This is a genomic window from Micromonospora sp. CMU55-4 (assembly GCF_011602315.1).
In the GTDB taxonomy this organism is placed as follows: Bacteria; Actinomycetota; Actinomycetes; order Mycobacteriales; family Micromonosporaceae; genus Micromonospora; species Micromonospora chalcea.
On the sequence record NZ_JAAOLH010000020.1, the window covers coordinates 1 to 55,826 of the forward strand.

At 74.2% G+C, this 55,826-nt stretch carries 50 protein-coding genes and 2 riboswitches (1 of these 52 running past the window's edge); of the genes, 25 read left to right on the forward strand and 25 right to left on the reverse strand.

Going from position 1 to position 55,826, the window contains the following annotated elements; all coding sequences use genetic code 11:
* Positions 1-153: 153 nt before the first annotated feature.
* The 3 genes from HA073_RS26810 to HA073_RS26820 form a co-directional block, all read right to left on the reverse strand.
* Positions 154-1,290 carry a hypothetical protein gene (locus tag HA073_RS26810; protein WP_166457570.1) on the reverse strand — a complete coding sequence of 379 codons (1,137 nt, stop codon included), beginning with the start codon at positions 1,288-1,290 and terminating at the stop codon, positions 154-156.
* A gap of 54 nt (positions 1,291-1,344) precedes the next feature.
* A complete protein-coding gene (locus HA073_RS26815; RefSeq protein WP_166457571.1) occupies positions 1,345-2,889 on the reverse strand; it encodes an FAD-dependent oxidoreductase in 1,545 nt (514 codons plus the stop codon).
* A gap of 226 nt (positions 2,890-3,115) precedes the next feature.
* On the reverse strand, positions 3,116-3,595 hold the full coding sequence (locus HA073_RS26820) for an MSMEG_6728 family protein (protein WP_043327962.1): 480 nt from the start codon (positions 3,593-3,595) through the stop codon (positions 3,116-3,118).
* Between the two features lie 87 nt (positions 3,596-3,682).
* Here HA073_RS26820 and HA073_RS26825 point away from each other — a divergent pair, with 87 nt between their 5' ends.
* A complete protein-coding gene (locus tag HA073_RS26825; protein ID WP_374226020.1) occupies positions 3,683-5,470 on the forward strand; it encodes a TrkA family potassium uptake protein in 1,788 nt (595 codons plus the stop codon).
* Positions 5,471-5,479: 9 nt separating this feature from the next.
* On the opposite strand, the gene HA073_RS26830 is transcribed toward HA073_RS26825, so the two are convergent.
* On the reverse strand, positions 5,480-6,721 hold the full coding sequence (locus HA073_RS26830; protein WP_166457572.1) for an APC family permease: 1,242 nt from the start codon (positions 6,719-6,721) through the stop codon (positions 5,480-5,482).
* A gap of 47 nt (positions 6,722-6,768) precedes the next feature.
* Positions 6,769-7,542 carry a phosphatase PAP2 family protein gene (locus HA073_RS26835; protein ID WP_113973549.1) on the reverse strand — a complete coding sequence of 258 codons (774 nt, stop codon included), beginning with the start codon at positions 7,540-7,542 and terminating at the stop codon, positions 6,769-6,771.
* A 111-nt stretch (positions 7,543-7,653) separates the two neighbouring features.
* Here HA073_RS26835 and HA073_RS26840 point away from each other — a divergent pair, with 111 nt between their 5' ends.
* Complete coding sequence (locus HA073_RS26840) at positions 7,654-8,862, forward strand: DUF4032 domain-containing protein (RefSeq protein WP_030502801.1); 1,209 nt, start codon at positions 7,654-7,656, stop codon at positions 8,860-8,862.
* Positions 8,863-8,874: 12 nt separating this feature from the next.
* On the opposite strand, the gene nagA is transcribed toward HA073_RS26840, so the two are convergent.
* From nagA to HA073_RS26855, 3 genes are all read right to left on the reverse strand, one after another.
* The gene (gene nagA / locus HA073_RS26845) at positions 8,875-9,984 is read right to left on the reverse strand and encodes an N-acetylglucosamine-6-phosphate deacetylase (protein ID WP_043327965.1); all 1,110 of its coding nucleotides are present in this window, start codon (positions 9,982-9,984) and stop codon (positions 8,875-8,877) included.
* On the reverse strand, positions 9,981-10,913 hold the full coding sequence (locus HA073_RS26850; protein WP_043327966.1) for an ROK family protein: 933 nt from the start codon (positions 10,911-10,913) through the stop codon (positions 9,981-9,983). The genes nagA and HA073_RS26850 overlap by 4 nt, the downstream gene beginning before the upstream one ends.
* 79 nt (positions 10,914-10,992) lie before the next feature.
* Positions 10,993-11,922, reverse strand: a complete 930-nt coding sequence (locus HA073_RS26855) for an SIS domain-containing protein (RefSeq protein WP_043327967.1) — start codon at positions 11,920-11,922, stop codon at positions 10,993-10,995.
* 199 nt (positions 11,923-12,121) lie between these two features.
* On the opposite strand from HA073_RS26855, the gene HA073_RS26860 reads away from it, so the two are divergent.
* The 4 genes from HA073_RS26860 to HA073_RS26875 all read left to right on the forward strand — a co-directional run bounded on the left by HA073_RS26860 (position 12,122) and on the right by HA073_RS26875 (position 15,681).
* Entirely contained in the window at positions 12,122-12,907 is a 786-nt protein-coding gene (locus HA073_RS26860; protein ID WP_043327968.1) for a DeoR/GlpR family DNA-binding transcription regulator, read from the forward strand.
* Between the two features lie 173 nt (positions 12,908-13,080).
* Positions 13,081-14,079 (forward strand): ATP-binding cassette domain-containing protein, encoded by a 999-nt coding sequence (locus HA073_RS26865; RefSeq protein ID WP_043327969.1) that lies wholly within the window; start codon positions 13,081-13,083, stop codon positions 14,077-14,079.
* Complete coding sequence (locus HA073_RS26870; RefSeq protein ID WP_113973546.1) at positions 14,076-15,089, forward strand: ABC transporter permease subunit; 1,014 nt, start codon at positions 14,076-14,078, stop codon at positions 15,087-15,089. Before HA073_RS26865 ends, HA073_RS26870 begins: the two co-directional genes overlap by 4 nt.
* A gap of 136 nt (positions 15,090-15,225) precedes the next feature.
* Complete coding sequence (locus HA073_RS26875) at positions 15,226-15,681, forward strand: DUF3263 domain-containing protein (RefSeq protein ID WP_166457573.1); 456 nt, start codon at positions 15,226-15,228, stop codon at positions 15,679-15,681.
* Between the two features lie 6 nt (positions 15,682-15,687).
* On the opposite strand, the gene HA073_RS26880 is transcribed toward HA073_RS26875, so the two are convergent.
* Positions 15,688-15,900, reverse strand: coding sequence for a hypothetical protein (locus HA073_RS26880; RefSeq protein WP_013288875.1), 213 nt, complete (start codon positions 15,898-15,900; stop codon positions 15,688-15,690).
* A 151-nt stretch (positions 15,901-16,051) separates the two neighbouring features.
* On the opposite strand from HA073_RS26880, the gene HA073_RS26885 reads away from it, so the two are divergent.
* From HA073_RS26885 to HA073_RS26900, 4 genes are all read left to right on the forward strand, one after another.
* The gene (locus tag HA073_RS26885) at positions 16,052-16,954 is read left to right on the forward strand and encodes a hypothetical protein (protein WP_104113964.1); all 903 of its coding nucleotides are present in this window, start codon (positions 16,052-16,054) and stop codon (positions 16,952-16,954) included.
* Positions 16,955-17,103: 149 nt separating this feature from the next.
* Positions 17,104-17,613 carry a GNAT family N-acetyltransferase gene (locus HA073_RS26890; RefSeq protein WP_043327973.1) on the forward strand — a complete coding sequence of 170 codons (510 nt, stop codon included), beginning with the start codon at positions 17,104-17,106 and terminating at the stop codon, positions 17,611-17,613.
* A 126-nt stretch (positions 17,614-17,739) separates the two neighbouring features.
* Positions 17,740-18,147 (forward strand): hypothetical protein, encoded by a 408-nt coding sequence (locus tag HA073_RS26895; protein ID WP_043327974.1) that lies wholly within the window; start codon positions 17,740-17,742, stop codon positions 18,145-18,147.
* Positions 18,148-18,149: 2 nt separating this feature from the next.
* The gene (locus HA073_RS26900) at positions 18,150-19,100 is read left to right on the forward strand and encodes an SRPBCC family protein (protein WP_166457574.1); all 951 of its coding nucleotides are present in this window, start codon (positions 18,150-18,152) and stop codon (positions 19,098-19,100) included.
* Between the two features lie 4 nt (positions 19,101-19,104).
* Here HA073_RS26900 and HA073_RS26905 read toward each other — a convergent pair whose 3' ends face one another.
* From HA073_RS26905 to HA073_RS26935, 7 genes are read right to left on the reverse strand one after another with little or no spacing between them, the layout of a single operon-like run.
* Positions 19,105-21,342, reverse strand: a complete 2,238-nt coding sequence (locus tag HA073_RS26905; RefSeq protein ID WP_043327975.1) for an AAA family ATPase — start codon at positions 21,340-21,342, stop codon at positions 19,105-19,107.
* Between the two features lie 37 nt (positions 21,343-21,379).
* Positions 21,380-21,871: a hypothetical protein gene (locus tag HA073_RS26910; protein ID WP_043330885.1), complete on the reverse strand. Its 492-nt coding sequence runs from the start codon at positions 21,869-21,871 to the stop codon at positions 21,380-21,382.
* Positions 21,872-21,918: 47 nt separating this feature from the next.
* The gene (locus HA073_RS26915; protein WP_176722823.1) at positions 21,919-22,713 is read right to left on the reverse strand and encodes an ATP/GTP-binding protein; all 795 of its coding nucleotides are present in this window, start codon (positions 22,711-22,713) and stop codon (positions 21,919-21,921) included.
* Entirely contained in the window at positions 22,691-23,140 is a 450-nt protein-coding gene (locus HA073_RS26920) for a DUF742 domain-containing protein (protein ID WP_043327976.1), read from the reverse strand. The genes HA073_RS26915 and HA073_RS26920 overlap by 23 nt, the downstream gene beginning before the upstream one ends.
* Positions 23,137-23,601, reverse strand: coding sequence for a roadblock/LC7 domain-containing protein (locus HA073_RS26925; protein WP_043327977.1), 465 nt, complete (start codon positions 23,599-23,601; stop codon positions 23,137-23,139). Before HA073_RS26925 ends, HA073_RS26920 begins: the two co-directional genes overlap by 4 nt.
* On the reverse strand, positions 23,598-26,492 hold the full coding sequence (locus tag HA073_RS26930; protein ID WP_166457575.1) for a nitrate- and nitrite sensing domain-containing protein: 2,895 nt from the start codon (positions 26,490-26,492) through the stop codon (positions 23,598-23,600). The genes HA073_RS26925 and HA073_RS26930 overlap by 4 nt, the downstream gene beginning before the upstream one ends.
* Positions 26,479-27,660 (reverse strand): hypothetical protein, encoded by a 1,182-nt coding sequence (locus HA073_RS26935; protein WP_069088727.1) that lies wholly within the window; start codon positions 27,658-27,660, stop codon positions 26,479-26,481. The genes HA073_RS26930 and HA073_RS26935 overlap by 14 nt, the downstream gene beginning before the upstream one ends.
* A 374-nt stretch (positions 27,661-28,034) precedes the next feature.
* On the opposite strand from HA073_RS26935, the gene HA073_RS26940 reads away from it, so the two are divergent.
* The 3 genes from HA073_RS26940 to HA073_RS26950 all read left to right on the forward strand — a co-directional run bounded on the left by HA073_RS26940 (position 28,035) and on the right by HA073_RS26950 (position 32,407).
* Complete coding sequence (locus HA073_RS26940; protein ID WP_166457576.1) at positions 28,035-30,899, forward strand: alpha/beta fold hydrolase; 2,865 nt, start codon at positions 28,035-28,037, stop codon at positions 30,897-30,899.
* Positions 30,899-31,807 (forward strand): ABC transporter permease, encoded by a 909-nt coding sequence (locus tag HA073_RS26945; RefSeq protein WP_043327978.1) that lies wholly within the window; start codon positions 30,899-30,901, stop codon positions 31,805-31,807. The genes HA073_RS26940 and HA073_RS26945 overlap by 1 nt, the downstream gene beginning before the upstream one ends.
* Before the next feature lie 150 nt (positions 31,808-31,957).
* Positions 31,958-32,407 carry a DoxX family protein gene (locus HA073_RS26950; RefSeq protein ID WP_113973542.1) on the forward strand — a complete coding sequence of 150 codons (450 nt, stop codon included), beginning with the start codon at positions 31,958-31,960 and terminating at the stop codon, positions 32,405-32,407.
* Between the two features lie 55 nt (positions 32,408-32,462).
* Here HA073_RS26950 and HA073_RS26955 read toward each other — a convergent pair whose 3' ends face one another.
* Positions 32,463-33,092 carry a DUF4232 domain-containing protein gene (locus HA073_RS26955; RefSeq protein ID WP_113973541.1) on the reverse strand — a complete coding sequence of 210 codons (630 nt, stop codon included), beginning with the start codon at positions 33,090-33,092 and terminating at the stop codon, positions 32,463-32,465.
* A 43-nt stretch (positions 33,093-33,135) separates the two neighbouring features.
* Positions 33,136-33,444 (reverse strand): helix-turn-helix transcriptional regulator, encoded by a 309-nt coding sequence (locus HA073_RS26960; protein ID WP_043327981.1) that lies wholly within the window; start codon positions 33,442-33,444, stop codon positions 33,136-33,138.
* A gap of 90 nt (positions 33,445-33,534) precedes the next feature.
* Here HA073_RS26960 and HA073_RS26965 point away from each other — a divergent pair, with 90 nt between their 5' ends.
* From HA073_RS26965 to paaN, 4 genes are all read left to right on the forward strand, one after another.
* Positions 33,535-34,509: a DMT family transporter gene (locus HA073_RS26965; protein ID WP_166457577.1), complete on the forward strand. Its 975-nt coding sequence runs from the start codon at positions 33,535-33,537 to the stop codon at positions 34,507-34,509.
* A 72-nt stretch (positions 34,510-34,581) separates the two neighbouring features.
* Positions 34,582-34,714: riboswitch (SAM riboswitch) on the forward strand.
* 12 nt (positions 34,715-34,726) lie between these two features.
* A complete protein-coding gene (thrC, locus tag HA073_RS26970; protein WP_043327982.1) occupies positions 34,727-36,016 on the forward strand; it encodes a threonine synthase in 1,290 nt (429 codons plus the stop codon).
* A gap of 299 nt (positions 36,017-36,315) precedes the next feature.
* A complete protein-coding gene (locus HA073_RS26975) occupies positions 36,316-37,335 on the forward strand; it encodes a GNAT family N-acetyltransferase (protein ID WP_166457578.1) in 1,020 nt (339 codons plus the stop codon).
* 52 nt (positions 37,336-37,387) lie between these two features.
* Entirely contained in the window at positions 37,388-39,061 is a 1,674-nt protein-coding gene (paaN, locus tag HA073_RS26980; protein ID WP_205798714.1) for a phenylacetic acid degradation protein PaaN, read from the forward strand.
* Between the two features lie 70 nt (positions 39,062-39,131).
* On the opposite strand, the gene HA073_RS26985 is transcribed toward paaN, so the two are convergent.
* On the reverse strand, positions 39,132-39,647 hold the full coding sequence (locus HA073_RS26985; RefSeq protein WP_166457580.1) for a GNAT family N-acetyltransferase: 516 nt from the start codon (positions 39,645-39,647) through the stop codon (positions 39,132-39,134).
* A gap of 223 nt (positions 39,648-39,870) precedes the next feature.
* Here HA073_RS26985 and HA073_RS26990 point away from each other — a divergent pair, with 223 nt between their 5' ends.
* From HA073_RS26990 to groL, 3 genes are all read left to right on the forward strand, one after another.
* Positions 39,871-40,074, forward strand: coding sequence for a cold-shock protein (locus HA073_RS26990; protein WP_013288855.1), 204 nt, complete (start codon positions 39,871-39,873; stop codon positions 40,072-40,074).
* Positions 40,075-40,187: 113 nt separating this feature from the next.
* On the forward strand, positions 40,188-41,513 hold the full coding sequence (locus tag HA073_RS26995; protein WP_166457581.1) for a hypothetical protein: 1,326 nt from the start codon (positions 40,188-40,190) through the stop codon (positions 41,511-41,513).
* Positions 41,514-41,786: 273 nt separating this feature from the next.
* Complete coding sequence (groL, locus tag HA073_RS27000) at positions 41,787-43,409, forward strand: chaperonin GroEL (RefSeq protein ID WP_018787968.1); 1,623 nt, start codon at positions 41,787-41,789, stop codon at positions 43,407-43,409.
* Between the two features lie 68 nt (positions 43,410-43,477).
* On the opposite strand, the gene HA073_RS27005 is transcribed toward groL, so the two are convergent.
* The 3 genes from HA073_RS27005 to HA073_RS27015 form a co-directional block, all read right to left on the reverse strand.
* Complete coding sequence (locus HA073_RS27005; RefSeq protein ID WP_030502772.1) at positions 43,478-43,699, reverse strand: hypothetical protein; 222 nt, start codon at positions 43,697-43,699, stop codon at positions 43,478-43,480.
* 70 nt (positions 43,700-43,769) lie between these two features.
* Complete coding sequence (locus HA073_RS27010; RefSeq protein WP_166457582.1) at positions 43,770-44,696, reverse strand: GNAT family N-acetyltransferase; 927 nt, start codon at positions 44,694-44,696, stop codon at positions 43,770-43,772.
* Between the two features lie 43 nt (positions 44,697-44,739).
* Positions 44,740-47,148 (reverse strand): S8 family serine peptidase, encoded by a 2,409-nt coding sequence (locus tag HA073_RS27015; RefSeq protein ID WP_205798715.1) that lies wholly within the window; start codon positions 47,146-47,148, stop codon positions 44,740-44,742.
* 68 nt (positions 47,149-47,216) lie between these two features.
* On the opposite strand from HA073_RS27015, the gene HA073_RS27020 reads away from it, so the two are divergent.
* Together HA073_RS27020 and HA073_RS27025 are read left to right on the forward strand one after the other, a co-directional pair.
* On the forward strand, positions 47,217-49,034 hold the full coding sequence (locus HA073_RS27020; protein WP_043330892.1) for a glycerol-3-phosphate dehydrogenase/oxidase: 1,818 nt from the start codon (positions 47,217-47,219) through the stop codon (positions 49,032-49,034).
* A gap of 66 nt (positions 49,035-49,100) precedes the next feature.
* Complete coding sequence (locus tag HA073_RS27025; protein WP_043327989.1) at positions 49,101-49,610, forward strand: hypothetical protein; 510 nt, start codon at positions 49,101-49,103, stop codon at positions 49,608-49,610.
* Here the strand turns inward: HA073_RS27025 and HA073_RS27030 are convergent.
* Positions 49,607-51,007 carry an FAD-binding oxidoreductase gene (locus tag HA073_RS27030; RefSeq protein ID WP_064446725.1) on the reverse strand — a complete coding sequence of 467 codons (1,401 nt, stop codon included), beginning with the start codon at positions 51,005-51,007 and terminating at the stop codon, positions 49,607-49,609. The two genes, HA073_RS27025 and HA073_RS27030, sit on opposite strands and share 4 nt — an antisense overlap.
* 33 nt (positions 51,008-51,040) lie before the next feature.
* Here HA073_RS27030 and HA073_RS27035 point away from each other — a divergent pair, with 33 nt between their 5' ends.
* Complete coding sequence (locus HA073_RS27035; protein ID WP_166457583.1) at positions 51,041-51,373, forward strand: DUF4031 domain-containing protein; 333 nt, start codon at positions 51,041-51,043, stop codon at positions 51,371-51,373.
* Here the strand turns inward: HA073_RS27035 and HA073_RS27040 are convergent.
* Positions 51,299-51,934, reverse strand: a complete 636-nt coding sequence (locus HA073_RS27040; RefSeq protein WP_064446724.1) for a hypothetical protein — start codon at positions 51,932-51,934, stop codon at positions 51,299-51,301. The two genes, HA073_RS27035 and HA073_RS27040, sit on opposite strands and share 75 nt — an antisense overlap.
* A gap of 68 nt (positions 51,935-52,002) precedes the next feature.
* Between HA073_RS27040 and HA073_RS27045 the strand changes: the two genes are divergently transcribed.
* Entirely contained in the window at positions 52,003-53,262 is a 1,260-nt protein-coding gene (locus tag HA073_RS27045; RefSeq protein WP_043327993.1) for an aromatic acid exporter family protein, read from the forward strand.
* 354 nt (positions 53,263-53,616) lie between these two features.
* Here the strand turns inward: HA073_RS27045 and HA073_RS27050 are convergent, their stop codons facing one another.
* Positions 53,617-54,879 carry an aminotransferase class V-fold PLP-dependent enzyme gene (locus tag HA073_RS27050; protein ID WP_166457584.1) on the reverse strand — a complete coding sequence of 421 codons (1,263 nt, stop codon included), beginning with the start codon at positions 54,877-54,879 and terminating at the stop codon, positions 53,617-53,619.
* A gap of 48 nt (positions 54,880-54,927) precedes the next feature.
* Positions 54,928-55,050: riboswitch (SAM riboswitch) on the reverse strand.
* Positions 55,051-55,115: 65 nt separating this feature from the next.
* Between HA073_RS27050 and HA073_RS27055 the strand changes: the two genes are divergently transcribed.
* Positions 55,116-55,826 carry the 5' portion of a PrsW family intramembrane metalloprotease gene (locus HA073_RS27055; protein WP_083296944.1) on the forward strand. It continues 726 nt past the right edge of the window, so only the first 711 of its 1,437 coding nucleotides appear in the window; it begins with the start codon at positions 55,116-55,118; its stop codon lies off the right edge, out of view.

Genomic DNA, 55,826 nt, shown 5'->3' on the forward strand with positions numbered 1-55,826 from the left:
CGGCGACGACGGGGACGCGCGACGCGCGTCAGTCGTGCCCTCCGGGCCAGGGACCGTGTTCCCGGCAGCCGTCGCCGAGCAGCCACGACGTCATCGTGGTGGCGTATCGCAGCGACATCGACGGCTCCTGGAACGGTGGTTGACCTTGCTCGCTCACGGTAGATCGATTCGGGAATCGTGGCCAACGTATTTCGATCCGTCCTCGGTGGGTCGCCGCTGCCGTCCGGCCCGGCCGGCGCTTCGCGCGGCGGCGAGCGGCCGGTCGATCCGGGCGGTCATCTGCACCACCAGCTCGCTGTCCAGCAACGGACGGTTCACCTCGGCGGCCACCGACAGCGTCGGCGTGGAGATCGACCGCCAGATCGCGGTGAGCCCGGCGCCGAGGCCGACGAGCGCCACCGTCGCCCGGGTGGTGGGGGAGCCGGCCGCCGCGGCGGCGCTGACACCCACCACCGCCAGCAGCACCACAAGCAGTGGTGCCAGCACCGGCCAGAAGATGCCCCGGGCCGCCTGCGCCACCAGCTTCCGGTCCCGGATGACGACGTTGCGGGCGATCACCGCCCAGTTCTCCTCGTCCAGCAGGTCGCGCGGATGCAGCCCACCGGTGAGCACGTCCTGCCACAGGTCGCCCTGGTTGCGCAGCTCCCGGGCCAGGTCGGCGAGTCCGGCCTCGCCCGGGTCGCCGACGGTGGCCCGGCCGACAGCCGTGGCCCAGGCGGCCAGCGAGCGGCGCACCACGGCGGCCGAATACGGCGGCAGTACGCTCGCCAGCTCGTCCAGCCACCTGCTGATCTGGAGGTGCCGGCCACCGAAGCGCGCGGCCAGTTGGTCGGCGTCGCCACGTCGCACGGTGTCGGCGAGCGAGCGCCCGAGCCGGTACGCCACACCCACCCGGTGGTTCGTCGCCATCGTCCAGCGCAGCACGTCGATGTTGAGGTCGTCGAGCGCGCGCAGCAGCGGCTCCCGGTCGGCGCCGGTGGCGCGGCGGGCGGTGGCGGTGGACGGCACCGTACGGCCGGCCGGGGTCAGCGGCGCGATCTGGGCCAGCGCCACGTCCACGCCGTCCAGGTACATGCCGAGCCGGTGCCACCCGGCCAACTCGGTCAGGTTCGACAGCTTCGGCGGCGCGGCCACCGGCCGGTTCCCGCCGTCGGTCAGGTCGGCGGTCCGCGCGTGGTGGTAGGCGTCCGCCATCGACCAGCCGAGTCGCAGCGCGGTGACCACCGCGGTCCGTTCGTCCCGTGGTGTCCCGTGCTCCTCGTCGCGCCGCTCGCGCGTCGCGGTGCTCACCGCCCGACCTCCCGTGTCACCGGATCAGTCGAGCGTAGAGGCATTTTTGCCCGCCTATGACCGTTTCGGGCCCACCCTGCCGGTCAGCAGGCCGCGCGGACGGATCGAGCGGACCGCCTCGGCCGCCGCCCCCTCGGCACGCAGGATGTGGTTCGCCGCGATGATCCCGGTGGCCGCCGACCGTTCCATCAGCGCGCTCGGGAACTCCGTGCGGATGCCGTCCCCGGCCAGGTAGAGGCCCGCCGCGTCGGTCTCCACCCCCGGACGCCCGGCGTGGCTACCCGGCGTGAACGCCGGTGCCTGCGCCTCGACCCGGGCGCGCAACTCGCGTACCCGCAGATCGGCCATCTCCGGCCAGAGCGCGGTCAGCTCCCGCAGCATCCGGGCGGCCAGCTCGTCGGCCGGCACGTCCGGCTCGCAGGCGTACGCGTGCAGCTCCACCACCGAGCCGCCGGTCCGCTCCGCCCAGCGGCGGGGCTCGTCCTCCAGCCGGTGGTAGAGCGTCACCGAGTCCAGCGTGGGCTGCCGGGAGACGCCACTGAACACCGCCCGGTCCGGGCGGACGTCCCCGTCCATCCAGTACCGCGCCACCGCGTACGGCGGCCCGGGTGTGCCGAACGCGGGCATCCGCGCCACCAGCTCGGGCGCCGCCGCGACCAGGCCGGGCGAGGCGCCGACCAGCGCGGCGAGCGCCGGCGGGTCCACCGCGAGCACCACGTGCGGCGCCTCCCAGACGTCGCCGTCCGCGCCGGTGACGCGCCAGCCCGCCGGGGTACGGTCCAGCCGGGCCGCCGGAGCGCCGGTCAGCACCCGGCCGCCGTGCTTCTCCACGTGCCGGGTCAGCGGCTCCCAGATCGCCGTCGCGTAGTCCCGGTCCGGGCAGTCGAACGCCAGCCCCTCCGGGTTGCCGAGCAGGTAGAAGTGGAACTGCGCGATCATCTCGGCGGCCGACATCTCCGCCTCGTGGTTGAAGAACGAGTGCGAGAAGACCTCGAAGAGCATGGCCCGCGCCCGGTCCGGCAGGCGCAGCGAGGTGAGCAGCTCGTCGGCGGTGCGCTCGTCGAACTCCTCGTAGGTGCGCACCGGGTCGTAGGTCAGCAGCGGCAGCGCGGCGTCCCGATCCATCGTGCGCAGGTCCGCCAGGCGCAGGCTCGGACTGCGCAGCAGCAGCGCCAGCAGGTTCGCCGGCGGCGCGGGCGGCAGCTTGCCGAACTCCTCCGTGGGCCACTGCTCGGACAGGATCGGGTACCCCGGGATCGGCTTGAGGAAGCCCAGCGCCGGGTCGACGCGGCGCAGGATCGACCGCCAGTTCCAGTACTGCCGGAAGAACGCGTGGAAGCCGTGCTCGTTGCGCTGGACGCCGTCGGGCAGCTCCTCCGGCCAGGCGCCGAGCCGGCCGCCGAGGTGCGGCGCGGCCTCCAGCACGGTCACCGCAACCCCGCGCTCGGCCAGCACCACCGCCGCCGACATGCCGGCGATGCCGCCGCCGACCACCAGCGCCGCGACCGGTCGCGGCACGCGGGGAGCGCCACCGCCGCCCGGGTCCACCACGTGCTCGCGTACGCCGATCAGGCGACCTACCACTTGCGACAGACTCACGGGGCATCCTTCAGTCGGTGGTCCCCCCAGTCTGCCCGAGGTGAAAGGAAGGGGCCCTTTTTAACGCATACGGATGTGCGGGGGCCCTTCTTAACGCCGGGCGGCCCGGTTACGTCCGCGCCGCGCGCCGGCCGCCCGCGCGTCGAGTGCGCCGCGCAGGGGCGCGGGGGAGGTGTTAACAAGGGGCCCTTCCTCTACCGGAGGCGTTAAAAAGGGGCCCTTCCTTTCACTCCAGGCAGTGGCGGGGGCGGTCGGAGGGGGGCCAGACGTACTCCAGGTCGGGGGAGACGTCGGTGAACAGCCGCGCATAGTGGACGGGGTCCTTGCGCAGCAGCGACGACCGGTGGCTGCGGTGCAGGTCGTCGCGGCCCAGCCAGGGCGGCAGCTCACCGGCGGCGGCCAGCTCGTCCTGGGTGCGGATCACGGCGATGCCGCAGGCGGTGGCGAGGTCGGTGGCGAGCGTGCCGGCGCAGGTGTCGGCCCGGCCGGGCTCGCACCACACCGCGCACATGTCCAGCCCGTACCGGGTCAGCGCCTCCTCGTACCCGGCCCACATCTTCACGGCGGGATGGTTGCGCCAGCCGTAGTCCGGCCGGGTCAGGCCGCGCAGCACCTGGATCGTCTCCACGCGCTGCTTGCCCAGCCGCTTCTGGTCCAGCGTCCGGGCGCTGGCCAGGAAGTCCGGATACGGCAGGAACGTCTGCATGCCGGTGCTCTACCCGTACCCGGCCACGCCATGCGTTCATGATCGAGGGGGCTGCGCGTACCGAGAGCGGCTGACTACCATCCGGACATGGCCGAGCCCCTGCGTGACCGCGCACGCCGCGCGACCGGCTGGCGGCTCCGGATGAACGGGGACGAACGCCCCCACTTCGTGGTGTGCGGCTCCGATCCGCTCGCCTACTGGGTGGTCCGGTCGCTGCTCGCCACCGACAGTGCCGACGGGCGGGTGCGGGTCACGCTCGTGGTGCCGGCCCGCCGTCGGTCCGAGGGCCCGGACGGGCGGGACGTGCCGGGGGTACGGGTCGTCACCGCCGAACGCCTCGACGAGGCGGCGTTCCGCCGGGCCGGGCTGGCCGGCGCGGCCGGGCTGGCGCTGCTGAACCAGGACGACGTGGGCAACATGCACGCCGCGCTCTGCGCCCAGGAGGTCGAGTCCCGGCTGCGCCTGGTGGTGCGCATGTTCAACACCAACCTGGCGGACGGGCTGCGCCAGCTCTTCCCCGACTCGGCGGTGCTCTCCGACGCCTCGATGGCCGCGCCCGCCTTCGTCGCCGCCGCGCTGGGCGAGGTGGCGCCGACCCACTTCCGGCACGCCGGGCGCACGCTGTACGTGGCGCGGCGCGACGACGTACGCCCGCAGGACGTGGTCTGCGGCCTGGCCGTCACCACGGACCCGGACCTGGTCCGGGTGCTTCCCGCCGACGAGGCCGCGGCCGACGTGGTGCTGGCCGAGGCGACCGGCCGGCCGGCGGGCACGGAGGTGGCCGCGCGGCGGCTGGTGCGGGCGCGGCGGCGACGGCAGCCGGCGGCGGTGCTGCTGCGCGCGGTCCGCCACTTCGCCACCCGCAAGATCGGCATCGCGGTGCTGGTGCTGCTCGGGGTGATCGCGGTGCTGGGCTGGCTCAACGCGCGGGCCGCCGACGTCAGCTGGAGCGAAGCGGTCTACCTGACGCTGGTCACCACGCTCACCGGCCAGGATCCGGACGTCAACAAGCCGGTCGCCGCCCAGGTCATGCAGGTGGTGCTCAACCTGGCCGGGCTGGCGCTGATCCCGCTGATCACCGCAGCGGTGGTCGACGGCGTCGTAAACGCCCGGCTGGCGCTGCACGCCGGGCGGGTCCAGCCGGACCGCTCCGGGCACGTGGTGCTGGTCGGGCTGGGCAACATCGGCACCCGGGTGATGGCCCAGCTGCACGACTTCGGCGTCGAGGTGGTGGCGATCGACAAGAACGCGGACGCGCGTGGCGCCGCGCTGGCGCACCGGCTGGGGGTGCCGCTGATCGTCGGCGACGCGGGCCGGGAGGAGACGCTGCGGTCCGCGTCCGTCGACACCTGCCAGGCGCTGGTGGTGGTCTCCACCGACGACGGGACGAACCTGCGTGCCGCGCTGATCGCCCGGTCGCTCGACCCGGACCTGCGGGTGGTGCTGCGGCTGTTCGACGGCGACTTCGCCGAGCGGATCCAGCAGGCGTTCGGCATCGGCATCTCGCGCAGTGTGTCCTATCTGGCCGCGCCGTCGTTCGCGGCGGCGCTGCTGGACCGCGCGGTCGTCGCCACCATCCCGGTCGACCGGCACGCGCTGCTGGTCACCGAGGTGCCGGTGGTGGCGGGCTCACCGCTGGACGGGCGTCCGCTGAGCGCGGTGGCCCGGCCCGGCGAGGTACGCCTGCTCGCGTACACCCGGCCGAACCAGAAAGCCGACTGGACGGCCGATCCGCGGATGGTGATCCAGGCCGGTGACCGGTTGACTGTGGTGGCCCGGCGGGCCGGGCTGACCGCGCTGCTGCGGGAGACCACGCCCGTGCCGCCGCCGGCGCCGCCTGCCGGCCCACCCGCCGCGCGCCGCCCGGAGGAGTGACCGGCCGCGTCAGGCAGGTCGACGACGGCGGCGGACGGCGTACCCGAGCGCGCCGAGCGCGAGCACGCCGAACCCGGCGAGCACGCTCGGCAGCGGCAGGTTGACCGCCAGCACCAGGCAGCCGACCAGCCCCAGCGCGGCGAGCACCCGGGCTGGTACGCGGCGGGCCGGGTCCGGGCCGAGCGTCAGCGCCGCCGCGTTGGTGATCGCGTAGTAGACCAGCACGGTGCAGCTGGAGAAGCCGATCGCGCCCCGGACGTCGCCGACCGCGACGACGGCGATCACCACGGCGGCCACGGCCAGCTCGGCGCGGTGCGGCACCCGGTGGCGCGGGTGCACCGCCGCGAGCACGCGCGGCAGGTCCCGGCGGCGGGCCATCGCCAGCGAGGTGCGACCGACGCCCGCGAGCAGCGACAGCAGCACCCCGGTCACCGCGACGGCCGCGCCGGCCCGGACCAGCCAGGCCAGCCCCGGGTGCCCGGTGGCGGTCACCACCTCGACCAGCGGCGCGTCCGTGGACGCCAGCCGGTCGGCGCCCAGCACGCCGAGCGCGACCACCGCCAGCGTCAGGTAGATCGCCAGCACCGCGCCGAGCGCCAGCGGCACCACGCGGGGGATGGTGCGCTCCGGGTCGCGTACCTCCTCGCCCAGCGTGGCGATCCGCGCGTACCCGGCGAACGCGAAGAACAGCAGCCCGGCGGCGGTGAGCACACCGCGTGCCCCGAGGTCGGCGGGGGCGGTGAGCCGGTCGGCCGCCACCTGCGGGGCGCCGGTCACCGCCACCACGGCGAGCACTGTGAGCACCAGCGCGACCAGCACCCGGGTGGCGGCGGCGGTCTTGCCGATGCCGCGCAGGTTCACCACCGTCACCGCCACCACCGCGAGGACGGCGACGAGCCGCGCCCGCCCCGGCCACAGGTACGCCCCGACGGTCAGCGCCATGGCCGCGCAGCTCGCGGTCTTGCCGACCACGAATCCCCAGCCGGCCAGGAAGCCGGCGAACGGGTGCAGCCGTTCCCGGCCGTAGACGTAGGTGCCGCCGGACTCGGGGTAGCGGGCGGCGAGCCGGGCCGAGCTGGTGGCGTTGCAGTAGGCGATGAAGCCGGCGACCGCCAGCGCGACCAGCAGACCGACGCCGCCGGCTGCCGCCGCGGCGGGGGCGAAGACCACGAAGACGCCCGCGCCGAGCATCGAGCCGAGACCGATGACGACCGCGTCGGGTACGCCGAGTCGCCGCGCCAGTTGTTCCACACCGGCAGCCTAGGAGCGTGCGGTGAACAGCGGGTGCGGTCGCCCGGTCAGCCCGGCGCGGACCAGTCGACCGGCCGCCGCCAGTCGCCGAGCCGGCGCGGCAGCGGCAGGTCGTCCCAGGGCACCCGGCGCAGCAGCCGGTCCAGCAGCAGGCCGAGCAGCAGACCGGCGATCGAGTCGGTGAGCCAGTGCCAGCCCAGGTAGACGGTGGTGCAGAAGACCACCGCCGGGGGCACCACCCGGACCACGGTGACCAGCCGGGGCGGCACGGTCCGGCCGACCGTGCGCACGAGCGGGGCCAGTAGCAGGGCCAGCACGCCGTACCAGACGATCGCGTTGGCGACGTGCCCGGACGGGTACGACTGGGCGAAGCGGACCGGCAGGTCGTGCTGGAACAGCGGCAGCGTCTGCTCGGGCGACAGGAACGGCTCCTTGACCGAGGCGCTCGGCGCCGGCCGGGCCGTCCACACCTTCAGCGGCCCGATCGTGAAGAACGTCAGCACGAACGCGACCACCGGCGGCAGGATCGGCCGCACCGAGCGCAGCCGCAGCGCCAGCAGCACGCCCAGCCCGGCCGCGAGCAGCGTCAGCGGGGTGCCCTGGCCGAGCAGGTTGAGCGTCATCGCCACCCAGCGGGCGGCGGTCGGGCGGTGCTCGTCGGACCAGTCGGCGACGGCCCGGTCGAGCCCGAACAGGTGCCCGGAGGCGAGCGCCACGGTGATCGCCACCACTGCCGCGAGCAGCAGCCCGTCGAACCACCACCCGGCCGGCCGGACCGGCCGCAGCCGCAGGTGACCGCGTACCCCTGAGGTCTGACGCACGCGACCACGCTACCGGCCGCCGACGGCGCCGGGGCGGCGCGGGCATCGGCGGCTGTGTGCCGAGCCACGAAGGGAAGCGCGGTCCGGGGGTGAGCGGTCACACTGGTTGCCGTGCGGATCACCTCGGCTCTCGTCGACCCGGCGCTGCTCGACCTCCCCTGGTCGACCCCGCTGGAGCAGTGGCCTGCCGAGCACCTGGTGGCGCTGCCGCAGGGCATCTCCCGGCACATCGTGCGGTTCGTCCGGCTCGGCGGGTACGTCTACGCGGTGAAGGAGACCGGCGAGCGGGTCGCCGAGCGCGAGTACGACCTGCTGCGGGCGCTGGAGCGGATCGACTTCCCGTCGGTGGAGGCCGTCGCCATCGTGGCCGACCGGCAGAGCGACGACGGCGAGCCGCTGGACCCGGTGCTGATCACCCGCCACCTCCAGTTCTCCCTGCCCTACCGGGCGCTGTTCTCCCGCACGCTGCGGCCGGAGACCATGAACCGTCTGCTCGACGCGCTCGCGGTGCTGCTGGTCCGGATGCACCTGACCGGTTTCTTCTGGGGCGACTGCTCGCTGTCCAACACGCTGTTCCGGCGGGACGCGGGCGCGTTCGCCGCCTACCTGGTGGACGCGGAGACCGGCGCGCTGCACCCGTCGCTGTCCAACGGGCAGCGCGGCGAGGACCTGGAGATCGCCCGGGTCAACATCTTCGGCGAGGCGCTCGACCTGCAGGCCGCCGGCCTGCTGCACGAGTCGATCGACCCGGAGGTGGTCTGCGAGGAGGTCGTACGGCGCTACGAGCAGCTCTGGCACGAGATCACCTACGAGCAGCAGGTCGAGCGCGCTGCCCGGCACGACATCGAGCGCCGCATCCGCCGCCTCAACGAGCTGGGCTTCGACGTGGCCGAGGTGGCGATGTCCACTGTCGACAACGGGCGTTACCTGGTGCGGCCGAAGGTGGTCGACGTCGGCTACCACACCCGGCGGCTGCTGCGCCTCACCGGCCTGGACGCGGAGGAGAACCAGGCCCGCCGGCTCCTCAACGACCTGGACGCCTACCGGGTGGAGAGCGACCTGACCGACGAGCAGCAGGCGGCGCACCGCTGGCTGACCGAGGTCTTCGAGCCGGTGGTCCGGGCGGTGCCCGCGCACCTGCGCCGCAAGCTGGAGCCGCAGGAGCTGTTCGCCCAGATCATCGAGCACAAGTGGCTGCTCTCCGAGCAGGCCGGGCGGGACGTGGGGATGCGCCGGGCGGTGCAGTCGTACCTGGCGGACGTGCTGGTGCACCGGCCGGACGAGCAGGCGGTACTCGGCGTCGAGGTGCCCACCGCCTGACCGCCGGGCGGGTCACTCCACCCAGTTACCGCCGCGCATCACCCGCACCACGTTCAGGTCGTCGTCAAGCACCACCAGGTCGGCGCGCAGCCCGGCGACCAGCGCGCCGACCCGGTCGCCCAGGCCGATCGCGCGGGCCGGGGTGGTGGCGACCATGCGGCAGGCGTCCGGCAGGGCCACGCCCGCGCCGACCGCGTGCCGCAGCGCGGCGTCCATGGTGAGCGTGCTGCCGGCGATCGCGCCGTTGTGGGCGAGCCGGGCCTCCCCGCCGGCCACGGTGACCGCCTGGCCGCCCAGCTCGTACTCGCCGTCGGGCATGCCGGCGGCGGCCATCGCGTCGGTGATCAGCGCGGCCCGCTCCGGGCCGGCCACCGAGGTGGCGAAACCGAGCATCCCGTCGTGCAGGTGCACCCCGTCGGCGACCAGCTCGCACACCACGTTCGGGGCCTCCAGCAGCGCCACCACCGGGCCGGGCTCACGGTGGTGCACCGGGCGCATCCCGTTGAACAGGTGGGTGCCGACCGTCGCGCCCGCGGCCACCGCCGCGCGGGTCTGCTCCCAGGTCGCGTCGGTGTGCCCGACCGCCGCCACCACGCCCTGCGACACCAGCAGCTCGATCGCCTTGGTGGCGCCGTCGCGTTCCGGCGCGAGCGTGACCATGCGTACCGCGCCGCCGCCCAGCTCGATCAGCTCGGTCAGCTCGGCCGTGGACGGGTCCCGCAGGAACTCCGGGTTCTGCGCGCCGCAGCGGTCGGCAGACAGGTACGGGCCCTCGAAGTGGACGCCGGCGAGCACGCCGGACTCGACCAGCGGGCGGTAGGCGGCGGTGGCGTCGCGCATCAGCTCGAACGGGGAACTGACCAGGCTGGCCAGCAGCGTGGTGGTGCCGTGCCCGAGATGGAACGCGGCGGCCTGCCGCGCCGCCTCCGGGTCGCCGGTGGTGAACGTGTGCCCGCCGCCGCCGTGGGTGTGCATGTCCACGAAGCCCGGCACGATCCAGTGCCCGTCGCGCACCGACGGATACTCGGCGACGGCGGTGATCCGCCCGTCCGCGATCTCCACGCAGCCCTGCCGGATGACGCCGGTCGGGGTCACCACCTTGCCGGTCACGCGCCGGGTCATCGACTCTCCTTCACCAGGGTGTCCAGGGCCAGCAGGGCGGCGCCGAGGCAGCCGGCCTCGTCGCCGAGGTCGGCCGCGACCAGGCGCGGTTCGCGATGGAACGTCAGCCGCTCGCGCAGCGCCGCCCGCAGCGGGTCGAACAGCCGGGCACCGGCCTGGGCCAGCCCGCCGCCGAGCACCACTGTCGACACATCGTAGAGCGCCTGCCCGGTGGCCAGTCCGTCGGCGAGCGCCTCGACCGCGTCCTGCCACACCTCCACGGCGAGCGGTTCACCGGCCGCCGCGCGCTCGGCAACCTGGGCGGCGGTGGTGGGCGCGCCGGACAGCTCCGCGTACCGGCGTCCGATCGCCGAGGCCGACGACACCGCCTCCAGGCAGCCGGTCCGCCCGCAGCCGCAGCGCGGTCCGCCGGGCCGTACCAGGATGTGGCCGATCTCCCCGGCGGCGCCGTGCGCGCCGGTGGCGGCCGACCCGTCGACCACGTGGGCGGCGGCGATGCCGGTGCCGATGGCGACGAACAGGACGTGGCCGGCGTCCCGCCCGGCCCCGAGGCGCGCCTCGGCCAGGCCGCCGGCACGCACGTCGTGGCCGAGCGCCGCGGGCAGTCCCAGCCGCGTGCCCGCCAGCTCCCGCAGGGGTACGTCCCGGAAGCCCACGTTCGCCGACCAGACCGCCACGCCGCGCGCCTCGTCGATCACTCCGGGTACGGCGATGCCGCAGGCCACCGGCGTATGGCCGTCGGCGCGGGCCTTGCCGGCCAGCCCTTCGGCCACGTCGAGGATCGTGCCGACCACCGCCTCCGGGCCGCGCTGCGCGCCGGTGTCGTGCCGTTCGGTGTGCACTGTCGTGCCGTCCGGCCGGACCAGGGCGCACTTCATCCCGGTGCCGCCCACGTCCAGCGCGACGACGACCTCGTCGCCTCCACTCACGCCGTGGGCTCGCTTCGCTCGCTCACGCCGTGCTGACTGGGCATGCGCTCACGGCCCTCGCTGCGCTCGGTGCGTTCGCTCATGCCAGGACCACGGACCGGGTCAGGTGGCGCGGCGCGTCCGGGTCGAGGCCACGGGTGGTCGCGAGCGCGACCGCGAAACGCTGGGCCAGGATCAGGTCGGCCATCGGGTCGACCGGGTTGCGCCCGGCCGCCCAGCTCGTCAGCACCGTGCGCCAGCCGTGAGTGCGGCTGTGCACGAACGCGGCGCCGGTGGCGGCCACGTCCTCCGGCAGGCCGTCCGGGATCTCGCCGAGCGCCCACACCAGCCGGCCGGGGGCGGCGACCGAGATCGGGCCGTGCCGGTAGTCCATCGCCGGGTACGCCTCGGCCCAGAACGTGGCCGCCTCGCGGCACTTCAGCGCGGCCTCCTGGGCCAGCCCGACGGTCCAGCCGCGGCCGAGGAAGGTGACCTGCTCGATGCCGGCCGGGTCGATCGGCAGCGGGGCCCGGACGGCCACCTCCGCGTCGGCGGCGAGCCGGCTGAGGTCCTCGCCGAGGTGGGCGCGCAGCAGCGCGAGCGCGGTGGTGGCGAAGCGGGTCTGCACCACCGACCGCTCGTCGGCGAAGGGGAGCGCGACAGTGGCGTCCGCGGACGCGACGGCGGCCGAGTCCGGGTCGCCGACGAGGACCGTGGTGGGGATCCGCCCGCGCAGCGCGGCGAGCAGGTCGAGCACCTCGGTGGTGGTGCCGGAGCGGGTGATCGCGATGAGCCGGTCGTAGTGGCGGCCGGTGGGGAACTCGCTGGCCTGGAAGGCGTCGGTCTCGCCGTGGCCGGCGGCCTCGCGCAGCCCGGCGTACGCCATGGCCATGAACCACGACGTGCCGCAACCGACCACCGCGACCCGCTCGCCGGGGCGCGGCAGGCGCTCGGCGACGGTCGGAGCGAGTCGCGCCGCCTCCCGCCAGCAGTCGGGCTGGCTCGCGATCTCCGCGTGCACGTACGCCATGACAACTCCTCGCCGGGAAAAACCCTTGCGCAATACGGCGCGATACTGCCGTCTTTCGCGCGTCATTCTGCGCGAAGCGGCGTGGTTGTGGCAACTGTCTCCAAGTTCGCGCAGCGAAGGCTTTTGCGCGGACTGAGTTTCGCGCACTAGTGTGCACGCAACCGATCACCGTTCACGCATAGTCAGGGAGGCCCCAGCGGTGGACCGCTACGCGCGCTGGAACGCGCTGCTGGAGATGCTGACCGACAGCGGCCGGGTCACCGTCGAGGAGGCGGCCGACCGGCTGGACGTCTCCCAGGCCACCATCCGGCGTGACTTCGACCAGCTCGCCCAGCAGCAGATGATCACCCGCACCCGGGGTGGCGCGGTCGCCAACGGCGTCTCCTACGACCTGCCGCTGCGCTACAAGACCGCGAAGCACTCGGCCGAGAAGCAGCGGATCGGCACGGCCGCCGCCGCCCTCGTCTCCCCGGGCACCGTGGTCGGCCTCAACGGCGGCACCACGAGCACCGAGGTCGCGCGGGCGCTGGCCGTACGCCCCGACCTCAACACCAGCGCGGAGGGCGCCCAGCTCACCGTGGTCACCAACGCGCTGAACATCGCCAACGAGCTGCTGGTGCGCTCGCGGATGAAGGTGGTGGTGGCCGGCGGCGTGGTCCGGCCCAAGTCGTTCGAGCTGGTCGGCCCGCTGGGCGGGGCGCTGCTGCGTGAGGTCACGCTCGACGTCGCGCTGCTCGGCGTGGACGCGATCGACCCGCAGCTCGGCGCCGCCGCGCACCACGAGGGGGAGGCGGCCATGAACAGTCTCATGGTCGCCCGCGCCAAGCGGGTCGTCGTGATAGCCGATTCCTCGAAGCTCGGTGGGCACGCGTTCGCCCGGATCTGCCCGGTGGACCGGGTCGAGACGCTGGTGACCGACTCCGGCGCGTCCCCGGACGTGGTGGCGGCGTTCCGCGAGGCCGGCGTCCACGTCGTCTGCGCCTGACGGCGCAAGGAAGGGACCCTTCTTAACGCCTGCGGTAGAGGAGGGGCCCCTTTTTAACGCGCCTCGACGCGCCTCGACGCGCCTCGACGCGCCGACACTGCATACCAGGTATTGCCATCCGGTGCATACCGCGTATGGTGTCGCTGACGCCTACTTATCGGGGGAGGTCAGCTGTGTCGGCTGTCCTGGAGATCGAAGGTCTCCGCAAGACGTACCGGAGCCGGAAGCGCGGGGTCCGCCACGCGCTCGACGGCTTCGACATGCGAGTGGAAGCCGGCCAGGTGCACGGCTTCCTCGGCCCGAACGGTTCGGGCAAGACCACCACGCTGCGTACGCTGCTCGGCCTGATCAAGCCGAACGGCGGCCGGATGGCGATCCTCGGTCAGGAGCTGCCGCACGCGCTGCCGGCCGTCGCCGGGCAGGTAGGCGCCATCGTGGAGAGTCCGCAGTTCTTCCCGCACTTCAGCGCGCGGGACACGCTGGGCCTGCTCGCCCAGGCGGGTGAGCTGCCCAAGCAGCGCGTGGACGAGGTGCTGGAGCTGGTCGGGCTGCGCGACCGGGCGGGTGAGCGGGTCAAGACCTACTCGCTCGGCATGAAGCAGCGCCTCGCGGTCGCGTCCGCGCTGCTCAAGAACCCCAAGCTGCTGATCCTCGACGAGCCGGCGAACGGCCTCGACCCGGGCGGCATCCGGGAGATGCGCGGGCTGATGCGGGAGCTGTCCGAGGCCGGGATGACTGTGGTGCTCTCGAGCCACATCCTGGGCGAGATCCAACTCATCTGCGACTCGGTCACCATCATCTCGCTCGGCCGCCGGGTCGCGTTCGGACCGGTCGACCAGGTGCTCGCGGCCCACTCCCAGGGCGCCGTGCGGGTACGCCTGGAGGCGGTCGACGACCTGCCCCAGGCCGCCGACGCGCTCAGCCGTGCCGGGGTCGGCGTGACCGCCGAGCCGGACCACCTGATGCTGTCCGGTGTGGACAAGCCGGCCACCGTCAGCCGCCTGCTCGCCGAGCAGGGCCTGTACGTCAGCGAGCTCACCCCGGTCGCCGTCGACCTGGAGAGCGTCTTCCTCGAACTGACCGCCACCGCGCCGGTCCCCGGCCAGCACCGTCAGGTCGATCAGTCCGCCAAGGTCGACCAGACCGGCACCGCAGGAGGTTGGGGCGCATGAGCCTGTTCGTCACCGAGCTGCGCCGGCTCGGCAAGCGCCGGCTGACCCGGCTGATGCTCGTCCTGCTGCTCGTCGGCCTGGCCACAGTGGCCACCGCGTTCAGCTTCTCCAGTCAGAAGCTCTCGCCGGACGTGGTGGCGGCGGCGGAGGCCGACTCCCGGGCCCAGTACCAGCAGGCGACGGAGGGGTGGAAGCGCAGGGTCGCCGCGTGCGAGGCCGCGCAGGCCCGCGGTGAGCAGACCGAGGAGGAGTACGGCCCGAACTGTGGCAAGGACTACGCGCCGCAGCCGGACATGTTCGACCCGAAGTGGAACCTGCCCTACCAGTTCGACTTCCGGGCCGAGTTCCCCATGTTCATCGCCGTGTTCGCCGCCTCCGTGGCGCTGTTCGGCTTCATCGTCGGCGCCTCCTTCGTGGGCGCCGAGTGGAACACCGGCGGGATGATGAACCTGCTGTTGTGGCGACCGAAGCGGCTGACCGTGCTGGGCACGAAGCTGGCCGCCCTGCTGACCACGGTGTTCGGCCTGACCGTGGTGCTCGGCGCGCTCTGGACGGCGGCGTTCTGGCTGATCGCCGGCCAGCGGGGCAGTACCGCGAAGATGACCGCCGGGGTGTGGCAGTCGATCGGGCTGGACGGGCTGCGCGCGCTGGGCATGACGCTCCTCGTGGCGGCGGTCGGGTTCGCGCTGGCCTCGCTGGGCCGGCACACGGCGATGGCGCTCGGCGCGGCGGTGGGCATCTTCGCGGTGAGTGAGATCGGCATCCGGATCGCGGTCGCCGTGCTCGGGGTGCAGTTCGGCGACCGGTACGTGCTCTCCACGTACGCCCAGTCGTGGTTCCTGAAGCAGGCGGAACTGTTCGACTACGACACCTGTCAGTTCTCCCAGGGCGCCTGCGAGCCGGCCACGTACGTGGTCACCTGGCAGCAATCGGCTGTGGTGTTCGGCGTGGCCCTGGTGGGCGCGGTCGTGGCCGCGTTCTGGACGATGCGGCGGCGGGACATCGCCTGACCTGGTCCGCGCCGCCGGCTCCCCCCGGCGGCGCGGACCCCGCGTCCGATGCGGCCGGGGGCGGCCCTGGTTACGCTGGGGCTCCCCCGGCCGGCGCGCTCCGCGTGCCGGTCACCCGCCGTCGGAGAGGAGCGCCATGTCCGCCGACGCCTCGCAGCGGGCCGCCGTCGACCCGTCCGGCCCGGCAGCGGGTACGCGCCACGCGGGCGGGACGGTTCCGCCACCGCGCACCGCTCCGCCCGTCGAGTCCACCGCACCGTCGGAGTCCGTCCGGCCCGGGTCGCCGCCCGTCGAGTCCACCGCGCCGGTCGAGCAGCCCGGTCCGGAAGCGGCGGATACGGGCGCCGCGGGCACGACGCCGGCCAGCCTCACCGAGCGGGAGCAGCGGATCCTCGCCTTCGAGGCGCAGTGGTGGAAGCACGCCGGAGCCAAGGAACAGGCCATCCGGGACACGTTCGGGCTCTCCGCGACCCGCTACTACCAGCTGCTCAACGCGCTGCTCGACCACCCGGCCGCGCTCGCCGCCGATCCGGTGCTGATCGGCCGGCTGCGCCGGCTGCGCTCGTCGCGGGCCCGCAACCGGCGGCGCTGACCCGCCTCACTTCTCGTACGTGCGCAGCCCGTTGCCGATGGCGAAGAACGTCGGCGCCCACTCGCCGATGAAGATGCCCCAGCGGTCCGCCCGCGCCACTCCGGCGCGCTCCATGTGCTTGGAGAGGAACCAGCTGGTGACCGAGAGGCCGATGCTGACGAACCCGGCGAGGTATGCGTGCTCCGCCCGGATGCCGCCCTCGTGCAACCGCTCCAACATCTCGAATCCCCCTGTCACCGGGACCGACCCGGTCGCGTTCGACGCTACCGAAAGTGCGGGAGTGATGACGCAGGGTTACCACGATCGGGCCGGTGGCGGATGACCTGGCGCGGGCCGGGTAGGCGGCCGGCGACGACGAACGGAGGCGACGATGGGAGCACCGGACCGCCGGTACGCGATCGGCAGCAGGCCGGCCCGCCCGGCCGGGGAGGCGCCGGTGATGCGGGTGCGTTCCGCCTCCGACCCGGCACCGGGCCGCCCGGAGAACGAGGACGTGGTCTTCCGGATCGGCCCGCTCGTCGGCGTCCTCGACGGGGCCACCGTGCCGGAGGGCTTCGACACCGGATGCGTGCACGGTCCCGCCTGGTACGTCCGGCACCTGGCCGCCCGGATCGGCCTGGCGATCGCGGCCCGGCCCGCCGCCACGCTGATGAGCAGCCTCGCGGCGGCGATCCTCGCGGTCCGGGCCGACCACGGCGGGACGTGCGACCTGGACCATCCCGGCACCCCCTCGTCCACCGTCTGCCTGCTGCGGGAAAGCGGCGACCGGGTCGACTACCTGGTGCTCTGCGACAGCCCGCTGGTGCTCGACACCGACCGCGGGATCGAGGTGGTCACCGACGACCGGCTCGCGGACGCGGTGGCCGACCTGCGTCGCAGCGCCGCCGCGCTGCCCGACGGCGAGACCGACCCGGCGACCCGGTTCCGGCGGGCGACGACGGTGCAGCGGACCCGGATGAACCGCACCCACGGCTACTGGGCGGCGGCGAGCGACCCGGACGCGGCGTACCACGCGCTGACCGGCACGCTTCCGCTGCGCGGTCCGGGTGCGCTGCGCCGGGCCGCGCTGCTCAGCGACGGCGCCTCCTGCGCGGTCGACCAGTTCGGCCTGTTCGACTGGGCCGGGCTGCTGGAGGTGCTGACCGTGGCGGGCCCGGAAGGGCTGATCGACCGGGTCCGCGCGGCCGAGCGGGACCACCCGGAGCGGCTGCGGCGGCGCAAGCGCACCGACGACGCCTCGGTGGTGCTGTGCGAGTTCGCTCCTCCGGCGTGAGCACGCTCACGCCGGAACACCCGGTCGGATGACAACGCAGCGTGAGGCGGAACACCCCGGGGGTACGACCGGCCGAGGCGGTCGGCCATAGCGGCATTCCGGGCCCAAAGGGGTGGACGGCCCGGACAGGTAGCGGCAGACTGCGCCTCGTGACGGGTGCGGTACGGCTGGAGCCGGTGGACGAGCGGAACCTGGAACCGTTGCTCTCCGTAGCGGCGGCGGAGGCGGAACCGGAGGACGTGATGCCTCCGGTGCAGGCGCCCGCGGGCTGGTCGCTCGCCCGCCGGGACGCGTTCCGGGAGTTCCACCGGGCGAACCTCGGCGGACTCGACGGCCCGACCCGCACCGCCATGTACGCGATCGTCTCCGGCGGCGAGGTCGTCGGCATGATCCGGATGACCCGCCGGGACGAGCCCGGCACTGTGGAGACGGGCATGTGGCTGGGCCGCTCCGCCCGGGGCCGGGGTCTCGGCGCCGCCGCGCTGCGGCAGCTGCTGCACACCGCCGCAGCGGCCGGGATGCACACAGTGGTCGCGGACACCACGCCGGACAACGCGGGCGCTCTCTCCGTTCTTCGTAAATGCGGTGCGGAATTGCGCGAGGAGGGCGGAGAAGTGCACGCCCGAATGTGCCTCGACTCGGCGCTGCCGATCCGCTGAAACCCGTTCTTGCAGCTCCCTGACGCTTGACGTGAAGTTTCGGCCGCCTTTTCCGTTCCCCTGAGGAAATGTTTTCCCAACGGGGTGACGGGTAGTTCGCGCCCCGGGGAGTGCGGAGGAGAGCGGATGAAAAGCGGAGCACGGGTGGCGCTGGCGGTGGGCTTCGGCTACCTGCTGGGTCGCCGGAGGAAGATGCGTACCGCGTTGACGCTCGCCGCGGCGGTCGCCGCCGGGCGTGCCAGCCAGCGTCCCGGCGGCATCAAGCGGCTCGGCGCGGATCTGATGGGCGCCAGTCCGCAGCTGCGCAACCTCGGCGGGCTGGCGCCGCCGCTGGTGGCGGCCGGGCGGGCCGCGGCGACCGCCGCCGCCGGCAGCGGCATCGACGCGATCGGCGGCCGGCTGCGCGACGGGGCCGACGCGCTGCGCCGCCGGAGCGGCCCGGGCCGGCCGGACGCCGAGCGTTCCGCGCCGGACGAGGAACCGGAGCTGGACGAGCAGCCCGAGGCGCCGGACCGACAGCAGCGGGGGCGGTGACGATGGCGACGACCGATCTGACCGGCCGGGTACGCGACGAGATCGGCGGCGAGCTGCGCAACCTCGCCGCGGCGCTCGGTGAACGGGCCGTCCAGGCGATCAGCGACCGGGTCACCGCCGCGACCGCACGACTCAGCGAGTACGCGCAGCAGGGCGGCGACCCCGGCCTGGTCGCCGCCGCCACCGGTGCGCGGAAGCTCGCCGAGGGCAGCTCCCCGGTGAAGGCCATGTTCCATGCCGGCGTGGCCGGCGGTAGGGAGAAGCTGATGGCGGCGTTCGGCCGCAAGGGCGGCGGCGACGGCGGCCGGAAGCTCAAGGTCACCAACATCGTCGAGACCATCGAGGTCGGCGTACCGGTCCGGGTCGCCTACAACCAGTGGACGACGTTCGGCGACTTCCCGAGCTTCATGAAGAAGGTCGAACAGGCCGACTGCGACGACGAGAAGATGACCTGGAAGGCGCAGGTGCTCTGGTCGCACCGGACCTGGGAGTCGACGATCGTGCGGCAGATCCCGGACCGGCTCATCCACTGGCGGTCCACCGGCGAGAAGGGCTCGGTCGACGGCAGCGTCAGCTTCCACGAGGTCGCCCCGGAGCTGACCCGGATCCTGGTCGTGCTGCAGTACCACCCGCAGGGCTTCTTCGAGCACACCGGCAACCTGTGGCGGGCCCAGGGCCGCCGGGTCCGGCTGGAGCTGAAGCACTTCGTCCGGCACGTGATGACCCGGACCGTGCTCGACCCGGACGCGGTCGAGGGCTGGCGCGGCGAGATCGAGGACTCCCAGGTCGTCAAGGACCACGAGACCGCGCTCCGGGAGGAGCGGGGAGAGACCGGGCCGGCCGACGACGAGTACGCCGCCTACGACGAGGGCAACGACTTCGCCGACGACGAGTACGCCGACGAGCCGGTCCTCACGGCGCCGGAGCGTGCCCGCCGCCGCGACGAGCGCTGACCGGTCAGGACCGGCCGGCGGCGTACGACTCCAGGTGCGCGAGCTGCACCGGGTCCAGCGACGGCCGGACACGGTCCCGGGCCGCCCCGACGTGCGCGGCAGTCACGGTGCTCGCGTTGAGCGACTCCCGCATGGCGGCGAGCGCCGCCTCCCGTACCAGCGCGGCGCAGTCGGCGGCGGAGAAGCCGTCCAGCTCGGCGCCGAGCGCGTCGAGGTCGACGTCCGGCGCGAGCGGTACGCCCCGGGCGGCGGCGCGGAGGATCTCCGCGCGGGCCGGCCCGTCCGGCGGCGGCACGTAGACCAGACGTTCCAGCCGGCCGGGACGCAGCAGCGCCGGGTCGACCAGCTCCGGCCGGTTCGTCGCGCCGACCACCACCACGTTGCGCAGCGCCTCCACCCCGTCCAGCTCGGTGAGCAGCGCCGCCACCACCCGGTCGGTGGTGCCGCCGTCGCTGGCCTGCCCGCGTACCGGGGCCAGCGCGTCCACCTCGTCCAGGAACACCAGCGTGGGCGCGGCCTGGCGGGCCCGGCGGAACAGCTCCCGCACCGCCCGCTCGCTCTCACCCACCCACTTGGAGAGCAGCTCGGCGCCCTTCACCGACAACACGTTCGCCCGCCCGGACCCGGCCAGCGCGGTGACCAGGTAGGTCTTGCCGCAGCCGGGCGGCCCGTAGAGCAGCACCCCGCGCGGCGGCGTCACGCCCAGCCGGGCGAACGTGTCCGGGTAGGTGAGCGGCCAGAGCACCGACTCGGTGAGCGTCTGCTTGACGTCGTGCAGTCCGCCCACGTCGTCGAGCGTCACCGACGCCAGCTCCAGCGTGGACGCGGACATCGTCGTCGGCCGGACCACCTCCAGCGCCTCGGTGAAGTCCGTCATCGCCACCGTCGGCGTCTCCGCCGTCTTCTGCCGCAGCGCCGCGCGTACCCCGGCCTCGCGGACGAGCGCCGCCAGGTCCGCCGCGACGAACCCGGGGGTACGGCCGGCCACCTCGTCCAGCCGTACGTCGCCGGCCAGCGGCACCTGCCGGGTGAGCACTGTCAGCTGTTCCCGGCGCAGCGCCGCGTCGGGCAGCGGCACGGTGATCCGCAGCGCCAGCAGATCCGGGCCGCGCAGTCCCGGGTCCACCGCCTCCGGTCGCCCGCTGGTGCAGACCACCGCCACGCCGGCCCGCAGCGCCTCGGCGACCACCTGGCGGAACACGGTGGCCAGCGGACCCGGCTCGTCGGCCGGGGCGATCGCCTCCACGTCGGTGACCAGCAGCACGGCCGGTCCGCCGGCGCGTACCGCCGACGCCGCCTCGCGGAGCCTGCGGGCCGCCGCGTCGTTCGTGAGCGCGGCCAGCTCCGGCGCCCAGAGCGGGCGCAGACCCGCGCCGACCCGGGCCGCGACGGCGCGCACGAGCGCTGACTTGCCCGAGCCCGCCGGTCCCTCCACCAGCACGCCGAGCGAGACGGTGGTGCCGAGCCGGCCCAGCACCTCACGGTGGTGGAAGCCCAGGTCCAGCAGCTCGGTCAGCTCCTCGGCCTGGGCGCGCAGGCCGGGCAGCTCGTCGACGTCCGGGGCGTCCTCCGGGCCGAGCAGGCCCTCGGCCCGTTCCGTCCCGGCCGGCGCGGCCGAGGGGGCGGAGACGGGCGCGCCCGGGGACACCGGGCCGGAGCCCCGGGTGGCCGGACCGTGCTCCCAGCCCACCACCGTGTCCATGGTGACGAGCGCGCCGGCCGCCGGCTCGACGGACACGACGTTGAGCAGCGTGCTGGTCCAGGCGTACCCGACGGAGCTGGCGAGACTGCGCCGCGCGGCCTCGATCAGGCCGCGCACGGCGGCGTCCGGGAGCACGTCCTGCGGCAGCAGCGAGACGTCGTCGCCGGGCGTGACGACCTTGCCGAGCAGCGCGAGCCGCAGCATCTCCGGCGGGACCGCGGCGACCACCGCGGCCGGGCCGGCCAGCGTGAGCCGGCGCGCCGGGGTGGCCGGCAGCGGGCTCACCGTCACCTGGCCGCCGGCCCGCAGCCCCAGATTGCCGAGCAGCAGGTCGTCGGCGTGCAGCAGGACGCCGCTGGTGCCCGGGTCGGCGGCGGCCGCGATGCCGGCGGTCGTCCGGCGGCCGGTCAGCCGCACCGGATCGCCGGGGCGCAGCGCCAGCGCGGTGAGCACCTCGGGGTGCAGGCGTACCACGCCGCGGCGGGCGTCGAGCGCGGCCGGCCGCAGCGTCGCGGTCAGGGTCAGATCGGGTTCCGCCACCCGCCGACAGTAGCCGCCGTGACCACGAGGTGCCGCCTCAGCGCGGGTCCGGGCCGTCCAGCAGCGAGGGATCCCGCCGGATCATCTCCGCCAGCCGGGCCGCCGGGTCCGACTCGACCGAGTCCTGCCCGGGGGCGGGCACCGTCTTCACCGACATGGGCCACGCCGGCGGGGGCGTCGGCGCCGAGGCCGGGCCCACCGTGACCGCGGGGCCCGACCAGGAGACCCGCAGCGGGTACGCCTGGTCGCCCACTTCCACCCGCAGCGTGACGGCGACCCCGGGGTGGTCGGCCACGACCCGCCGGACCGCGTCGGCGACCTCCTCGACCGGGTCACGCCGCGCCGGCGCCGCGCCGCCCCGCAGCCGGTACGCGCCGTGGCCCGCCCGCCCGTTGCCCGGCTCGGCCGGCAGTTCCTCCGGGACCACGTCCTGGTCGGTCCCGCCGGCCGGTTCGCCGGGCGCCCGGCGGCGCATCGCCTCCTCGCGCCGCGCCATCCGGGCCAGTGTCTCGTCCAGATCACCTCTCATGGCGTCCACCCCTTCGCCAGACAACGGATCGAAACGACTGTCGGTGTTCAGCCCGCCCGTGGCTGCGGGGCGGGCCCGTCGCCGCGCCGCCCCGAACGGGTCGCCCGGTCCAGCGCCCGGTCCAGGACGACCAGCAGGGCGTCCCGGACGGAGAGCCGGTCCCGGGCGTCGAACTGCACGAGCGGCACGTGCTCCGCGATCGCCAGCGCCCAGCGGATCGACGGCAGGTCGAGGGCCAGCCGCCCGTCGAAGGCGTTGACGCCGACGGCGAACGGCAGCCCGGAACGTTCGAAGAAGTCGATGGCCGGATAGCAGTCGTCGAGGCGGGCGCTGTCCACCACCACGAGCGCGCCGAGCGCCCCCCGGGCCAGGTCGTCCCACATGAAACCGAACCGCGCCTGACCGGGCGTACCGAAGAGGTAGAGCTTGAGGCTGCGGTCGATGGTGACGCAGCCGAAGTCCATGGCGACGGTCGTGGTGGTCTTCCCGGCGACGCCGCCCGGGTCGTCGATGCCGATCCCGACGGTGGTCATCTCGGCCTCGGTGGTCAGCGGCGCGATCTCCGAGATCGCCCCCACCGTGGTGGTCTTGCCGACCCCGAACCCGCCGGCGATCAGGATCTTGACCGGGATCGGCGGGCGGGGCGCCGGGACCCGGCTCACGATCGGGGCCGGTTCCTGGGGCGGCACCCCGGGCGGCAGGTACGGCAGCGGCGGGGTGGGCGGTGGCGGTGTGGCGCGGCCGATCAGCGGGGCCGGTCCGCCGTAGCGGCTCGGGGCGCTGTTCGCGGACGGCCCGCCCAGGGCCGCCGCCGGCCATTCAGGAGATCGCACGAAGTCCATCAATCACTCGCAGGATGATGTCGGGATCGAGGGCGTCGTCGCCGTCCGCGACGTGCACGTCGAGATGGCCGGCGGCGCGGAGGTCGCCGACGAGTACCCGGGTCACACCGAAGTGCATCCGGGTCCGGGCGGAGATCTCCGCCACCGAGACGGGCTCGGCGCAGATCGCGACGATCGCCGCCAGTTCCGGGGACAGCCGGGCCGTCACCGCCCACGAGGTGCTGCCCGGACGAGCGGTGACCTGGGTCTCCAGACCGATCGCCGGGTCGCCGTCCACTCGTCCGGCGGTCAGCACGAACGGGCGCGGGCCGGTCGGCTCCCCGTCGCCCGCGTCCGGCTCCGGAACCGGAACGGACGCGTGCAGGAAGGGGCGGACCCGGATGCCGGGTTCCGGCTCCGGGTCCGCGCCGGCGGCCCCCGGGATCATTGCTGAACGGCGTTCTTCAGCTCGGCGATCAGGCGGGGACTCAGGGCGCCGCCGGCCCGGCCGGCGAAGAGCGTCATCTCGTATGCCACGGTGCCCAGGTTGGCCGTCCGGTCGGCGACGACGCCGAGGACCGAACCACTGCTGATCGCGCTGATCAGCAGGTAACCCTCGGCCATGTCGACGATCACCCGGTTGAGCGCGCCCAGCGCGTACCAGCTCGCGGCGCCTCCGGCGAGGCTGGTCATGCCGGAGACCACGGCGGCGAGCCGTTCCGCGTTGGACCGGTCCTTGATGGCGGACATGGCCATCAGCAGCCCGTCCGAGGAGACCGCGATCGCCTCCATCACCCCGGCGGTGCTGGAGGTGAACGAGTCGAGCAGCCAGTTGAAGGTGCGCGCCTCGGGGCTGAGGTCGCCGGCGGCGCTCTGTTCGATGTTGTCGTGCAAGAAGGGGCTGGTCACCGTGATGGGTCCTCTTCGTAATGACGGTCTGGGCTGACTTCGCGCAGAGCGCGGGCGACGCCCGCCTCGAATTCGTTGACGAGATTGCGGACCTCGACGGGGTCGCCGGGGTCGGAGCTGGCCGGGGGCGTGGACTGGACCGGGGTGTCGGCCAGATTCGCGCCCGGCACCCGCCGGCTCAGCCGGGGACGCTCCGTTGCGGGCGGGACGAGGGTGATGTGGCCCTCGGCCCGGCGTACGCCGTCCTGGAACGCCTCGACCAGGGCCCGGACGGATGCCGGATCGGCCGGTACGCCGATCAGCGGCCCGCCGGTCGCCGGGGCGGCCGGGGTGGTGGGCGCGGGGGCCGGGAGGTTCGCGCCGGGCACCCGCTGCCGGATCGGCGACCGCGTGCCGGGCCGTCCGGTGGGCGGGCCGACCGGTTCCGGCCCGGCCGGGGCCGACGGGCGACCACCGGCGGGGGGCGCCGTGCGGGCCGGACCGACCGGCGGGGCCGACGCCGGTCCGGCGGTCGGTACGGGCGCGGACCCGACGGTCGGCGTGCGCGCCGGCCGGACAGCCGGTGGCGACGACGGCCCGACGGCCAGGCCGGCCCCGGCGGCCGGTGCGAGGGCCGGGCCGGCGGGCGGCGTCAGGGCCGGACCCGCCGGTGGGGTCAGGGCTGGGCCGGCCGGCGCGGTGCGGGTCGGGCCGGTCGTCGGCCCGGCGGCCGGGGGAGCGACCGGGACCGGGCCGACGACCGGTGTCGGCGGGGAGGTACGGCCGGGGTGCGCCACCGGCCCGGCCGGCCGGGTGGCGGGCGCACCTGCGGCCGGCGGCCAGGCGGGCGGCGCGCCGGCGGTGGGCAGGCCCGGATCCTCGGCCGGCTCCGGAGCGTCGTCCCGCTTGCCGAAGGCGTTCCACGGGTTGCCGCTGGACATGCTGCGGGTGGCCCGGCTCAGCAGCTCCGCGTCGAAGCCGGCGGGCGGTTCGACCGCTGCCGTCCCGTGCTCGTGCCCGCCGGGCGGCACAGCGGCCAGCGTGGCGGTGGCGAAGACCGGCTCGGGGCGGCGGACCACGAGCGAGTCGGCCGGGACCTCCAGGGTGGCGGTGACTCCGCCCCCGGGGGTCGGCGTCAGCCGGACGTGCCAGCCGTGCCGCCGGGCCAGCCGGCCGACGACGAAGAGGCCGAGCACCTCGGTCGGGGCGAGGTCGAGCCGCTCCCGGCGGTCGAACCGCGCGTTCTCCTCGGCCATCCGCTCCTCGGTCAGGCCGATGCCGTGGTCGACCACCACGAGCCGGGCGCCGCCGTCGGTCAGCTCGCCGGTCACCACCACGCGGGTGTGCGGCGCCGAGAAGGAGGTGGCGTTCTCCATCAGCTCGGCCAGCGTCAGCACCAGGTCGCCGACGATCGCCGGCGCCGCCGCGACGCCGGGCGGCACCTCCACGTCGACGCGGGTGTAGTCCTCGATCTCGCCGAGCGCGAGCCGGACCACGTCGGCCAGCGGGACCGGCGCCACGTGGCCGTCCGAGCCGGTGGCGCCGGAGAGCACCACCAGGCTGCCCGCGTTGCGGCGCAGACGGCTGGAGATGTGGTCCAGCCGGTACAGGTGCTCCAGCCGGCCCGGGTCCGTCTCCTGCCGCTCCAGCCGGTCGATGAGCGCGATCTGGCGGCCGACCAGGTTCTGGGTACGCCGTCCGACGTGGCCGAACATCTGCGCCACGTTGCGGCGTCCGGCCACCTGCCGCTCGACCAGCCGGGCGGCGGTGTGCTGCACCCGGTCGAACGCGCGGGCCAGCTCACCGATCTCGTCCCGGGCGCTCACCTCCACCGGGTCGAGGCGTACCGGGGGCACGCTCTCGGACTCGTCGTCGGCGACCCGGGTCAGCTCCGCCTCGGCGACCCGGGCGACCCGCTCGGCGGAGCGGGTGAGCCGGCTCAGCGGGCGGGCGACGGTACGGGCCACCGTCATGCTCAGCAGCACCACGACCAGCAGGATGACGCCCGCCGCCACGGTGACCAGCCAGGCCGCGGTCAGAGCCTCCCGCTCCCGGGCGCGGGTCTCCGCGATGACGTCCGCGACGACCTTCTTCTCGACGAACTGGCCCAGCGTGATCATCGACCGGGACGCGGGGAAGAGCACGTCCAGCGAGACCGGCGCGATCGCCGCGTCGGGGTCCCGGAGGCTGTCCACCAGGAACGTCGGGCTGGTCCGCGCGGCCACCGCCGCGTCGTCCAGCTCGGCCACCTTGAGCTGCTCCGGCGTGATCAGCCGGCGGAAGCGCCGGTTGTCGACGTTGAGCGCCGCCATGCACGCCACGAACGACCGCGACATCCGCGGGTCGCCGGTCGCCTTGACCAGCACGATCTGGGTGGTGCAGGAGCTGAGCGCCTCGTCGACGCGCAGCAACGCGTCCAGGGCGAGCACCTGCCGCCCGGCGGCGGTGTCGGTGTCCACCTGGTACGGCAGTCGCAGCGCGTCGATCAGGGCGGTGTCGACCTCGCTGAACGCGGTCAGGATCTGGTCCGGCCTGGCCCGGCCGGCGAGCGTGGCGGTGCGGACGTCGTCCAGCTTGCGTACCCCGTCGAGGCTCTCGCGGACCGTCGTCGGCAGCGTCTCGGCGCGCAGATCGGCGACCCGGTCGTCGACGGTGGCCGACTTCTGGATCAGCTCGGTGCGGGACACCCGTCCGAGCAGCAGCCCGACCGAGAGCAGGCGTTCCTGCTGGAGATCCTGGACCAGGCTGCCGACGCGGCTGGCGATGCGGACCGTCTCGGCGGTGTCGGCGGCCCGCTGCGCGGCGGCCACCCGGTCGATGACCACCGGAACGGCCAGCCCGACCATGCTGAGCAGCGGGATGATCACCAGCAGGGCGAGCTTGCCCCGGATCCGTAACCTAGCGAGCAGCATCGAACGGCCTCCACCGGTCGGCGTCGCCGCCCCGGCCGACGGCGACCGGCTGGCGGTCACCCTCGGACACGGTGATCGGCGGGTCAGCGTGGACCGCCGGTGGCGGTCCGGCCTCGGCCGGCGTGCGGCGCGCCGGGGGAGGGCCGGCGGCCCGCGCCCGCCGTAGCGCGGCGAGGTGCAGCGCGGCGATCCCGGCGAGCAGCGCGACAGCGGTGCCGGCCGCGGCCCGGCCCAGCAGGCGGTCCCGGTCGATCGCGTCCAGCCGTTCCTTCAGCAGCGCGTCGAGCTGGTCGAGGATGACCGTCCGGAGCTGCTTGGCGGCGTTCTGCGCGGTGATGCCGGCCTGGGTGAGCTGGTCGGTGCTCGGCGCGGACCGCCCGCCGCCGGGCGCCGAGTACACCGAGAACGTCTCCAGCGAGCGCTGGTAGGTGTCCAGCGGGGTGAGCACGTTGGCGCCCAGGTCGGTGCTCTCCGAGCTGTCGACGGCGGAGCGCAGGTCGGCGACGAGGTCGGTGGCCGGGCCGAGCGCGGCGACGCGCAGCTCGGCCAGTTCCGCGCCGGTCCGCGCGCGCTCGGCGGCGGGGCGCTTGGCCGCCAGCCGGGCCAGGTCGACGAGCCGCCCGGCCAGCACGGTCGCGGTGGGCAGGTCACCGCCGATGCCGTCCTGGAGGAAGAACGAGTCCGAGCGCGGGTCGCGGATCAACCCGGAGCTCTCCCGCACCTTGCGGTAGAGGGCCAGGAGCAGGTCGGACGCCTCGCCGTAGGCCCGGAAGGCCGCCTCGGGGTCGCCGAGCCCGCGGTCCGGCAGCGACTCGAGCTTCGCCCGCAGCCCGGCCCAGCGCTCGTGGGTGCGCAACTCGTCGCCGACGGCGCTGTCCACCTCGGCGACGCCCTCGATCGCGGCGGTGAGCGCGCCCCGGGAGACGGCTCCCTCGGCGACCGCTATCGCCTGGGCCTCCACCAGCGCGTCGGTGATCGGGCCGAGGGCGCGCAGGTAGCGCACACCGAGCCGTTCCCGGCTCGCCAGGTCGTGATCGTCCGCGGCGCTGCTCTCGGACTGGGCGAAGATGAACCCGAGCGGTACGAGCAGCGCCAGCACCAGCAGCAGGGGAAGCGTGCGGCCCGGTACGGCGGGCCGCCGACGGACCCGCGGCGCGGGGACTGTCATGGTGTGTCTCCTCCGGCGACGGCGGGGCGTTCGGTGCCCCGGGAGGTCGCCGTACGCAGTCCCGTGCACCGGACCGGAAAAGTAGCCGAACCGGACGTCTGTGCAACCTCGGCCGATGAGTCGGCTTCACGTCAGTCCATTCTGGGCGACGCTGAGTGAGCTTCGACGTCACTCAGCGTCCGATCATGTTGCCGAGAAGTGACATCGACGATGGTTTGCGCGTGTAGATGTGAATTCACATGATCCGAACATGTGCCGCTGGGATGCTCTGGACCTTTGGCGGACGACGGTGGGCGAACGACGAACGGCGCAACCGGACGGACGTACGGCGGATCTCAGCGAATGCACAGCGATCGGCCCGTACCGTGTGCCGCATGAGATCACCAGTCGCGCGGATCCGGCGCGCCCTGGCCGGACGCCCACGCCGGATCGTCGCCGTCGTGGCGGTGGTAGTCCTCGTCGCCGCCGCGCTCGTCTGGGTGGCCCGGCCGCAGAGCCCGGACTTCCGCACCGAGTCGGCGCTGGTGACGGTCCGCTCCGGGCCCTCCGGTGACGAGCCGGTCGAGCTGGACACCACGCTCTACCTGCCGGACCGCGCGTCGGAAGCGAACCGCGTGCCGGCGGTGCTGCTGGCGCACGGGTTCGGTGGCACCAAGGACTCGGCTCGCTCCGACGCCGAGGACCTGGCCGCCCGGGGGTACGCGGTGCTCACCTGGACCGCCCGCGGCTTCGGGCGCAGCGGCGGCCAGATCCACCTGGACAGCCCCGACTACGAGGTGCGGGACGCCCAGCGCCTGCTCGACCGGCTCGCGGCCCGGCCGGACATCCGCCTCGACTCGCCGGGCGACCCCCGCGTCGGCGTGGTCGGCGGCTCGTACGGCGGCGGCCTGGCCCTGCTGCTGGCCGCGCAGGACCAGCGGGTCGACGCGATCGTCCCGATGATCACCTGGAACGACCTGTCCCGCGCGTTCCTGCCGGAGAGCACCGGCCGGCAGCCCACCGACGGCGTGTTCAAGAAGGGCTGGGCGGGGATCTTCTTCGGTGGCGGCGGGAACGCCGGCTCCGGTCCGGCCGGGCTCTCCGGGGCCACCGCCGCCGCGCCGGAGGGCGCGCCCGAGTCGGCCGGACCGCCGAGCCCGCAGCCGGGCGCCGGTCCCGGTACCGGCTCCGGTCGTGCGCCGGCCGGCGCCGCCGACCCGTCCTGCGGGCGCTTCGCCGCCGACGTCTGCGCCGCGTACCTGCGTATCGCGACCACGGGCCGGGCCGACGCGGCGGCGGTCGAGCTGCTGCGCCGGTCGTCGCCGGCCGGCGTGCTGGACCGGATCAAGTCCCCGACGCTGCTGGTCCAGGGCGAGGCGGACACGCTCTTCCCGCTGGCCGAGGCGGACGCCAACGCGCGGGGCATCGCCGCCGCCGGCACGCCGGTGCGGGTCGCCTGGTTCACCGGCGGCCACGACGGCGGCTCCGGACCCACCTCCGACTCCGACCGGGTGAAGTTCCTGACCGCGCAGTGGCTCGACCACTACGTCAAGGGGGACGGGGCGGCGCCCGGCGACACGTTCACGTTCTCCCGCATCGCCGGGTTCGACGCGCTCGACCGGGGCCTGGTCGCCACCGGCTTCCGTACCGCCGACTATCCGGGCCTGGCCGGGGAGGACCGCCGCGAGGTCACGCTCGCCGGTCCGCCCCAGCCGGTCGCCGTACCGCCCAACGGCAACCCGGCGGCGATCTCCTCGGTGCCGTTCGCCGGCGCGCTCGGCTCGCTGCTGGACGGCGTGGCCGGTGACATCCCCGGCCAGCACGCCCGCTTCGAGTCCGCGCCGCTGGACGAGCCGGTCGACGTGGTGGGCGCGCCCACCGTGCGGATCCGGGCCGCCTCCCCGACCGGCGAGGCGGTGCTGTTCGTGAAGCTCTACGACGTCGACCCGCAGGGGACGGCCACGCTGCCGTCCGGCCTGGTCGCGCCGGTGCGCCTGACCGGCCTGCCCAGCTCCGTCGACGAGGCCACGCCGGTCACCGTCACGCTGCCGGGGATCGTCCGCCGGGTCGAGGCCGGGCACCGGCTGCGGCTCGTGGTGGCGACGTCGGACCAGGCGTACGCCTCGCCGGCCGAGCCGGCCGTGCACACGGTGGCGCTGGCCGACGGGCCGCTGACGCTGCCCACCGTCGAGGCCACGCCCATCCCCACCACGGCAGTGGTGTGGCGCTGGGCGCTGGCCGGTCTGCTCGCGGCAATCGTGCTCGGGCTCGTCGTGGTCGTGCTGCTCACCCGCCGCCGGCACCGCCGCCAGGACAACTCCGTGCACCCGGAGTACGCGGGCGTCCCGCTCGCCGTGCGCAACCTGCGCAAGGAGTACGCGGACGGCTTCGTCGCGGTCTCCGACGTCGACTTCGAGGTGCACCCCGGGCAGGTGGTCGGCCTGCTCGGCCCCAACGGCGCGGGCAAGACCACCACGCTGCGGGTGCTGATGGGGCTGACCCAGCCCTCCGCCGGGGAGATCTACGTCTTCGGGCACCGGCTGGTGCCCGGCTCGCCGGTGCTGTCCCGGATCGGCGCGCTGGTCGAGGGGCCGGGCTTCCTGCCGCACCTGTCCGGCCTGGACAACCTCAAGGCGTACTGGCGGGCGACCGGGCGGCCGTGGGAGGACGCGCACTTCGACGAGGCGCTGGAGATCGCCGGCCTGGGCGACTCGGTGCACCGGCGGACGAGGAAGTACAGCCACGGCATGCGGCAGCGGCTGGCCATCGCCCAGGCCATGCTCGGCCTGCCCGAGCTGCTGGTGCTGGACGAGCCGACGGACGGGCTGGACCCGCCGCAGATCGCCGAGATGCGCCGGGTGCTCCAGCGCTACGCCACCGACGGCCGGGCGGTGCTGGTCTCCAGCCACCTGCTGGCCGAGGTGGAGCAGACCTGCACGCACGCCGTGGTGGTGAACAAGGGCCGGATCGTCGCCTCGGGTCCGGTCGAGGAGATCGTCGGCGAGTCGCCGAGCGTGCTGTTCGAGGTGAGCGACCCGGACGCGGCGCGTACGGTGCTCGACCGGCTCGACGGCGTACGGGTGCTGCCCGACGCCGAGGGCGCGCTGGTGGTCGACACCAACGGCACCGCGCGCAGCGAGGTGGTGGCCGAGCTGGTCCGGGCCGGTATCGGAGTGGACCGGGTGGTGCCCCGGCACCGCCTGGAGGACGCGTTCCTCGCCCTGGTCGGCGAGAACTCTCGGGGAAGCGGGGACCGGTGATGGCGGGTTCGTCTGTGGCATCGTCGCCTGGTGGCGGCACGTCCGGGCCCGGCGCGGGCGGTGCGGCGGCCGGTTACCGGCCCTCGGCCACGCTTCCGTTCGCCGCGGAGTTCCGGCGGCAGGCGTCGCGCCGGCGTACCCAGCTCGCGCTGGGGTTCATGGTGCTGCTGCCGCTGATCATCCTGGTGGCGTTCCAGTTCGACTCCGGAGACGACGACCGCGGCGGGCGGGGCGAGTTCTCCAGCCTGGCCGACCTGGCCACCTCGGGCGGGCTCAACTTCACCCTGTTCTCGATCCTGGTCTCCGCGTCGTTCCTGCTGGTCGTGGTGGTGGCGTTGTTCTGCGGCGACACGGTGGCCAGCGAGGCGAGCTGGGGCAGCCTGCGCTACCTGCTGGCGGTGCCGGTGCCCCGGGCCCGGCTGCTCGCGGTGAAGCTGGTCGTCGCGCTCGCGTACTCCGGGCTGGCGCTGCTGTTGCTCGCGGGCACCGCGCTGCTGGTCGGCACGCTGCGGTACGGCTGGAAGCCGTTGAGCAGCCAGGTCTCGGCCGAGCTGGCCCCGGCCGACGGCTTGCTGCGGCTGCTCGGGGTGCTCGGGTACCTGGCGGTGGTGCTGCTGGTGGTGGCCGGGCTGGCGTTCCTGCTGTCGGTGACCACCGATGCCGCGCTCGGCGCGGTCGGTGGCGCGGTGCTGCTCTGGATCCTGTCCAGCATCCTGGATCAGATCACCGCGCTGGGCGGGCTGCGGAACCTGCTGCCCACCCACTACAGCAGCGCCTGGCTGGGGTTGCTGTCCACGCCGATGCAGACCGACGACGTGGTCAAGGGCGCGTTCTCGGCAATCGTCTACGCCACGTTGTTCTGGAGCCTGGCCTTCTGGCGTTTCACCCGCAAGGACGTCACCAGCTGAGGTGACTGTCGGGGGTACCCGCATTGGCGCGTCCGCCCATATCATGGGAGCGTTCCCATGCAATTGTCCCGCCTGCAAAGAAATTGATTAACATCGATACGTGCAATCGCCATCCTGGAGCGGTCAAACACCCGCCCCAGGAGGTCACACATGATTCCGACCCAGCTCAGCGGCCCTGTCCTGTCCCTGTTCCGCGCTGTTGTGGGGCTGCTGTTCCTATGCCACGGCGCGGCGTCGATATTCGGCGTCCTCGGCGGTAACCGAGGCTCCGGCGAGGCCGTCCCGTTCGCCACCTGGCCCGGTTGGTGGGCGGCGCTGATCCAGCTCGTCTGCGGCGTGCTGGTGCTCGTCGGCCTGCTCACCCGTCCGGCCGCGCTGCTCGCCTCCGGTTCGATGGCGTACGCGTACTTCACTGTGCACCAGCCGCAGAACCTGCTGCCGCTGCAGAACGGCGGCGAACTGGCGGCGCTCTTCTGCTGGTCGTTCCTGCTGGTCGCCGTGCTCGGCCCGGGCAACTGGGCGCTGGACGCGCTGCTCGCCCGCCGCCGCGCCGCCCCGGCCGAGCCCGCCACCGCGTCGCCCGCCTCGGTTCCGGTCTGATCCGCCGCCCGGCGAGATCGCGGTACGGGAGGGCGCTTCCGTGCCGCGATCTGAGTCAGAGCGGGTTGACCGGCGAGGTCGAGGGGGCCGGTGGATCGGAGCGCGGGGGCGCCTGCGTCGCCGGGTCGGCGTCGCGGCGCTTCCAGGCGCTGACGCCGAGCCGGCCGGTGTTCCCGAGGTCGATCGGCCCGTCCAGCTCGACCGGGTACGCCGGCCGGCCGGTCGACGGGGCGACGTCGAGTTCGGCGCCCGCGGTGGCCACCACGGTCGGGTCGGTGACGAGGTTGCGCCAGATCAGCGCCGCGCCGGCCCGTTCGCCCGGCGCCAGCACGATCCGGGTGGGCGGGTGGTCGAAGCCGGCGGTGATCGGCGCGGCGCCCGGGATGATCCGTACCGCTATCGCGTCCCCGTCGGCGTCCCGGAGCGCGACCGCCGGATAGCCACGCAGCTCGTACGGGCGGTCGCCGCAGTTGACCAGGTCCAGGCCCATCGCCCGCAGCCCCATGGCCGCGCTCACCCCGAGCCCGGTGATCCGGATGCCCTCCGGGGAGCACGTGGCGGCGGGCTCGGCGCCGGGCCGGGGTGGCGCCGACGGCGGCCCGTCGACCGGGGCCGGTGCCGGGGTGCAGCCGGCGAGCAGTGCCGCGCCGGCGAGGAGCCCGATCCGGGCAGTCGCCTTCCGCATCAGGCGATCATGTCATCCCGCCGGGAGTGGCGGGGGAGGCTGATCATTGCGGCCGGGCGGGCGCGGTGAGGACGGCGTCGAGCAGGCCCGGGTAGAGGCGGTCCAGCTCGTCGCGGCGCAGCCGCACGTACCGGGTGGTGCCCGCGATGCGGGTGCGGGTCAGGCCCGCCTCGCGCAGCACCTTCAGGTGGTGGCTGCGGGTGGCCTTGGAGACGCCGAACTCGAACGAGCCGCAGGCGTGCTCCCCGCCCGGCGCGAGCGCGCGCACGATCTGCAGCCGCACGTCGTCGGCCAGCGCCGCCAGCACGGCGGTGACCGGGACGTCGCGCAGCTCGGGTTCGTGCAGCTCCATGTGACTACGATAACCCATGTTCGACAATCGTCGAACAAGCTCCTAGAGTCGTGGCGTTTGGTTCGACGATACTCGAACATAGGAGCTGGGATGCGCTTCCGTTCCGCCGCCTTCCCGATCTTCGCAGTGCTCAGCTGGGGCGTCATGTTCCCCGTGCTGGCGAGCGCGCTGACCCGGGTGGACGCCCTCAACCTGACCACCACCCGGTACGTCCTCGCCACCGCCGTGCTGGTCGCCCTGCTGCTGGCCCGCGAAGGGCTGGCCGCACTCGCCACGCGCGGGCGCGCGGCCGAGGTGTGGCTGCTCGGCGCACTCGGCTTCGCCGGCTTCAACACGCTGACGAACCTCGCCCTCGGCCACGCCACCCCGCAGCAGATCGCGCTGTTCGGCGCCACCGTGCCGCTGATCACCCAGCTGGTCCGCTGGGCGCGCGACGGCGTACGCCCCCGCCCGGCGCTGCTCGGACTGGCACTGGTGGCCCTGGTCGGCGTCGGCCTGGTGATCACCCGCGGCCGGCTGGACGGGCTCGGACAGTTCGGCGTCGGCGGGCTGCTCATGCTGGGCGCGGTGATCGGCTGGGCCTTCTACACGCACGGCGCGAGCCGGTTCCCCGAATGGTCGGCGCTGCGCTACACCACGCTGACCGCCGTCACGGGCATGCTCGCCATGCTCGCCGCCAGCGCCGTCGCCGACCTCACCGGGCTCCAGCACGCGCCGGCCGCCGCCGACCTCGTCGCGGTCGCCCCCCAACTGGCGTACGCGGTGCTGATCGCCGCCGTCCTCGCGGTGCTGGCCTGGAACACCGGTGTACGGCGACTCGGCCCGGCCGACGCCGCGCTGTTCATGAACCTGGTGCCGGTGGTCACGTTCGCGGTGCAGATCCTGCGCGGGTACCGGCCGGTCGCGATCGAGCTGGTGGGCGCCGGGCTGACCATCGCCGCCCTGGTGGCCGCGAACCTGGTCACCCGTACCCGCCCGGCAGCCGTGACCACGACGGCGCCGGAGCCGCTCGCGGTGGTGGACCGGCCCGCCGTGGTGGAGCCGGCCGCGGTGGTCGGACGCTGAGCCGGCCCACAGCGTGGGATCCCGGGGTGGCGCGGCCGTGAGCAGCGCATAGACTCGGCGGCACAACTGAATACCTCATCCAGAGGGGCTGAGGGATACGGCCCGACGACGCCCCGGCAACCACCCGCACGCTCGACGACGAGCGACAGCGGGCAGGTGCCAATTCCGTCCCCGCCGCACCCGGCGATGCGGGGAAAGATGAGAGGAAATCCTCGACATGACGTCGACGCTTCCCGCCGCCACCGGCATCGACACCACCCTCAGCCCGGCCCGCGCCCTGGTCTGCCGCGCCTGTTCGGCGCGCTACCCGCTGGCCGCCCAGCACGCCTGTTACGAGTGCTTCGGGCCGCTGGAGGTCGACTACGACACCGCCGCGCTCGCCACCGTCACCCGGGAGCAGATCGAGGCAGGTCCGGCGAACATCTGGCGGTACGCGGCGCTGCTGCCGGCCGGTCAGGACCCGGACACCCGGGTCACGCTCGACCCGGGGCTGACCCCGCTGGTCGCCGCCCCGAACCTCGCCGCCGAGCTGGGACTCACCGCGCCGCTGTGGGTCAAGGACGACAGCGCGAACCCCACCCACTCGTTCAAGGACCGGGTCGTCTCGGTGGCGCTGACCGCGGCCCGGCAGCTCGGCTTCACCCGCTACGCCTGCGCCTCCACCGGCAACCTCGCCAACTCGGTCGCCGCGCACGCGGCCCGGGCCGGCGTGCCGTCTGTCGTCTTCATCCCCGGCGACCTGGAGCAGGGCAAGGTCGTCACCACCGCTGTCTACGGCGGTGACCTGGTCGCCATCGACGGCTCGTACGACGACGTGAACCGGCTCTGCGGCGAACTGGTGGAGACCGACGAGTTCGAGGACACCGCGTTCGTCAACGTGAACGTGCGGCCCTACTACGCCGAGGGCTCCAAGACGCTCGGCTACGAGGTGGCCGAGCAGCTCGGCTGGCGGATCCCGGCCCAGGTGGTCATCCCGATGGCCAGTGGCGAGCTGCTCACCAAGATCGACAAGGCGTTCACCGAGCTGGTCGAGATCGGCCTGGTCGAGGCGCCGGCCGGTGGCTGGAAGGTGTTCGGCGCGCAGTCGGCCGGCTGCAACCCGATCGCCACCGCGCTGCACGGCGACACCGACACGATCACGCCGGTCAAGCCGACCGGCATCGCCAAGTCGCTGAACATCGGCGACCCCGCCGCCGGGCTGTACGCGCTGGAGGCGGTGCGCCGTACCGGCGGCTGGATGGACTACGCCGACGACGACGAGATCCGCGCCGGCATCCGGCTGCTCGCCCGTACCACCGGGGTGTTCGCCGAGACGGCGGGCGGCGTGACGGTCGCGGTGTTGCGCAAGCTGGTCGAGTCGGGCCGGCTCGACCCGTCCGCCGAGACGGTCGTGTTCAACACCGGCGAGGGCCTGAAGACGCTCGACGCGGTGGCCGCCCAGGTGGGCCCCACCCACCGCATCAAGCCGTCCCTGCGCGCCGCCCGGGACGCCGGCCTGCTGTCCTGACCCGGAGCCCGGCGCCTCGGCCGGGTGGGGGAGGTGGGGCTCGCCCGGGTGGGGGATCGGGTGAGACCGGTGGGTAACCGGTGATGTGCGGTGAGTGCCAGAAAACCACCCTCAAGGACTTGACGGCAGGAACCGGACGGCGCAAGATGCTTCGTGCGGGAGGGCATCCGCCGGAGACTTTTCAAGTTCTTGCGACCCAACGCCGGAGGCGTTGTGCGGACGTCCCTCCCGACCAACGTCCGAAGAGGCCAGCGGAAAACCGCTGGCCTCTTCGCTGTGTCCGGCGCACCCTGGGTGACATGACGCTGACCGTGACGCCGCTTGATCCCGCCGACCGGCAGACGCTCGACGCGGCGTACCGGATCGCCTGCGCCGCCCAGGCCGTCGACGAGCCGGACCTCCCGCCGATCTGCCGCCGCCGCTTCGAGGCGCTGCTGTCGCACCCGATGCCCGGCATCGAGGGACGCTGGCTCGTCGCCCGCCTGAACGGCCTGCCGGTGGGCTGGCTCCGGTTGCACCTGCACACGATCGAGAACACCGAGAACGCGACAGTCGAACTGACAGTCGACCCGGCGTACCGGAGGCGCGGCATCGGCCGCGTGTTGCACGAGCACGGCGTGCGGCTGCTCCGCGAGCACGGCGGCAAACGCCTGGTCGGCTCGACCACCGCCGCGCTGCCCGGCGAGGAGGACCGGGTCTTCCCCGGCGCTGCGTTCGCCGCCGCCCTGGGCGCCAAGCCGGCGCTGGCCGACGTCCGCCGCCGGCTCGACGTGGCCGGCCTCGACCGTGACCGGCTCGCCGCGCTGCTGGCCCAGGCCCGCACCGCGGCCACCGGATACCGGCCGGTGCGGTGGCGCGATCACACCCCCGAGGAGTACGTCGCGGACGTCGCCTACCTCCAGGGCCGGCTGCTGCTCGACGCGCCGATGGGTGAGCTGGACTGGAAGCCGGAGCGGATGGACGCGGCGCGGGTACGCGACGCGGAGCGGGCGCTCGATGCCCGGGGCGTACGCCGGTACAACACCGGCGTGGTGCACGAGGCGACCGGCCGCCTGGTCGGCTGGACCCAGCTCAGCCTGGACGCGGGCAGCGCCGACCACGCCTGGCAGGAGATCACCCTCGTCGACCCCGACCACCGCGGCCGCCGGCTCGGCCTGCTCTGCAAGGCCGGGAACCTGGAGTACGCGCTGACACACGAACCGGCGTTGCGGGCCGTCGACACCTGGAACGCGGTCGCGAACCGGCACATGATCGCGATCAACGAGCAACTGGGCTTCCGCCCGGCCGCCGGTTCCGTCGACTGGCAGTTGACGATCTGAGTTGTGACACGCCCCTACTGATCTGGTGCCTTTCTGTTGCATGATGGCGGGCATGACGGAGACCCCGCACCCCCTGTACGACAGGCACCGCGAGACCCTCGACCGGGCGCTGACCGCCATCGCGGAGCGCGGGTACTGGTCGGCCTACCCCGAGTCACCCAGCCCCCGGGTGTACGGCGAGACCGCCGCCGCCGACGGCAAGGCCGCCTTCGAGGCGTACCTGGGTGGCGACTTCCCGCTCGACCAGGCCGGTGACGGCAGCACGGTCGCCACCGAGGTCAGCCCGTTCGGCGTGGCGCTGGACGTGCGCTACCCGCACGCGGGCGCCGACCAGCTCGTGTCCGCCGCGAGCGCCGCGCTGCCCGCCTGGCGCGACGCCGGCCCGCAGGCCCGGGTGGGCGTCTGCCTGGAGATCCTCGCCCGGCTGCACGGGAACATCTTCGAGCTGGCCAACGCGGTGCAGTTCACCAGCGGCCAGGCGTTCGTGATGGCGTTCCAGGCCGGAGGCGCGCACGCGCTGGACCGGGCCCTGGAGGCGGTCGCCTACGCGTACGCCGAGATGACCCGCCACCCGGGGACCGCCGGCTGGGAGAAGGCCGCGGGCAAGGGCGACCCGCTCCGGATGACCAAGACGTTCCACGTGGTGCCGCGCGGGGTCGCGCTGGTCATCGGCTGCAACACGTTCCCCACCTGGAACTCGTACCCCGGTCTGTTCGCCTCGCTGGCCACCGGCAACCCGGTAGTGGTGAAGCCGCACCCGCGCGCGGTGCTGCCGCTGGCGATCACCGTGAAGTACGCCCGCGAGGTGCTCGCCGAGGCCGGGTTCGACCCGAACCTGGTGCAGCTCGCGCCCGAGGCGCCCGGCGAGAAGCTCGCCACGACGCTGGCCCTGGACCCGGCCGTGAAGATCGTCGACTTCACCGGCTCCACCGAGTACGGCGACTGGCTGGAGGCGAACGCCCGGCAGGCGGCCGTCTACACCGAGAAGGCCGGCCTGAACACGGTGGTGATCGACTCCACCGACGACTTCGCCGGGCTCTGCCGCAACCTCGGCTTCACGCTGACGCTGTACAGCGGCCAGATGTGCACCACCTCGCAGAACCTGCTGATCCCGCGCGACGGAATCGAGACCGACCAGGGGCACAAGAGCTTCGACGAGGTGGCCGCCGGGATCGCCGGCGCGGTCGCCAAGCTGACCGCCGACCCGGCCCGCGGCGTCGAGCTGACCGGCGCGATCGTCAACGACGGCGTGCTGGAGCGGCTGGACGAGGTCACCAAGGTCGGCGAGCCGGTGCTGGAGTCGCGCGTAGTCGAGCACCCGTCCTTCCCCGGCGCGGTGGTGCGTACGCCGACTGTGGTGAAGCTGGACGCCTCCGACACCGCCACCTACTCGCGGGAGTGGTTCGGGCCGATCTCGTTCGCCATCGCGACCGACTCGACCGAGCACAGCCTGCGCATCCTGCGCGAGACGGTGGGCGAGAAGGGCGCGCTGACCGCGGGCGTCTACTCCACCGACGAGGCCGTGCTGGACGAGGCCGAGAAGGCGGCCATCGACGCCGGGGTGCACCTGTCCTGCAACCTCACCGGCGGGGTGTTCGTCAACCAGTCGGCGGCGTTCTCCGACTTCCACGGCTCCGGCGCGAACGCGGCGGCCAACTCGGCGCTGACCGACGGCGCGTACGTGGCGAACCGGTTCCGCATCGTCCAGAGCCGCCGCCACGCCTGAAAGGAGGGGCCCCTTCTTAACGCCTCCGGTATAGGAGGGGCCCCCTCTTAACAACTGCGCCCGGTCGGCCTCACGCCGGGCGGCGCATCTGGAGTTCGTGCAGGCGGGGGATTCTGGGGTGCGGCACGCGTACGCCGGTGTCCACGAAGCCCAGCTTCTGGTAGGCCCGGTAGGCCCGGTCGTTGCCGACCACCACCTCCATCATCAGCTCGGGCCGTCCGCAGGCGCGCGACCAGGCGGCCACCTCGTCGACGAGCGCGGCGAGCAGACCGCTGCCCCGTCGGGCCGGCGTCACGTAGACCGCGTAGACGAGCGTCAGGCCCGGCTCGTCCGGCGCGGCGGTGCCACCGGCGTGGCCGACCAGCCGGCCGCCCGGGTCGGCCACGAACTGGGCGGTGTGGTCGCCCCGGGAGACGGCCGCGATCCGGGCCGCGAACTCCGCGTGCGGCCGGGCGGCGGCCTCGGCCACCGTCTCCAGGAAGGCCAGTGGGGAGTCGGCCAGCATCTCCAGCCGCAGCGCCCGCATCCGGGCGGCGTCGGTCGGCCGGACCCGGCGAACGGTGGTCGTGGTGGGCGCGCTGGTCATGCCGCATGCATACCGGACGGGCCGGCGCAGGCGCGTGACCGGGGCCGGGTACCGCCCGGAATATGCCCGATTTGTGGTCGTGCGCCGTCGTCACGCCTCGTGTAGCGTGCGATTTCGGTCACCGAATTCAGTGGTCGTCGCCGATCGCTGAACCGGTGTGCTACCGGTGCCGGTCCGCCGGTTTCCGGGTGTTGGAACGCCGCGCAGAGTGAGGAAGTGCACCGTGGCACAGGGCACCGTGAAGTGGTTCAACGCCGAAAAGGGCTACGGCTTCATCGCCGTCGACGGCGGGCAGGACGTCTTCGTCCACTTCTCCGCGATCGAGATGGACGGTTACAAGGCGCTGGATGACGGCCAGCGGGTCGAGTTCGAGATCGCCCAGGGGCAGAAGGGTCCGCAGGCCGAGCGGGTCCGCGTCATCGCCTGACCTCCGCCTGCCGGGCGGTTCCGCAGCCGGGTCCGCCGACCGGGGGGCTGCGCTGTGAGCGTGCACCATGGAAGATCATGAGCCGTTCCAGCCGTAGCCGCTGAGGAGGGCCCATGTCCGATCTGCCTCCGCCGGGTTCCACCGAACCGGTGTCGCCGACGCCGTCCGGCTCTCCGGCCGACCCGACCGCGCCTCCGCCTCCGGCCACCGATCCGGCGTCGTCGGGGAGCGCCGGCCCGTCCGTGCCCGCTCCCGGCCCGGCGCCCGCCGATCCCTGGGCGGACCAGACCGGCTACGGCCCGAGCATTCCGCAACAACCCGGGTACGACGCGCAGCCCGCCCACCCGAACCCGTCCGGCCCGGCCACTCCCGCCGACCCGGCCACCCCGCCCGGTGGGGGCGACCCGGCCGGCTGGACCGCGCCGGGTGCCGCCCCGCCCCCCAGCTACCCCACGCCCCCCAGCTACCCCACGCCGCCGGGCTACCCGGCTGGTCCTCCCCAGGCGGGCTGGCCCGGGTACCCGGCTCATCCGATGCCGGGCGCCGCCTACCCGGTGGCCGCCGGCCCCGGGGCGTACGCCGGCTGGTTTCCCGGCATCGACCCGCAGGACCCGCTCGTCAACCCGCCGCACGCGGGCATCGGCCCATGGTTCGCCCGTTGCTGGGGGGCGCTGCGGCGCGGTTGGCGGCAGCTCCTGCCGATCGTGCTGCTCACCCAGGTCCCCCCGGCGATGGTGATCGGCGTCCTCACGCTCGTCCTCAGCCCCGACGGGCAGATGGCGACCGCGCCGGACGGTTCGCCGGTGCTGCCGGAGGACTTCTGGGCGCAGACGCTCGGCTTCTACGGCGCGATCCTGTTCGCCGGGCTGATCTTCGGCGCGCTCCAGGCGATGGGCTGGGCGGCGGGCACCTGGGTGATCGCCCGGCAGGCGGCCGGTCAGCCGGCCGGGCTCGGCGCCGCCTTCCGGTACGGGCTGAGCCGTGCCCTCGGCCTCTGGGGCTGGACCATCGTGGTGTCGCTGCTGGTCACGCTCGGCGCCTGCTTCTGCCTGCTGCCCGGCCTCTACGCCGCGCTCGCGCTCGCCCTGTTCGGTCCGGTCTACCTGTTCGAGCGGCGGGATCCGGTCGGGCGGTCGTGGCGGATGTTCCACAGCCGGTTCGGCATGGTGCTGGGCCGGGTCGCGCTGGTGGTGGCGGCGTTGGTCGTGTCGACGCTGCTGGACGTCGTGCTGAGCGGGATCAGCGGGGCGCTCTTCGGGCTCGAGCCGATGGGCGCCGTGGGCACTGCGATCGGCGCGGTGACGCTCACCGTTCTCAGCGCCGTGGTGGCGGCTCCGACCTACCTGGCGCAGCAGGTGGGGCTGGTGGTCACGTACGCCGAGCAGCGGGCCCAGGAGGGCCCGGTGACCGCGGCCGGGCTGGCGGCGGAACTCGGCTGAGCGGGGTGGTCGTGCTTGCACTCGGCTAGGGAGAGTGCTAAACAAGTCATTGGCACTCGCATACGGTGAGTGCCAGAAGGTCGGGGCGGTAGGGCCACGGCCGCACCGGTGTCCCAGTGGCGCCGGAGCGGTACGGGCCGGTCGTCGCGGGCTGTCCGGCCCGACCGAGGAGACGTCGTCGTCGCCAGGTGGCGACGTCCCCAAGGTGCGTACACCAGACGGCCCATCCGGGCATCCCGGGTGGCCCGTGAGTGTCCAGGAGGACAACGCCGTATGGCCAAGATGATCGCGTTCGACGAAGAGGCGCGCCGCGGCCTCGAGCGGGGCATGAACCAGCTCGCCGACGCCGTGAAGGTGACGCTCGGCCCCAAGGGCCGCAACGTCGTGCTCGAGAAGAAGTGGGGTGCCCCCACCATCACCAACGATGGTGTGAGCATCGCCAAGGAGATCGAGCTCGAGGACCCGTACGAGAAGATCGGCGCCGAGCTGGTCAAGGAGGTCGCGAAGAAGACCGACGACGTCGCCGGTGACGGCACGACGACGGCGACCGTCCTGGCCCAGGCCCTGGTTCGTGAGGGTCTGCGCAACGTGGCCGCCGGCGCCAACCCGATGGCCCTGAAGCGGGGCATCGAGGCCGCCGTGGCCAACGTCTCGGAGGAGCTGCTCAAGCTCGCCAAGGACGTGGAGACCAAGGAGCAGATCGCCTCCACCGCCTCCATCTCCGCCGCCGACCCCAGCGTCGGCGAGATCATCGCCGAGGCGATGGACAAGGTGGGCAAGGAAGGTGTCATCACCGTCGAGGAGAGCAACACCTTCGGCCTGGAGCTTGAGCTCACCGAGGGCATGCGCTTCGACAAGGGCTACATCTCCGCCTACTTCATGACCGACCCGGAGCGTATGGAGGCCGTCTTCGACGACCCGTACATCCTGATCGTCAACAGCAAGATCTCGTCGGTGAAGGACCTGCTCCCGATCCTGGAGAAGGTCATGCAGTCGGGCAAGCCGCTGCTGATCATCGCCGAGGACCTGGAGGGCGAGGCCCTGGCCACCCTGGTGGTCAACAAGGTCCGTGGCACCTTCAAGTCGGTCGCCGTCAAGGCGCCGGGCTTCGGTGACCGCCGCAAGGCCATGCTGACCGACATCGCCATCCTCACCGGTGGCCAGGTCATCAGCGAGGAGGTCGGCCTCAAGCTGGACGCGACCGGCCTCGAGATGCTGGGCCGCGCCCGCAAGGTCGTGGTGACCAAGGACGAGACCACCATCGTCGACGGCGCCGGCGACGCCGAGCAGATCCAGGGCCGGGTGAACCAGATCCGGGCCGAGATCGACAAGAGCGACTCCGACTACGACCGGGAGAAGCTGCAGGAGCGTCTGGCCAAGCTGGCCGGCGGTGTTGCGGTGATCAAGGTCGGCGCGGCCACCGAGGTCGAGCTGAAGGAGCGCAAGCACCGCATCGAGGACGCCGTCCGCAACGCGAAGGCCGCCGTCGAGGAGGGCATCGTCCCGGGTGGTGGCGTCGCGCTGGTGCAGGCCGGCAAGACCGCCTTCGACAAGCTGGACCTGGCCGGCGACGAGGCGACCGGCGCGCAGATCGTCAAGATCGCGCTGGACGCCCCGCTGCGGCAGATCGCCGTCAACGCCGGCATGGAGGGTGGCGTCGTCGTCGAGCGGGTTCGCAACCTCGACCCGGGTCACGGCCTCAACGCCGCGACCGGCGAGTACGTGGACCTGCTGGCCGCGGGCATCATCGACCCGGCCAAGGTGACCCGTTCCGCGCTGCAGAACGCCGCGTCGATCGCCGCGCTGTTCCTCACCACCGAGGCCGTCGTGGCGGACAAGCCGGAGAAGACCCCGGCCGCTCCGGCGGGCCCGGGTGGCGGGGAGATGGACTTCTGAGTCCAGCTCCACCCAGTACGCCGAAAGGGGCGGGCCGCGTCAGCGGTCCGCCCCTTTCCGTGTGCGTGTCAGGTGGGCAGCGGGCGCTGGTTGCGTCGCTTGTGCGTCCGGTCGTACGGCGGCAGCCGCCGCGGCTCGTCCACCGGCTGCCGTTGCTCCTCCACCGGTGGCCGGTCCGCGCCGGTCAGCTCGGCGAGCTGCTCGGCGTCGCCGATGTCGAGCCGGTCGAACGGGAGCTGGCCGGGAAGCTCGTCGGACGGTTCCTCGGCCCGTTCGTCATTCGTGGTCATGCACCGCCTCCTCTGCCCCGACCGTAGAGCCCGGTCGATGACGAAGGAGGTCGAATGGCGCTATTAGCGTCTATGCCCCTTTGATGGCTTTCCGGTAGAGGAAGAACACCCGTTCGATCCGGGCCCCCGCCGCGTTCGAGTAGAACGGCACCGGCCCCACCCAGCCGATCTGCGCCGCGGTGATCCCGGCCGCCGCCTGGTCACGCAGGCAGCGGCGCAGCAGCACACCACCGATCCCGGAGCCCTCCGCCGCCGGCGCGGTGCCCATCGGCCCGAACCAGCTCGGCCGGGCCGACCCGTACGCGGCGAAACCGAGGATCTCACCGTCCCGCTCGGCCAGGTGCACGCCCGCGTCCGGCCGCCCCACCGAACCGGCCAGCTCACCGTCCCAGGTGCCGCCGAACGTGGACCTGGCGAACGCGGCGAGCGCCGGCAGGTCGTCCGGGGTGGCCCGGCGTACCGTCACGCCCCGCCCGGCCAGCCGCCGCTCGGCGGCCTCGGTGGGACGCAGCGCCACCGACCCCTCGGACAGGTCGGCGGTCATGTTCCAGGCGGTCCGGTCCTGCCGGTAGCCGAGCCGCTGCGCGGCGCAGACCGCCGGGGTGTAGCGCACGTCGATGCCGGGCCAGGCGTAGTGCGGCGGGTTGCCGGCGAGCAGCACCTCGGCCGCGCCGAGCGCGCCGAGCCGGCTCTCCGCCTCGGCCAGCAGCGCCCCGCCCACACCCTGGCGGCGCTCCGGCGGGGCGACCGCGATCAGGTCGACGTGGCCGAGCCGCGGATCGGCTGCCGACAGCGACCCGACGAGCACCCCGATCAACGCGCCGTCGCGTACCGCGCCGAGCCGTAGCACCGGGCGGTCGGCCCCGGCGCGTTCCGCCACGGTGACCACCACCGCGGACGCCTCGACCGCGTCCTCCGGCAGGTCGAGCGACACGCGGCACAACTCGACCACCTCGGGCAGCCGGTCCTGGCCCAGCTCGATGATCTCCACGTCCATGGACGCCGACAGTAGGGCATCGGCAGGCCAATGGACAGGGTTGTTAACCGGTGGCGGCCGCCCGGGCCGCGCGCACCGCCGCGTACGCGTCGACCAGCCCGGCGCCGGAGACGTCCCGCGGTCCGCCGCAGGCCTCGGCGGGCCGCGGGACCGGCTGCGCGGTGTCGCGCAGGATGGCCCGGGTCCGTTCCAGGTCCCCGACCAGCGCGGGGTTCGCCGACCACATCAGCGCCACCACGCCCGCCACCTGCGGCGTGGCCATCGAGGTGCCGTCCAGCGTCGCGTACCCGCCGCCGGGCATCGCGGAGAGCACAGCCGCGCCCGGGGCGACCAGGTCCGGCTTGGCCACGCCGTCCGGCGCGGGACCACGGCTGGAGAAGTCGGTGACGCGGCGCTGCCGGTCCACCGCCCCGACGGTCAGCACGTCCGGGTACGGCGCCGGCGGGTCCACGATCGAGCCGCAGGACGGGCCGGTGTTGCCGGCGGCGGCCACCACCAGGATGCCGGCCGCGGTCAGCGCCGCGGTCGCCGGGCGCAGCGCCCCCGGATCGCAGCCCTCCAGCGGCGGGCAGCCCCACGAGTTGGTGAGCACGTCCGGGGCGCGCGCCGGACGGCCGTCGGTCAGCGGGTTCCCACCCGGCGGGAACGGGGCCAGCATGAACTGGAGACAGTCGAGGTAGCGGGCCGGGCTGCCCAGGTTGCGGTCCAGGTTGACGCAGCCGACCCAGCTCGCGCCGGGCGCCACGCCGATGCCGTCCCGGCCCACCGCGCTGCCCAGCGTGTGGGTGCCGTGGCCACCCCGGTCGGCCGGGGCGCGGCGGTCCTCCCACGGGTCGTACCAGGAGTCGTCGCCGTCCCGGAAGCCGCCGGCGAGCGCCGGGTGCCGGCCGTCCACTCCGGAGTCGGAGCTGCCCACCACCACGCCGGAGCCGGTGACGCCCAGCTCCGACCAGACCCGGTCCGCCCCGATCAGCGAGATGTTCCAGGCCGGTCCGGTCGGCGCCGGGGCGTCGCCGCGCGCCGTCGGGGCGAGCGCGGGCAGCGGACGCAGCCGCTGGCTGACCAGCACCCGGGCCACCTCGGGCCGGCCGGACAGCCAGGCCCGCACCGCCGGGCCGCCGTCCGTCTCGATCGCGTTGACCAGGTAGTACGGCGTCGGCTTCAGCCGCATGTCGGTCAGCGTGCGGCGCAGGTCGCCCTGGGTGCGGTCGGCGGTGGCGACCAGCCGCCGGTAGACCTCGGTCGCCCGGGCGTCCCGCCCGGCCCGTCCCGGCGTCCCGGCCGGCAACCCGGTCAGGTCGGCCTGCTCGCGCAGCACCACGAGCAGCCGCTCGCCGTGCAGACCCGGCTGGCCGGGGACCACGTACACCACGGCGACGGCGACGAGCAGCGCGGCGGCGGCGAGCGCGGCCGGACCGCGCCGGGGCGCGCGGGCGCGGGACCGGGCGAGCAGCACGCCGTACCCGAGGGCGAGCAGGACCGCGACGGCGAACGCGACGCCGGTGCCCACGGCGACCCAGAACGGCGTGTCCCGGGTGGTGGCGAGCAGGAGGGTGATCTCCTCCGGGTCGGTGAACGCCAGCGGCCCCAGCAACGCCAGCCCGATCAGCCAGCGCACCGGCGCCGGTCCGGCCGGGCGGCGCGAGTGCCGGGCCGCCGCCTCCAGCGCGGCCAGCACGAAACCGAGCGGCGGCAGCAGGAACAGCGCCGGCAGTTGTACGCCGGACTGCCCGGCGGCGGCCGCGAGCGGCGTCAACGCGACGCCCGCGACCAGGCCGCCGACCAGCACCAACCGGGCCGGACCCGGCCCGAACGCGGCCCAGAACCGGGCGCCGAGCAGCGCCCCGGCGAGCGTGCCGAGCGCGGCGGCGGCCAACCCGGCGAGCACCGTCTCCAGCGCCCCGCCCAGCGCGCCCACCCACGCCCAGGGCAGCAGCGACGCCAGCCCGGCCGCGACCGCCAGCAGCGGCACCGTCCCGAAACGGCCCTCCGGGACCGCGTCCACGGCGACGGGCGGACGCACGCGGGCCAGCCGGGCGGCGACGAACGCGAGCACCGCGGCGGTCACCGCCAGCGCGGCCAGGTACGCCTCGTGGTGCACCGGCGGCACCGTCCGCAGCAGCGTCGTCGCGCCCAGCGCGACCACGGCGGCGGTCCAGGCGCGGCCGGTCGCCCGCAGCGCGGGGGAGCGGGGCGCCAGCGCCAGCGCCAGCGAGGGCGCCCCGGCCAGCAGCACGGTGACCACCGCCACCACCGGCCAGACCGCCACCGCCCGGTCCAGGCCCATGACCAGCATGACCTGCTCGACGAGCCAGCCGCCGACCTGACCCGGAACGGTCACCAGCACGACCCAGAACCCGGTGAGCACGGCCGCGACGACCGGCCACGGCCCGGTCTCACGCGGTGGCGGCGGCGGTACGGGCGCGAACGGCGGGCCGGTCAGCATGGTCATCACGGTACGGCCGGGCCGTGTCGCCGCGCGCCCCGGACGGTTACCGTGGACGGGTGCGCGACCCCAACGTGTCCCGATCCGTGGCCGGCCAGCTCTCCGCCGAGCGCCGCGCCGACGACCTGCGCCGCCTTCGGGCCGAGCGGTTCGACGTCCTGGTCATCGGCGGCGGGGTGACCGGAGCGGGCGCCGCGCTCGACGCCGCGTCCCGCGGGCTGAAGGTCGCCCTGGTGGAGGCGCGCGACTACGCCGCCGGCACCTCCAGCCGGTCCAGCAAGCTGATCCACGGCGGCCTGCGCTACCTGGAGCAGCTGGAGTTCCACCTGGTCCACGAGGCGCTGACCGAACGCGGACTGCTCGCCACCCGGCTCGCCCCGCACCTGGTCCGTCCGGTGCCGATCCTGGTTCCGCTGCCCGCCGAGGGCGGCGCGCGGGACCTGCCCCGGCGGTTCTTCCGCCGCTCCTACTACGGGCTCGGCGTGGCCGCGTACGACGCGTTCGCCGGGGTGTTCGGCGGCGGGCGGGGGATGCCGCTGCACCGGCACCTGAGCCGCGAGGGCACGCGCCGGATCTTCCCGAGCCTGCGTCCGGACAAGCTGGCCGGCGCGATCCGCTACTACGACGGTCAGGTCGACGACGCCCGTCTCGTGGTGACGCTGGCGCGTACCGCGGCGAGCCTCGGCGCGACGGTGGTGACCAGCGCCCGCGCGGTCGGCCTGACCCGCCAGGCCCGCGAGGTCACCGGCGTGCGGGTACGCGACCTGGAGGCGCCGGCCGGCTCGCCGGACGCCGAGTTCGAGGTACGCGCGCGCACCGTGATCGCCGCCACCGGCGTGTGGAGCGACGACATGTCGCGGATGCTCAACGACGTCGGTCTCCGCCCGAAGCTGCGGGTCCGGGCCTCCAAGGGAGTGCACCTGGTGGTGCCCCGCTCGGCGATCGTCGGCGAGACCGGCCTGATCCTGCGTACCGCCACGAGCGTGCTCTTCGTGATCCCCTGGGGCGGGCACTGGATCATCGGCACCACCGACACGGACTGGCAACTCGACAGGTCCCACCCGGCTGCGACCGCCAGCGACATCGAATACCTGCTCTCCCAGGTCAACACGGTGCTGGACCGGCCGCTGACCACCGCCGACATCGAGGGCGTCTACGCCGGGCTGCGCCCGCTGCTGGCCGGCGAGGCGGACTCCACCTCGAAGCTGTCCCGCGAGCACGCCGTGGTGGAGCCGATGCTCGGCCTGCTGCTGGTGGCCGGCGGCAAGTACACCACCTACCGGGTGATGGCCTCGGACGTGGTCGACCGCGCGATGCACCGGCTCGGCCGGACCCGCCCCTCGCGTACCGCAGACCTGCCGCTGCTGGGCGCCGACGGCTACGCGGCCCTGTGGCGGGACCGGGCCGACCTGGCCCGCCGGCACGGAGTCGCGGTCGGCGTGGTCGAGCACCTGCTGGAGCGATACGGCAACCTCACGCTGGACCTGCTCGCGCTGGTCGACGCCGATCCGCTGCTCGGTTCGCCGCTGGCCGGCGCGCCGGAATACCTGGCCGCCGAGGTGACGTACGCCGCCCGCGCCGAGGGCGCGCTGCACCTGGAGGACGTGCTCACCCGGCGTACCCGGATCTCGATCGAGACCAGCCACCGCGGCCTGGAGTCGGCGGAGCACGCCGCGGAGCTGATGGGCGCGGTGCTCGGCTGGGACGCGGCGACCCGGGACCGGGAGGTGGCCCACTACCGGGCGCGGGTGCTGGCCGAGCGGGAGTCGCAGCTCATGACGGACGACATCGCCGCCGACGCGGCCCGCCTCGGCGCGCCCGATGTGCGTGGTTTCGCAGCAGACCGAGGGACCGACGGCCCGGGCGTTGAACTTCCGGCCTCCCCCAGGTAGGGGATCCCCACCCCGGGCCGCTCGGCCGCTAGTGCGCGCTACCTACGGAAGTGTAGGTTTCCCCGCGTGGTCCGCCCATCATGGTCGTCGCGCGTCCCCGCCCTGTCCGCTGCCGTCCTGCTGGCGACCGCTCTGACCGGATGCGCCTTCGGCCGGGCCGAAGGCGCCACCGCGCCCGGAACAGCGGGAACAGCCAGCCCCACCCCGGCCGGCAAGCGCGTCTCCCTGGTGCAGAAGCTCGGCGACGAGGGCCCGATCCGCCACCTCGACGTGGACCCGTCCGGCCGCTGGCAGTGCCGCGACTGCGCCGGTGACGGCGTGGACGCCACCGGCACGCTGAGCCCCGAGCAGAGCCGGCGGCTCCAGCGGATGCTCGCCGACCCGGCGCTGGCGAAGGAGACCGACGAGGCCCGCGGCTACAAGCAGGGCTGCATCGGCGTGCTGACCTCGACGTTGCTCGTCCCGCCCGGCCTGACCGTCACCATCCAGGACTGCCCGGGCGAGCCGAAGCCGAAGGTGGCCTACGACGTGCTGCTGCTCGTCACCCAGGCCACGCCCGCCGAGGACAAGGGTTAGAACACCTTGCCGGGGTTGAACAACCCGGCCGGGTCCAGCGCCCCCTTGATCGCCTGGTGCACCCGTACGCCCACCGGGCCGATCTCGCGGGCCAGCCAGTCCCGCTTGAGCAGCCCCACGCCGTGCTCCCCGGTGCAGGTGCCGCCCAGCTCAAGCCCGAGCGCCATGATCTCGTCGAAGGCCCGCCGCCCCCGGGCCAGGCTGTCCGGGTCGGCCCGGTCGACCACGATGTTCGGGTGCATGTTGCCGTCGCCCGCGTGACCGACCACCCCGATCGGCACCCGGCACGCCTCGGCGATCCGGGCCACCCCGTCCAGCAGTTCCGCCAGCCGGGCGCGCGGCACCGCCACGTCGTCGATGACCAGACCCCCGTTGCCGCCGGGGTAGGTCTGCGCCGCGAACCGCTCCATCGCCGGGTGGGCCAGCCGCCGGGCCTGCAGCAGCGCCGCCGCCTCGGTCGCGTCGCCGGCCGCGTACACCTCGTCGGCGCCCGCCGCCGTGCACACCTCGGCCAGCCGGGCCAGGTCGTCGGCGGCCCGGGCGCCGGTGTCCACCGCTGCCAGCAGCAGCGCCTCGGCATCAGTGCGCAGACCCATCGGCCGGTACGCCTCGATCGCCCGCAGATGGGTCCGGTCCAGCAGTTCCAGCAGACTCGGGGTGAGCCCCCGCCCGGCGATCCCGGCGACCGCGCCACCGGCCGTAGCCACCGTGGGGAAGACCGCGACCAGTGTCAGTGACTGCTCCGGGGCCGGACGCAACGCCACTGTCACCTCGGTGATCACGCCGAGCGTGCCCTCCGAACCGACGAAGAGCCGGGTCAGGTCGTACCCGGCGACCCCCTTCGCGGTACGCCGCCCGGTGCGCAGCACCTCGCCGGAGGCGAGCACCACCTCCAGGCCCAGCACGTACTCGCCGGTCACGCCGTACTTCACGCAGCACATGCCACCGGCGTTGGTGGCCACGTTGCCGCCGACCGTGGACGACTCCCACGAGCCGGGATCCGGCGGATACCAGAGGCCGTGCTCCCGCACCGCGCGGGCGAGCGCCGCGTTGACCACGCCGGGCTGCACCACGGCGATCCGGCCGACCGGGTCGATCTCCCGGACCCGGTTCATCGCCACGGTGCTCACCACCACCGCGCCGTCCACCGCGTTCGCCGCGCCGGCCAGCCCGGTCCGCGCGCCCTGCGGCACCACCGGTACGCCGTGCCGCCCCGCCGCCCGGACCACCGCCACCACGCCCTCGGTGTCACGGGGCCGGACCACCACCAGCGGGACGCCCGAGTCGCACAGGTCTGCCTCGTCGCGGGCGTGCCCGGCCAGCAGGTCCGGGTCGGTCAGCACGGCGGCGTCGCCGAGCGCGCCCCGCAGGTCGTCGAGGAGGGGATGGGCGGCCATGCCGGGAAGGCTACCGGCGTACCGTCTGTTGCCGTGCTCTACCTGGACCCGCCCGCCGTGCCCTGGCGCGGCCGGCTCTGGTCGCACCTGATCAGCGACGTCTCGTACGCCGAGCTGCACGCGTTCGCGGAGATGCTCGGCGCGCCCCGGCGCGGCTTCGACCGGGACCACTACGACGTGCCCGCCGAACGGTTCCGGGCGGCGGTGTGGCTGGGCGCGACTGTCGTGCCCTCGCGGGAGATCGTCCGGCTGCTGCGGGACACCGGCCTGCGCCGTCCGAAGCACCGCTTCTCAGGCCAGCGCGGCCAGCTCCCGGGACAGATTGGCCCGGGCCCGGGACTCCCAGCGGGCGTGCGGCTCGGGTAGCCGGTACAGCGCCGGCAGCGCGAGCAGGTGCCGCAGCGCCGCCGACCGGCCGGCGCGGAAGTCCGGCTCGGGCACGTGCGCGTACTCGGCGCGGATCGCGGCGGCGTACCTGTCGTAGCGCTCCGCCGGGGCCGCCAGCACCGCCAGGTCCGCGTCGCAGAGCAGCGCGCCGTCCGGGTCGTCCGGCCCGACCGCGTGACCGGCGGTGAGCAGCACCAGGCGGCGTACCCCGGTCACCGTCGCGGCCGGGACCCCGGCGGCGGCCAGCAGCTCGCCGCCGAGGTCGGCGCTGGCCCGCTCGTTGGCGTCACCCGCCGCGCGCGGGTCGTAGACCGCGTCGTGGCACCACGCCGCGAGCCGGACCAGGTCGGGGTCGCGGGCCAGCCCGGCGTACGCGTCGACCACGTCGAGCACCGCCCGCAGGTGCGCCTCGTCGTGGTAGCGCCGGTGCGGCTCCCGCCAGCCCGCCAGCAGCCGGGCGCCGGCCCGCTCGACAGCCGCCGGATCGGTCGCGCCCGCCGCCCGCGCCGTCTCCCGCCACCGTGCCGTCAGGTCGTCCATCGGATGCAGTCTGCCCCCTCCGGCCCGGGTAGAGGGATTCAGCCGGGGCGGTACGGGTAGTACCGGCCATGGCCCGGGACGGACGACTGCAGTTCTTGCGTCGCGGAAAGCTGCGTGAGGGGCGGGCCGACCGCGACGGGCAGCGGATCGCCTCCGCGATGGAGGAGCTGCGGCACCGGGGCAAGGCGACCCTGCACGACCGGCTGCACCGGGTCCGGACCGCGTTCGGCCTGGCGGTGCAGGCCGGGCTCGCCGCCGGTCTGGCGTACCTGATCTCGCACCGGCTGCTGAAGAACCCCCAGCCGGTCTTCGCCCCGATCTCCGCCGTCGGCACGCTCGCCGCCTCGGTGGGGCAGCGGTTCCGGCGTACGGTCGAGCTGATCGCCGGCGTGGCCGTCGGCGTGCTGGTCGGCGACGCGCTCATCTACTTCGTCGGCACCGGCGCCTGGCAGCTCGCGCTCGTGGTGACCTCGGCGATCCTGCTGAGCATCTTCGCCGGGGCGAGCGTGGCGATCGTGATCCAGGCCGCGGCCACCGCGGTGCTGATCGTGACGCTCAGCCCGTCCACCGAGAACCTGGAATTCCCCCGCTTCATCGACGCGTTACTCGGTGGCGGCATCGCGCTGCTCGTCACCGCCATCCTGCTGCCGCTCAACCCGCTACGGGTGATCAACCGGGCCGCCCGGCCCGCGCTGGACCTCCTCGCCGACCAGCTCGACGCCTGCGCCGAGGCGCTGCGAAACCAGGACCGGGAGGCGGCCCAGCGCGCGCTGTTCCGGCTGCGGGAGAACAAGGAGGAACTGGCCGCCCTCTCCGAGGCGATCGAGGGTGCCAAGGAGACCAGCACGCTGTCCCCGGCCCGCTGGCACCGGCGCGGCGAGCTGACCCACTACGCGGAGGCGGCCGACCCGATCGACCGGGCCATGCGCAACACAGGCACGCTGATCCGCCGCGCGGTCACCATGATCGAGGACGACGAACCGGCCCCCGAGCCGATGCCGGACGCGATCGGTCATCTGGCCGAGTCGGTGCGCCTGCTCCGGCACGAGTTCGCCGCCGGGCAGGAGCCGCAGGAGGCCCGCGAACGGTCGCTGCGCGCGGTGAGCGAGGCCGGCCGGGCGTACGCCGAGGGGGTCGGCTTCTCCGGCAGCGTGGTGATCGCGCAGGTGCGTACCACGGCGAGCGACCTGATGGTGGCCTCCGGGATCGAGCAGGAGGAGGCGAACCGCCTGGTCCGGCAGGCGTTCGGCGAGAAGGAGCACCGCACCGGCCCACCCACCGACCGCAACCCCGCCGCCCACCCTCCCACGGCCCCCCCAGTCGGCTGACCCGCCCGGCCCCCGCCGCCCGTCCCGCCGCCTGCCCGCCCTGCCCCGCCTGGCCCGCCCCGCCTCCTGCCCGCCGCGTTGATCAAGGAGTTTGTGTCCCTCCCGGAGGTCAACTCGGACCCAAACTCCTTGATCACCTCCATAGGGCCGGCTGATCATGAAGTTGGCTGGCGGGAAAGCGCTTTCTGTTACCGCTAACTTCATGATCGCCCCGATGGGGGCCCCGGGGGGCGAGATCTTGGTACGGGGACGCCCCCACCGGGGCGTCCCCGTACCAAGATCTCTGGCTGTCGTGGGTGCGGACGGGCCGGTTGCTCTTGGGCGGGAGGGGGAGGGGGAGGGGGAGGGGTTGGGTTAGGGGAGGTGGGACAGGGCGGTCAGGAGGGCGTCGACCTGGGGCTCGGTGGTGCCCAGGCCCAGGCTGGCGCGCAGGGCGGTCGGGGGCAGGTCGGTGCGGCCGGTACGGGCGGCGGCCTCGGCCAGCAGGCGACGGGTCAGCGGGTGGGCGCAGAACAGGCCGTCCCGTACCCCGATCCGGTGCCGGCTCGCCAGATGCGCGGCCACGTCGGCCGAGTCCCGCCCGGCGACCACGAAGCTGACGATCCCCACCCGGGGCGCGTCCGGGCCGAACATGCGCAGCTCGACCACGTCGGGCAGCGTGGCGAGGCCGCGGCGCAGCCGGGTCAGCAGCGCCTGTTCCCGTACGTGCAGCGCCTGCCGGTCGGCCTCGCCGAGCGCGGCGCAGACCGCCGCCAGCGCCACCGCGCCGAGCAGGTTCGGGGTGCCGGCCTCGTGCCGGGCCGGGCCGGTGGTCCACCGCACCTCGTGCGTGGCCGCGCCGACGTGGCTGGTGGCGCCGCCACCGGCCAGGTACGGCGGGGCCGCGTCCAGCCAGTCCGCCCGCCCGGCGAGCACGCCCGCGCCGAACGGGGCGTACAGCTTGTGGCCGGACAGCGCCACGTAGTCCACGTCCAGCGCGGCCAGGTCGACCGGGGCGTGCGGGGCGAGCTGCGCGGCGTCGACCAGGATGCGGGCGCCGTGCCGGTGCGCGACCCGGGCCAGTTCGGCGATCGGCCACACCTCGCCGGTGACGTTGCCGGCGCCGGTGACCGCGACCAGCACCGGCAGGCCGGGCCGGGCGTCGCGGGCCAGCTCGCCGAGCGCCGCCGCGAGGGACCGGACCGCGCCGGCCGGGCTGTCCGGCACCGGCAGGCGTACCGAGCCGCGCGGCCAGGGCAGCAAGTTGGCGTGGTGCTCGCCGCCGAACGTGATCACCGTGGTGCCCGCGGGCAGCGCACGGGCCAGCAGGTTCAGTGCGTCTGTGGTGTTCCGCGTGAAGATCACGTGGTCGTCGGGGCGGGCGCCGAGGAAGTCGCCGACGGTCTGCCGGGCCTGCTCGTAGGCGAGCGTGCAGCGCCGGGACAGCGCGCCCGCGCCGCGATGCACGCTCGCGTACCAGGGAAGGAGCCCGGCCACCGCGTCGGCCGCGGCCCGCGCGCACGGCGCGCTGGCGGCGTGGTCCAGGTTGATCTCCCCCGGTACGCCGAGCACGCCGAGCGGGTCGGGCCGGACCGGCGCGGGCAGCACTGGCGACGGGGGTACGAGAGTGAGGGTCATGCCGGAGCCTCCCGGGTCACAGGTGGACCCCGGGTGGTGCCGGGACGGGGTCCGCGCTTGCCCAGCACGCGGAGCGGCGCTGGGCCCGGTCATCACCCGGGGCACCCCACCGCGAACCTCGACGAGGGTTGCCGGCCAGCAAGCCGGGGCTTGACGCTGGCGCTCGTGACCTGTTCGGGAGCATAGCCGTAGCGTTCGGCCCGGACCAGTGGGTCGCGGGTGACTACTCTGACCGCATGGCCGACACCCCGCCCGGCGGAGCCCTGCCGCCGCCACCCGCGCCCGCCGCCCCGTCGCCGGGAGGGCCGACGCCCCGGATGCCGCTGCGCCGGCTCGGCTGGCGGCGCTTCCTCGCGCTGGCCGGTGTGGTGCTGCTGATCGCGGCCGGCGCGTTGTTCATGGTCTTCACGCTGGGCGAGAGCCTCGGCGCCGAGGCGCTGCTGGTGGGCCTGGTCGCGGCGATCCTGCCGGTGCCGGTGCTGGTCTCCTGCTTCCTGTGGCTCGACCGCTACGAGCCGGAGCCGTTGAAGTATCTGATCTTCTGCTTCGCGTGGGGCGCCTTCGTCTCCACCGCGATCTCGCTGCTGGTCAACGAGACCGGCGCGCGGCTGTTCGACGACCTGGGGCTGCCCGCCGCGCTGACCGCGGTGCTCGTCGCCCCGTTCATCGAGGAGCTGACCAAGGCGGCGGGCCCGCTCCTGGTGCTGATCTTCCGGCGCCGGGAGTTCTCCGGGATCACCGACGGCCTGGTCTACTGCGGGCTCTCCGCGGTCGGCTTCGCCATGGTCGAGAACATCCTCTACCTGGGCGGGTACGGCTACCGCACCGGCGTGGAGCAGTACGGCCCGGCCACCGGCGCGCAGCAGGTGATCGCGATCTTCATCGTCCGGATCCTGCTGTTCGGCTTCGCCCACCCGCTGTTCACCTCGATGACCGGCGTCGGGCTG

Bases quoted from the DNA above. Each gene is read 5' to 3' on its own strand.
- HA073_RS26820 (WP_043327962.1), bottom strand. From the start codon at position 3,595: ATGCAGACGTTCCTGCCGTATCCGGACTTCCTGGCCAGCGCCCGGACG.
- HA073_RS26825 (WP_374226020.1), top strand. From the start codon at position 3,683: ATGGCCGAGCCCCTGCGTGACCGCGCACGCCGCGCGACCGGCTGGCGG.
- nagA (WP_043327965.1), bottom strand. From the start codon at position 9,984: ATGACCCGGCGCGTGACCGGCAAGGTGGTGACCCCGACCGGCGTCATC.
- HA073_RS26855 (WP_043327967.1), bottom strand. From the start codon at position 11,922: ATGGCGTACGTGCACGCGGAGATCGCGAGCCAGCCCGACTGCTGGCGG.
- HA073_RS26870 (WP_113973546.1), top strand. From the start codon at position 14,076: ATGAGCCTGTTCGTCACCGAGCTGCGCCGGCTCGGCAAGCGCCGGCTG.
- HA073_RS26875 (WP_166457573.1), top strand. From the start codon at position 15,226: ATGTCCGCCGACGCCTCGCAGCGGGCCGCCGTCGACCCGTCCGGCCCG.
- HA073_RS26880 (WP_013288875.1), bottom strand. From the start codon at position 15,900: ATGTTGGAGCGGTTGCACGAGGGCGGCATCCGGGCGGAGCACGCATAC.
- HA073_RS26885 (WP_104113964.1), top strand. From the start codon at position 16,052: ATGGGAGCACCGGACCGCCGGTACGCGATCGGCAGCAGGCCGGCCCGC.
- HA073_RS26895 (WP_043327974.1), top strand. From the start codon at position 17,740: ATGAAAAGCGGAGCACGGGTGGCGCTGGCGGTGGGCTTCGGCTACCTG.
- HA073_RS26900 (WP_166457574.1), top strand. From the start codon at position 18,150: ATGGCGACGACCGATCTGACCGGCCGGGTACGCGACGAGATCGGCGGC.
- HA073_RS26910 (WP_043330885.1), bottom strand. From the start codon at position 21,871: ATGAGAGGTGATCTGGACGAGACACTGGCCCGGATGGCGCGGCGCGAG.
- HA073_RS26915 (WP_176722823.1), bottom strand. From the start codon at position 22,713: ATGGACTTCGTGCGATCTCCTGAATGGCCGGCGGCGGCCCTGGGCGGG.
- HA073_RS26920 (WP_043327976.1), bottom strand. From the start codon at position 23,140: ATGATCCCGGGGGCCGCCGGCGCGGACCCGGAGCCGGAACCCGGCATC.
- HA073_RS26930 (WP_166457575.1), bottom strand. From the start codon at position 26,492: ATGCTGCTCGCTAGGTTACGGATCCGGGGCAAGCTCGCCCTGCTGGTG.
- HA073_RS26935 (WP_069088727.1), bottom strand. From the start codon at position 27,660: ATGACAGTCCCCGCGCCGCGGGTCCGTCGGCGGCCCGCCGTACCGGGC.
- HA073_RS26940 (WP_166457576.1), top strand. From the start codon at position 28,035: ATGAGATCACCAGTCGCGCGGATCCGGCGCGCCCTGGCCGGACGCCCA.
- HA073_RS26945 (WP_043327978.1), top strand. From the start codon at position 30,899: ATGGCGGGTTCGTCTGTGGCATCGTCGCCTGGTGGCGGCACGTCCGGG.
- HA073_RS26950 (WP_113973542.1), top strand. From the start codon at position 31,958: ATGATTCCGACCCAGCTCAGCGGCCCTGTCCTGTCCCTGTTCCGCGCT.
- HA073_RS26955 (WP_113973541.1), bottom strand. From the start codon at position 33,092: ATGCGGAAGGCGACTGCCCGGATCGGGCTCCTCGCCGGCGCGGCACTG.
- HA073_RS26960 (WP_043327981.1), bottom strand. From the start codon at position 33,444: ATGGAGCTGCACGAACCCGAGCTGCGCGACGTCCCGGTCACCGCCGTG.
- HA073_RS26965 (WP_166457577.1), top strand. From the start codon at position 33,535: ATGCGCTTCCGTTCCGCCGCCTTCCCGATCTTCGCAGTGCTCAGCTGG.
- thrC (WP_043327982.1), top strand. From the start codon at position 34,727: ATGACGTCGACGCTTCCCGCCGCCACCGGCATCGACACCACCCTCAGC.
- HA073_RS26975 (WP_166457578.1), top strand. From the start codon at position 36,316: ATGACGCTGACCGTGACGCCGCTTGATCCCGCCGACCGGCAGACGCTC.
- paaN (WP_205798714.1), top strand. From the start codon at position 37,388: ATGACGGAGACCCCGCACCCCCTGTACGACAGGCACCGCGAGACCCTC.
- HA073_RS26985 (WP_166457580.1), bottom strand. From the start codon at position 39,647: ATGACCAGCGCGCCCACCACGACCACCGTTCGCCGGGTCCGGCCGACC.
- HA073_RS26995 (WP_166457581.1), top strand. From the start codon at position 40,188: ATGTCCGATCTGCCTCCGCCGGGTTCCACCGAACCGGTGTCGCCGACG.
- groL (WP_018787968.1), top strand. From the start codon at position 41,787: ATGGCCAAGATGATCGCGTTCGACGAAGAGGCGCGCCGCGGCCTCGAG.
- HA073_RS27005 (WP_030502772.1), bottom strand. From the start codon at position 43,699: ATGACCACGAATGACGAACGGGCCGAGGAACCGTCCGACGAGCTTCCC.
- HA073_RS27010 (WP_166457582.1), bottom strand. From the start codon at position 44,696: ATGGACGTGGAGATCATCGAGCTGGGCCAGGACCGGCTGCCCGAGGTG.
- HA073_RS27015 (WP_205798715.1), bottom strand. From the start codon at position 47,148: ATGACCATGCTGACCGGCCCGCCGTTCGCGCCCGTACCGCCGCCGCCA.
- HA073_RS27030 (WP_064446725.1), bottom strand. From the start codon at position 51,007: ATGGCCGCCCATCCCCTCCTCGACGACCTGCGGGGCGCGCTCGGCGAC.
- HA073_RS27040 (WP_064446724.1), bottom strand. From the start codon at position 51,934: ATGGACGACCTGACGGCACGGTGGCGGGAGACGGCGCGGGCGGCGGGC.
- HA073_RS27045 (WP_043327993.1), top strand. From the start codon at position 52,003: ATGGCCCGGGACGGACGACTGCAGTTCTTGCGTCGCGGAAAGCTGCGT.
- HA073_RS27050 (WP_166457584.1), bottom strand. From the start codon at position 54,879: ATGACCCTCACTCTCGTACCCCCGTCGCCAGTGCTGCCCGCGCCGGTC.